The 57,671-nt window shown below is 32.3% G+C and carries 58 protein-coding genes and 3 tRNA genes (1 of these 61 running past the window's edge); 24 read left to right on the top strand and 37 right to left on the bottom strand.

Features of this window, described 5'->3' with window-relative positions; translation table 11 throughout:
* Window positions 1–94: the 5' end (the start) of a DUF5522 domain-containing protein gene (locus JC605_RS21680; RefSeq protein ID WP_198858180.1), read on the bottom strand. Its footprint begins 269 nt before the window's first position; 94 of the gene's 363 nt are visible here — the first part of the coding sequence; it begins with the start codon at window positions 92–94; its stop codon lies off the left edge, out of view.
* A 94-nt stretch (window positions 95–188) separates the two neighbouring features.
* On the opposite strand from JC605_RS21680, the gene JC605_RS21675 reads away from it, so the two are divergent.
* The 3 genes from JC605_RS21675 to JC605_RS21665 all read left to right on the top strand — a co-directional run bounded on the left by JC605_RS21675 (window position 189) and on the right by JC605_RS21665 (window position 3,231).
* Complete coding sequence (locus tag JC605_RS21675; RefSeq protein ID WP_198858179.1) at window positions 189–1,331, top strand: ABC transporter substrate-binding protein; 1,143 nt, start codon at window positions 189–191, stop codon at window positions 1,329–1,331.
* Between the two features lie 62 nt (window positions 1,332–1,393).
* Window positions 1,394–2,359 (top strand): iron ABC transporter permease, encoded by a 966-nt coding sequence (locus JC605_RS21670; RefSeq protein ID WP_198858262.1) that lies wholly within the window; start codon window positions 1,394–1,396, stop codon window positions 2,357–2,359.
* 95 nt (window positions 2,360–2,454) lie between these two features.
* Window positions 2,455–3,231: an ABC transporter ATP-binding protein gene (locus JC605_RS21665; RefSeq protein WP_198858178.1), complete on the top strand. Its 777-nt coding sequence runs from the start codon at window positions 2,455–2,457 to the stop codon at window positions 3,229–3,231.
* A gap of 85 nt (window positions 3,232–3,316) precedes the next feature.
* On the opposite strand, the gene JC605_RS21660 is transcribed toward JC605_RS21665, so the two are convergent.
* Both JC605_RS21660 and JC605_RS21655 read right to left on the bottom strand, forming a co-directional pair.
* A complete protein-coding gene (locus JC605_RS21660) occupies window positions 3,317–3,772 on the bottom strand; it encodes a tRNA (cytidine(34)-2'-O)-methyltransferase (RefSeq protein ID WP_198858177.1) in 456 nt (151 codons plus the stop codon).
* A gap of 67 nt (window positions 3,773–3,839) precedes the next feature.
* Window positions 3,840–4,412, bottom strand: a complete 573-nt coding sequence (locus JC605_RS21655) for a pseudouridine synthase (RefSeq protein WP_198858176.1) — start codon at window positions 4,410–4,412, stop codon at window positions 3,840–3,842.
* A 390-nt stretch (window positions 4,413–4,802) separates the two neighbouring features.
* Here JC605_RS21655 and JC605_RS21650 point away from each other — a divergent pair, with 390 nt between their 5' ends.
* The 3 genes from JC605_RS21650 to JC605_RS21640 all read left to right on the top strand — a co-directional run bounded on the left by JC605_RS21650 (window position 4,803) and on the right by JC605_RS21640 (window position 9,832).
* Window positions 4,803–5,177, top strand: coding sequence for a hypothetical protein (locus tag JC605_RS21650; RefSeq protein ID WP_198858175.1), 375 nt, complete (start codon window positions 4,803–4,805; stop codon window positions 5,175–5,177).
* A 154-nt stretch (window positions 5,178–5,331) separates the two neighbouring features.
* A complete protein-coding gene (locus tag JC605_RS21645; protein ID WP_198858174.1) occupies window positions 5,332–6,084 on the top strand; it encodes an SDR family NAD(P)-dependent oxidoreductase in 753 nt (250 codons plus the stop codon).
* 310 nt (window positions 6,085–6,394) lie between these two features.
* Window positions 6,395–9,832, top strand: coding sequence for a T9SS type A sorting domain-containing protein (locus tag JC605_RS21640; protein ID WP_198858173.1), 3,438 nt, complete (start codon window positions 6,395–6,397; stop codon window positions 9,830–9,832).
* Window positions 9,833–9,880: 48 nt separating this feature from the next.
* Here the strand turns inward: JC605_RS21640 and JC605_RS21635 are convergent, their stop codons facing one another.
* The 5 genes from JC605_RS21635 to JC605_RS21615 all read right to left on the bottom strand — a co-directional run bounded on the left by JC605_RS21635 (window position 9,881) and on the right by JC605_RS21615 (window position 13,971).
* On the bottom strand, window positions 9,881–10,390 hold the full coding sequence (locus JC605_RS21635; RefSeq protein ID WP_198858172.1) for a MepB family protein: 510 nt from the start codon (window positions 10,388–10,390) through the stop codon (window positions 9,881–9,883).
* A 46-nt stretch (window positions 10,391–10,436) separates the two neighbouring features.
* Entirely contained in the window at window positions 10,437–12,086 is a 1,650-nt protein-coding gene (locus tag JC605_RS21630; protein ID WP_198858171.1) for a hypothetical protein, read from the bottom strand.
* A complete protein-coding gene (locus JC605_RS21625) occupies window positions 12,083–12,559 on the bottom strand; it encodes an RNA polymerase sigma factor (protein WP_255562404.1) in 477 nt (158 codons plus the stop codon). Before JC605_RS21625 ends, JC605_RS21630 begins: the two co-directional genes overlap by 4 nt.
* 126 nt (window positions 12,560–12,685) lie before the next feature.
* A complete protein-coding gene (locus JC605_RS21620; RefSeq protein ID WP_198858169.1) occupies window positions 12,686–13,087 on the bottom strand; it encodes a hypothetical protein in 402 nt (133 codons plus the stop codon).
* Window positions 13,088–13,095: 8 nt separating this feature from the next.
* The gene (locus JC605_RS21615; RefSeq protein ID WP_198858168.1) at window positions 13,096–13,971 is read right to left on the bottom strand and encodes a protease complex subunit PrcB family protein; all 876 of its coding nucleotides are present in this window, start codon (window positions 13,969–13,971) and stop codon (window positions 13,096–13,098) included.
* A gap of 187 nt (window positions 13,972–14,158) precedes the next feature.
* On the opposite strand from JC605_RS21615, the gene rmuC reads away from it, so the two are divergent.
* The 4 genes from rmuC to JC605_RS21595 all read left to right on the top strand — a co-directional run bounded on the left by rmuC (window position 14,159) and on the right by JC605_RS21595 (window position 17,400).
* Entirely contained in the window at window positions 14,159–15,532 is a 1,374-nt protein-coding gene (gene rmuC, locus JC605_RS21610; RefSeq protein ID WP_198858167.1) for a DNA recombination protein RmuC, read from the top strand.
* 75 nt (window positions 15,533–15,607) lie between these two features.
* The gene (locus JC605_RS21605) at window positions 15,608–16,156 is read left to right on the top strand and encodes an acyl-CoA thioesterase (protein ID WP_198858166.1); all 549 of its coding nucleotides are present in this window, start codon (window positions 15,608–15,610) and stop codon (window positions 16,154–16,156) included.
* 41 nt (window positions 16,157–16,197) lie between these two features.
* Window positions 16,198–16,593 (top strand): VOC family protein, encoded by a 396-nt coding sequence (locus JC605_RS21600; RefSeq protein WP_198858165.1) that lies wholly within the window; start codon window positions 16,198–16,200, stop codon window positions 16,591–16,593.
* A 240-nt stretch (window positions 16,594–16,833) separates the two neighbouring features.
* The gene (locus JC605_RS21595; protein WP_198858164.1) at window positions 16,834–17,400 is read left to right on the top strand and encodes a YceI family protein; all 567 of its coding nucleotides are present in this window, start codon (window positions 16,834–16,836) and stop codon (window positions 17,398–17,400) included.
* Between the two features lie 4 nt (window positions 17,401–17,404).
* On the opposite strand, the gene JC605_RS21590 is transcribed toward JC605_RS21595, so the two are convergent.
* Window positions 17,405–18,316 carry a TIGR01777 family oxidoreductase gene (locus JC605_RS21590; RefSeq protein ID WP_198858163.1) on the bottom strand — a complete coding sequence of 304 codons (912 nt, stop codon included), beginning with the start codon at window positions 18,314–18,316 and terminating at the stop codon, window positions 17,405–17,407.
* Window positions 18,317–18,414: 98 nt separating this feature from the next.
* Between JC605_RS21590 and JC605_RS21585 the strand changes: the two genes are divergently transcribed.
* Together JC605_RS21585 and JC605_RS21580 are read left to right on the top strand one after the other, a co-directional pair.
* Window positions 18,415–19,074 (top strand): TetR family transcriptional regulator C-terminal domain-containing protein, encoded by a 660-nt coding sequence (locus JC605_RS21585; RefSeq protein ID WP_198858162.1) that lies wholly within the window; start codon window positions 18,415–18,417, stop codon window positions 19,072–19,074.
* Window positions 19,074–20,378: an AarF/ABC1/UbiB kinase family protein gene (locus tag JC605_RS21580; RefSeq protein WP_198858161.1), complete on the top strand. Its 1,305-nt coding sequence runs from the start codon at window positions 19,074–19,076 to the stop codon at window positions 20,376–20,378. Before JC605_RS21585 ends, JC605_RS21580 begins: the two co-directional genes overlap by 1 nt.
* A gap of 205 nt (window positions 20,379–20,583) precedes the next feature.
* On the opposite strand, the gene JC605_RS21575 is transcribed toward JC605_RS21580, so the two are convergent.
* The 11 genes from JC605_RS21575 to JC605_RS21525 form a co-directional block, all read right to left on the bottom strand.
* A complete protein-coding gene (locus JC605_RS21575; RefSeq protein ID WP_198858160.1) occupies window positions 20,584–21,879 on the bottom strand; it encodes a deoxyribodipyrimidine photo-lyase in 1,296 nt (431 codons plus the stop codon).
* Window positions 21,880–21,956: 77 nt separating this feature from the next.
* Window positions 21,957–22,424, bottom strand: coding sequence for an SRPBCC family protein (locus JC605_RS21570; protein WP_198858159.1), 468 nt, complete (start codon window positions 22,422–22,424; stop codon window positions 21,957–21,959).
* A gap of 34 nt (window positions 22,425–22,458) precedes the next feature.
* Window positions 22,459–22,899 carry a sterol desaturase family protein gene (locus JC605_RS21565; RefSeq protein ID WP_198858158.1) on the bottom strand — a complete coding sequence of 147 codons (441 nt, stop codon included), beginning with the start codon at window positions 22,897–22,899 and terminating at the stop codon, window positions 22,459–22,461.
* Window positions 22,900–23,123: 224 nt separating this feature from the next.
* Window positions 23,124–23,963 (bottom strand): phytoene/squalene synthase family protein, encoded by an 840-nt coding sequence (locus tag JC605_RS21560; protein WP_198858157.1) that lies wholly within the window; start codon window positions 23,961–23,963, stop codon window positions 23,124–23,126.
* 3 nt (window positions 23,964–23,966) lie between these two features.
* Window positions 23,967–25,433 carry an NAD(P)/FAD-dependent oxidoreductase gene (locus JC605_RS21555; RefSeq protein ID WP_198858156.1) on the bottom strand — a complete coding sequence of 489 codons (1,467 nt, stop codon included), beginning with the start codon at window positions 25,431–25,433 and terminating at the stop codon, window positions 23,967–23,969.
* A gap of 39 nt (window positions 25,434–25,472) precedes the next feature.
* Entirely contained in the window at window positions 25,473–26,372 is a 900-nt protein-coding gene (locus JC605_RS21550; protein WP_198858155.1) for a MerR family transcriptional regulator, read from the bottom strand.
* A gap of 216 nt (window positions 26,373–26,588) precedes the next feature.
* On the bottom strand, window positions 26,589–27,089 hold the full coding sequence (locus JC605_RS21545) for a tetratricopeptide repeat protein (RefSeq protein WP_233074196.1): 501 nt from the start codon (window positions 27,087–27,089) through the stop codon (window positions 26,589–26,591).
* A gap of 206 nt (window positions 27,090–27,295) precedes the next feature.
* Window positions 27,296–27,368: transfer RNA gene (locus JC605_RS21540), tRNA-Lys, on the bottom strand.
* 159 nt (window positions 27,369–27,527) lie between these two features.
* Entirely contained in the window at window positions 27,528–28,676 is a 1,149-nt protein-coding gene (locus JC605_RS21535; RefSeq protein WP_198858154.1) for a DUF6438 domain-containing protein, read from the bottom strand.
* Window positions 28,677–28,818: 142 nt separating this feature from the next.
* A tRNA-Leu gene (locus tag JC605_RS21530) sits at window positions 28,819–28,901 on the bottom strand.
* Window positions 28,902–28,945: 44 nt separating this feature from the next.
* Window positions 28,946–29,018, bottom strand: a tRNA-Lys gene (locus JC605_RS21525).
* 126 nt (window positions 29,019–29,144) lie between these two features.
* Between JC605_RS21525 and JC605_RS21520 the strand changes: the two genes are divergently transcribed.
* Window positions 29,145–29,663 (top strand): shikimate kinase, encoded by a 519-nt coding sequence (locus JC605_RS21520; RefSeq protein ID WP_198858153.1) that lies wholly within the window; start codon window positions 29,145–29,147, stop codon window positions 29,661–29,663.
* Here JC605_RS21520 and JC605_RS21515 read toward each other — a convergent pair.
* Together JC605_RS21515 and JC605_RS21510 are read right to left on the bottom strand one after the other, a co-directional pair.
* Window positions 29,655–30,155, bottom strand: coding sequence for a phosphoribosyltransferase domain-containing protein (locus JC605_RS21515; RefSeq protein WP_198858152.1), 501 nt, complete (start codon window positions 30,153–30,155; stop codon window positions 29,655–29,657). The two genes, JC605_RS21520 and JC605_RS21515, sit on opposite strands and share 9 nt — an antisense overlap.
* 62 nt (window positions 30,156–30,217) lie before the next feature.
* The gene (locus JC605_RS21510; RefSeq protein WP_198858151.1) at window positions 30,218–30,616 is read right to left on the bottom strand and encodes an RNA-binding S4 domain-containing protein; all 399 of its coding nucleotides are present in this window, start codon (window positions 30,614–30,616) and stop codon (window positions 30,218–30,220) included.
* A gap of 79 nt (window positions 30,617–30,695) precedes the next feature.
* Here JC605_RS21510 and JC605_RS21505 point away from each other — a divergent pair, with 79 nt between their 5' ends.
* Complete coding sequence (locus tag JC605_RS21505; protein WP_198858150.1) at window positions 30,696–31,868, top strand: FKBP-type peptidyl-prolyl cis-trans isomerase; 1,173 nt, start codon at window positions 30,696–30,698, stop codon at window positions 31,866–31,868.
* A gap of 239 nt (window positions 31,869–32,107) precedes the next feature.
* On the top strand, window positions 32,108–33,049 hold the full coding sequence (locus JC605_RS21500) for a hypothetical protein (protein ID WP_198858149.1): 942 nt from the start codon (window positions 32,108–32,110) through the stop codon (window positions 33,047–33,049).
* Between the two features lie 81 nt (window positions 33,050–33,130).
* Here the strand turns inward: JC605_RS21500 and JC605_RS21495 are convergent, their stop codons facing one another.
* From JC605_RS21495 to JC605_RS21480, 4 genes are all read right to left on the bottom strand, one after another.
* Window positions 33,131–34,084: a transketolase family protein gene (locus JC605_RS21495; RefSeq protein ID WP_198858148.1), complete on the bottom strand. Its 954-nt coding sequence runs from the start codon at window positions 34,082–34,084 to the stop codon at window positions 33,131–33,133.
* Between the two features lie 73 nt (window positions 34,085–34,157).
* On the bottom strand, window positions 34,158–35,006 hold the full coding sequence (locus tag JC605_RS21490) for a transketolase (RefSeq protein WP_095931688.1): 849 nt from the start codon (window positions 35,004–35,006) through the stop codon (window positions 34,158–34,160).
* 241 nt (window positions 35,007–35,247) lie between these two features.
* Entirely contained in the window at window positions 35,248–35,547 is a 300-nt protein-coding gene (locus JC605_RS21485; protein ID WP_198858147.1) for a hypothetical protein, read from the bottom strand.
* Between the two features lie 119 nt (window positions 35,548–35,666).
* On the bottom strand, window positions 35,667–36,545 hold the full coding sequence (locus tag JC605_RS21480) for a polysaccharide deacetylase family protein (RefSeq protein ID WP_198858146.1): 879 nt from the start codon (window positions 36,543–36,545) through the stop codon (window positions 35,667–35,669).
* A gap of 224 nt (window positions 36,546–36,769) precedes the next feature.
* Here JC605_RS21480 and tgt point away from each other — a divergent pair, with 224 nt between their 5' ends.
* The 9 genes from tgt to JC605_RS21435 all read left to right on the top strand — a co-directional run bounded on the left by tgt (window position 36,770) and on the right by JC605_RS21435 (window position 47,023).
* Window positions 36,770–37,900 (top strand): tRNA guanosine(34) transglycosylase Tgt, encoded by a 1,131-nt coding sequence (tgt, locus tag JC605_RS21475; protein WP_026727521.1) that lies wholly within the window; start codon window positions 36,770–36,772, stop codon window positions 37,898–37,900.
* Between the two features lie 67 nt (window positions 37,901–37,967).
* Window positions 37,968–39,056, top strand: a complete 1,089-nt coding sequence (locus tag JC605_RS21470; RefSeq protein WP_198858145.1) for an LptF/LptG family permease — start codon at window positions 37,968–37,970, stop codon at window positions 39,054–39,056.
* On the top strand, window positions 39,043–39,933 hold the full coding sequence (locus tag JC605_RS21465; RefSeq protein WP_198858144.1) for a DMT family transporter: 891 nt from the start codon (window positions 39,043–39,045) through the stop codon (window positions 39,931–39,933). The genes JC605_RS21470 and JC605_RS21465 overlap by 14 nt, the downstream gene beginning before the upstream one ends.
* Window positions 39,934–40,045: 112 nt before the next feature.
* Window positions 40,046–40,999 (top strand): acetyl-CoA carboxylase carboxyltransferase subunit alpha, encoded by a 954-nt coding sequence (locus tag JC605_RS21460; RefSeq protein WP_198858143.1) that lies wholly within the window; start codon window positions 40,046–40,048, stop codon window positions 40,997–40,999.
* A gap of 140 nt (window positions 41,000–41,139) precedes the next feature.
* On the top strand, window positions 41,140–42,684 hold the full coding sequence (dnaB, locus tag JC605_RS21455) for a replicative DNA helicase (RefSeq protein WP_198858142.1): 1,545 nt from the start codon (window positions 41,140–41,142) through the stop codon (window positions 42,682–42,684).
* Between the two features lie 136 nt (window positions 42,685–42,820).
* Window positions 42,821–43,171 carry a hypothetical protein gene (locus JC605_RS21450; protein ID WP_198858141.1) on the top strand — a complete coding sequence of 117 codons (351 nt, stop codon included), beginning with the start codon at window positions 42,821–42,823 and terminating at the stop codon, window positions 43,169–43,171.
* A 672-nt stretch (window positions 43,172–43,843) separates the two neighbouring features.
* A complete protein-coding gene (locus JC605_RS21445) occupies window positions 43,844–44,635 on the top strand; it encodes a sensor histidine kinase (protein ID WP_198858140.1) in 792 nt (263 codons plus the stop codon).
* A gap of 114 nt (window positions 44,636–44,749) precedes the next feature.
* A complete protein-coding gene (locus tag JC605_RS21440) occupies window positions 44,750–45,415 on the top strand; it encodes a response regulator transcription factor (protein WP_198858139.1) in 666 nt (221 codons plus the stop codon).
* Between the two features lie 348 nt (window positions 45,416–45,763).
* Window positions 45,764–47,023, top strand: a complete 1,260-nt coding sequence (locus JC605_RS21435) for an asparagine synthetase B (RefSeq protein ID WP_198858138.1) — start codon at window positions 45,764–45,766, stop codon at window positions 47,021–47,023.
* On the opposite strand, the gene JC605_RS21430 is transcribed toward JC605_RS21435, so the two are convergent.
* From JC605_RS21430 to thrS, 11 genes are all read right to left on the bottom strand, one after another.
* Window positions 47,024–47,827 carry an endonuclease/exonuclease/phosphatase family protein gene (locus JC605_RS21430; RefSeq protein WP_198858137.1) on the bottom strand — a complete coding sequence of 268 codons (804 nt, stop codon included), beginning with the start codon at window positions 47,825–47,827 and terminating at the stop codon, window positions 47,024–47,026.
* 68 nt (window positions 47,828–47,895) lie between these two features.
* Complete coding sequence (locus JC605_RS21425) at window positions 47,896–48,063, bottom strand: hypothetical protein (RefSeq protein ID WP_165352465.1); 168 nt, start codon at window positions 48,061–48,063, stop codon at window positions 47,896–47,898.
* Window positions 48,064–48,207: 144 nt separating this feature from the next.
* Window positions 48,208–48,876 carry a response regulator gene (locus tag JC605_RS21420; RefSeq protein ID WP_198858136.1) on the bottom strand — a complete coding sequence of 223 codons (669 nt, stop codon included), beginning with the start codon at window positions 48,874–48,876 and terminating at the stop codon, window positions 48,208–48,210.
* Window positions 48,877–48,883: 7 nt separating this feature from the next.
* Window positions 48,884–50,620, bottom strand: coding sequence for a tetratricopeptide repeat-containing sensor histidine kinase (locus tag JC605_RS21415; protein WP_198858135.1), 1,737 nt, complete (start codon window positions 50,618–50,620; stop codon window positions 48,884–48,886).
* A gap of 50 nt (window positions 50,621–50,670) precedes the next feature.
* Entirely contained in the window at window positions 50,671–52,392 is a 1,722-nt protein-coding gene (locus JC605_RS21410; protein ID WP_233074195.1) for a tetratricopeptide repeat-containing sensor histidine kinase, read from the bottom strand.
* Between the two features lie 167 nt (window positions 52,393–52,559).
* Window positions 52,560–52,994, bottom strand: a complete 435-nt coding sequence (locus JC605_RS21405; RefSeq protein ID WP_198858134.1) for a carboxymuconolactone decarboxylase family protein — start codon at window positions 52,992–52,994, stop codon at window positions 52,560–52,562.
* Between the two features lie 79 nt (window positions 52,995–53,073).
* Window positions 53,074–53,646: a Crp/Fnr family transcriptional regulator gene (locus JC605_RS21400; RefSeq protein WP_198858133.1), complete on the bottom strand. Its 573-nt coding sequence runs from the start codon at window positions 53,644–53,646 to the stop codon at window positions 53,074–53,076.
* Window positions 53,647–53,792: 146 nt separating this feature from the next.
* Window positions 53,793–54,137: a 50S ribosomal protein L20 gene (gene rplT / locus JC605_RS21395; protein WP_008464948.1), complete on the bottom strand. Its 345-nt coding sequence runs from the start codon at window positions 54,135–54,137 to the stop codon at window positions 53,793–53,795.
* Between the two features lie 184 nt (window positions 54,138–54,321).
* Entirely contained in the window at window positions 54,322–54,519 is a 198-nt protein-coding gene (rpmI, locus tag JC605_RS21390; RefSeq protein ID WP_008464950.1) for a 50S ribosomal protein L35, read from the bottom strand.
* Between the two features lie 116 nt (window positions 54,520–54,635).
* Complete coding sequence (gene infC / locus JC605_RS21385; RefSeq protein ID WP_095931668.1) at window positions 54,636–55,190, bottom strand: translation initiation factor IF-3; 555 nt, start codon at window positions 55,188–55,190, stop codon at window positions 54,636–54,638.
* A gap of 16 nt (window positions 55,191–55,206) precedes the next feature.
* Complete coding sequence (thrS, locus tag JC605_RS21380) at window positions 55,207–57,153, bottom strand: threonine--tRNA ligase (protein ID WP_198858132.1); 1,947 nt, start codon at window positions 57,151–57,153, stop codon at window positions 55,207–55,209.
* Between the last annotated feature and the right edge of the window lie 518 nt (window positions 57,154–57,671).

Raw genomic sequence — 57,671 nt, 5'->3', positions numbered from 1 at the left:
AATCATTACACCAGCACTTATTTTCGGGCGAAGTGTCGCCACATAAAAAAGCAGTTTCACAACTGGAGCAGATTTTTGTTTTTGGTACATTCATCAAATAAAAAGCGATTTGTTTAAATTTGTACGAATAAAGGTAAACAAAAAAAATAGAATTTGATTTACCTTTGTTGCCATACAAAACATAAAATATGAAATATTTTTTCCATAAATTACCAGTCGTTTTTGTGCTTCTTATCTTAATTGGATGCAAAAAAAATGAAGCGCAAGATGTTGTAAAATCTGCTACTGCCAAAGAAAGTATCGAGTTTGCTTCTGGACTTTCGATCATAAAAAACGAGGGCTATTCAATTGTAAATGTGAGTAATCCGTGGCCAAATGCTAAGGGGAGATTTACTTACATTTTAAAAGAAAAAGACGTACAAATTCCTGATAGTTTAAATAAATATATTTCTATAAAAGTTCCTCTAGAAAGTGTTGTGGTAACTTCGACTACCAATATTCCTTTTTTAGAAATGTTAGAAGTTGAGAATAAATTGGTCGGATTTCCGCATACTGATTACATTTCTTCTGAAAAAACTAGAGCATTAATTGACAAAGGTTCTGTGAAAAACGTTGGACAAAATGAAAAACTGAACATTGAACAATTAATAGAATTGTCACCAGATTTGATTGTGACATTTGGTGTAGATAACAACAATCCTATGCTAGATAATCTTAAAAAAAGCGGTTTAAATGTTTTGATTCAGGGTGATTGGATGGAACAGTCTCCACTAGGAAAAGCAGAATGGATAAAGTTATACGGTGCTTTATTTGGAAAAGAAGAAAAAGCAAAAGAGCTGTTTGATAAAATCGTTGAAAGCTATAATCAAGCCAAAAAATTGGTTGCCGATAAACCTGCAACTTCAAAGGTTTTATACGGTTCTATGTACGAAGATGTTTGGTATGTTGCCAAAGGAAATAGCTGGGTTGCACAGTTTATGAAAGATGCAAAAGCTAATTATTTATGGGCTGATCTTGAAGGAACTGGAAGCGAAGGTTTGTCTTTTGAAAAAGTTTTAGATAAAGCAAAAGATGCAAATGTTTGGATTGCTTCTGGATCTTTTAAAAGTTTGGATGAATTGCAGAAAGCAAATCCGCATTACTCAGAATTTGATGCTTTTAAGAATAAAACCATTTACAATTTTGAAGGCAAAGTAGGAGCGACAGGCGGTACAGTTTATTATGAATTAGCACCAAGTCGTCCAGATTTGGTATTGAAAGATTATATCAAGATTTTTCATCCTGATTTATTGACGAGCTACGAATTTACTTTTGCTTCTAAACTGAATTAATTTTGGTGAGTAAAACACGAAATACCATTTTATTTACCGTTTTGGGCATAGGTCTTTTGTTAATGTTTTTTGCGAGCATTAGTTTAGGATCGGTTACAATTCCGTTAAAAGATGTTTTTGCAAGTTTAACAGGAGGGCATGCGGCAAAATCAACATGGGAATATATTATTATTAATTACCGTTTGCCAAAAGCAATTACCGCAGTTTTAGTTGGAACGGGACTTTCTATAAGCGGACTTTTGATGCAGACGCTTTTTAGAAATCCGCTTGCGGGACCGTATGTTTTAGGGTTAAGTTCTGGTGCAAGTTTAGGTGTTGCTTTTGTAATTTTAGGAGCAGGATTTCTTCCTTCTTTTCTAAGTGTAATTGCATTGTCTTCTTACGGAATTGTTTTGGCATCAACTTTAGGAAGTACGTTGGTTCTTTTTTTAGTTCTTATCGTTTCACAACGATTGAGAGACACAATGGCAATTTTGATTGTTGGTTTAATGTTCGGAAGTTTTACAACTGCAATTGTAAGCGTGCTGACTTATTTTAGTACAGCAGAACAGCTTCAGAAATTCACTTTCTGGTCAATGGGAAATCTAGGTAACCTTTCTTGGACAACAATCGGAATTTTGACATTTTGCGTTGGAATCGGTTTGCTTTTAAGCGCCAAAAGTATAAAACCTTTAAATGCCTTGCTTCTTGGTGAAAATTATGCCAAAAGTATGGGATTGAATTTTAAACAAGCAAGATTAGTTATCATCTTTGCTACCAGTATTTTGTCAGGAGCGATTACGGCATTTGCTGGCCCGATTGCTTTTGTTGGTCTGGCAGTTCCTCATATTGCAAAACTGACTTTTCAAACTAGTAATCATACGATTCTATTTTGGAGCACTTTATTTTTTGGTTCGATAATAATGCTATTTTGTGATATTGTTTCTCAAATGCCAGGCTTTGAGGTTACACTTCCAATAAATGCTGTTACGTCTATAATTGGTGCACCGGTTGTAATTTGGTTATTAGTTAGAAAAAGAAATTTTTAATATTTTTTTGCCACAGATTAAAAAGATTTACACAGATTTTTTAATTATTAGACAAAGAAAAAACTTAGAATCTCAGAATCTTAGCACCTTTAAAAATGAAAAACATTCTATCAACTTCAAGTTTAAATATTGGATATAAATCCAAGAAAGGAGTTACGGCCATTGCTGAGAATCTTAATATTAATCTTGAAGCAGGAAAACTCATTACTTTAATAGGAGCAAACGGAATAGGTAAGTCGACTTTACTGCGAACGATTACTGGAATTCAGAAACCGTTGTCAGGAAATGTTTATTTGAATGAAAAAAAGATTTCAGATTATCAACCTTTAGAATTGGCGCAAAATTTAAGTTTAGTTTTAACCGAAAAATTGCCACCAAGCAATCTTTCTGTTTTTGAACTAGTTGCTTTAGGAAGACAACCTTACACCAATTGGGTTGATAAATTATCTGATGAAGATATTACTAAAGTTCATGAAGCTATGCAATTGACACAAATTGAACATTTGGCTTCGAAAAAACATTTCCAGATTAGTGACGGACAATTGCAGAAAGTGTTAATTGCAAGAGCTTTGGCTCAAGATACTCCCCTAATTATTTTGGACGAGCCAACAACACATCTTGATCTCCTTCATAAAGTTTCATTATTCAAGCTCTTGAAAAAGCTTACACAAGAAACTCAAAAATGTATTTTGTTTTCGACACACGATATCGATTTGGCTATTCAGTTAAGTGACGAAATGATTATCATGACCCCAGATAGTATAGTGCAAGACCAACCGTGCAATTTAATTTCTAACGGAAGTTTCAGCAATTTGTTCAAAGACGAACATATTATCTTTGATGCTCAAAAAGGGAAGTTTATTGTGAGTTAATATTTCGGCTGTCCTGCAAGGTTTTCAAAACCTTGTGGGTATAAATATTTCTAAGTTTTAAAGAAAATCTTGCAGAAAATCGAGATTATTTCTTCAATCCAATTTGTCTCTTAGCTTCACCAACAACAAAAGCAACCGAATTAGCAATATTAAAACTGCGAATAAGCGGTGACATCGGAATCGTTAAATGATTTTCGAATCTTGCCATAAAGGCTGCGCTCAAACCAACGCTTTCTTTTCCAAAAACTAACCAGTCGCCATCTTGAAATTCGTTTTCTAAATAAGATTTATCAGAATGCGAACTCATTAAAAACACGCGAGAATGATCTGGAATCTGTGCGATCCATTCTTCTACATTTTGATATTCGGTAACATCAAGATGAACCCAATAATCCAATCCTGAACGTTTTAGGTTTTTGTCATTAATAACAAATCCGAAAGGATGAATTAAATGAAGACGGCTTTCTGTGCCAACGCACAATCTTCCGATATTTCCGGTATTATTTGGTATTTCTGGTTCTACAAGAACAACGTTTAACATCTTTTTTAGTTATGAATTATGAGTTATAAGTTATGAGTTTCTGGAAATTGTCTAATTGGCACATTTTTTAATTATCTAATTGAAAATCGGAAACTTCTAAAGCTTCACCTGCTTTTAGATTTTGCAAATATACATTTCCTATTCGAACGCGAACTAAACGCAATGTTGGAAAACCAACAGCCGCAGTCATTTTTCTAACTTGACGAAATTTTCCTTCTCTAACCGTGATTGAAGCCCAAGAAGTTGGACCATGACGTTCGTCTCTTATTTTCTTCGCTCTTGCTCCAAAATCAGGAATTTCAGTTACGATAGATGCTTTGCAACGTTTTGTTTTGTATTTTCCACCGTCAAGTCCAATTTCTACCCCATTTTGTAATTGTTCAATTGCTTCTGGCGTAATTAATCCGTCAACCTGAACGTAATATTCTTTTTCAACCTTTTTACTTCGAACAAGTTCGCTCATGTTTCCATCAGTCGTCAAAAGAAGTAATCCTTCAGAATCTTCATCTAATCTTCCAATTGCCATTGTGCCTTCTGGGAAATCGTGCAATTCGCCCAAAAGCTTTTTCTTTCTTTTTAATTCATAAATAAATTGACTTAAGTAGCCGTAAGGTTTAAAAAGAATGAAGTGTCGATGCATTTTTAATTTTTTGCAAAGATAGTTCTTTCCTAAAATTAAAACCCATTACTGCTTTTGCGATTTTATTTTTTTGAGCCATTGATAAACAAACCAAATTGCAGTAACAATAAAAATGCCTATTAAAATGGAATAATAATTTTGAAAAAATTCATGAAAATAACTTCCAACAAAAATATAAATAGAAGCCATGCAAAGTTTAATCAAGATAAATTCGGAATTGGACCAGCTGGTTTTGATTTTGAAGAAATTCATAATAGTTAAGGTTGTTAAGTTGCTTTGAATAAAGGTAATAAAATAAAAAAACAGATGGCAATTATAAAAGAAAGCAATCTTAAGCCATAACTTTTTTGCGATTAGAATTTGTAATATTATAAACTAAAAGATAATGTTATGGAAACGAATAAATTAGGAACGAAAAAGATAAACGGAACGCAAAAAAATATAGACGAGTCTAAAGGAAAAAACGTTTCGCACGATAAAGAATTAAAAGATGCCAAACTGAATAAAGAATTGATTACAGATGCAGATGGCGATAAAAAGATTGTTGAAAGAGCTAGAAACGAAAATGAAGATATAAATGTAGCGAAGCATCAGATAAATCCAAATAATCCAAATGCAAATCGCGGAGTAGAAACAGAGGAAGAAGCAAATAAAACAGTAGAGAATAAAGATCGTAACTCTGATATAATTCCAAATCGATATTCAAACTCACATCCAGATAATCATGAAGATCGTGGAAACATGAAATTGGACGAAGAGAATTAGATAATACAAAATTTTAAACAAAATCTTGTCAATTTAATGCCAAATAACATAACATTAGCGCTTAACGTTAATGTTGTTTTAAACTCTTTTGAAAGCTTCGCCAATGCTCAAGTTCTTCGTAAATTAGAAGAATCAATTTAAAAACATATATAAAATGGCACTTTTAGAAAATAAAGTAGCTTTTGTATCTGGCGGAGGTTCAGGAATCGGACGTGCAGTGGCAGAAGCATACGCTCGAGAAGGAGCAAAAGTAGTAGTAGCTGATATAAATGTAGAGCACGGTGAAGAAACCGTAAAAATAATAAAAGATAAGGGCGGAGAAGCTTTTTTTGTAAAAGGAGATTCGTCGAGTGCCAATGACAATAAGCATATGGTTGAAGTTACGGTTTCAAAATATGGTCGATTGGATATTGCCTGTAACAATGCAGGAATGGGAGGGCCGGCAAAACCAACTGGAGAATATGAGCCAGAAGCTTGGGATAAAGTTATTGCACTTAATTTGAGCGGTGTTTTTTATGCCTGCCGTTATCAACTAGAACAAATGGAGAAAAACGGAGGAGGGAGTATTGTAAATATTGCTTCGATTCACGGACAAGTTGCCGCTCCAAATAGTGTCGCGTATACTGCAAGTAAACATGGTGTAGTTGGTTTGACAAAAAATATTGCGGTAGAATATGCTCAGAAAAATATTCGATGCAATGCTGTTGGACCAGGTTATATAGAAACAGCACTTTTAAAAGATAATTTGAATAAGGAAATGATGCAGGCTGTTGCGGCAAAATCTGCAATGAATCGTTTAGGGACAGCAGAAGAAGTTGCCGAATTGGTAACATTTTTAAGTTCTGAAAAATCTTCTTTCACAACAGGAAGTTATATTATAGCCGATGGAGGTTATACCGCAGTCTAATTATTTTTTAGAGTAAATAACATGACGATTGAAAAAGCAGTAAGCGAAAGTTTACTGCTTTTTTTTTTGCTGAAACTGCTGTATTTGTAGGAAACATGGAGTTTTTGTTAGTGTTTTTGAGATGCTTATTATTTGAGTAATGTTTTGTAATAAGGCTTTTTTGTTATTTTTATTTTAGTATCTTTAAGTATGTGTTAAGCTTTATTGAATTATATTGATAAAAAAGCAAACATTAAGTTGATGGTTTTGTAACATTCCCTTAATTTTAAAGAAGATAAATTTGAACTCTAAAAACTCTATTCTTTAACGTATGAAAAAACTTTACTTTTCGCGCCTTATTCTGGCTCTTTTGTGTTTTTTTGCTTGCTTTTCTGGAGATCTTTTTGGTCAAACTAATCCAGAGGCGCAAGAACCATTACCTTACAAACAAGATTTTGAATCATGGCTAGCTACAGATGCACAGTTTCCAGCAGGATTTCAAGGTTGGACACTTGGTGGTAATGATGGTGGAGTAACTCAATACTTGACTTCTCCAACTTTTACAGATTATAATACTATACTTATTGGCAAAGGTGCAAATACTAATTCAGGAGGTTTTTATAATTATGTTGGTAAACTAGGTTTTTTAAACACAGGAAGTGTCAATCTTACAATTGGTTTTGCTTTTTCAAGTGTTGGAACAACAAATGTACAGGTTACATATAATGTAATGACAATAAGAAATCCTTCTGATGCTACAAATACGAGAGTTAATGAAGTGATTTTGCAATATAGAGTTGGTACTACGGGAGATTTTATTTCACTTTTAGGAACGGCATATAGAAATAATTCTAGCAATCAAATTAGTAATACTACTGCGCCACAAAATCCTCAACTAAGAAAAATTACTTTACCTGCAGAATGTGATAATCAGCCTGTAGTTCAAATACGTTGGGCTTCAAGACAAATTTCAGGCAGTGGAGGGCGTCCATCTTTTGCAATTGATGATTTAGATATTAGAAAAGATACTTTCGCTCCAGCTAATATTTCAGGTTACCCAAAAGCAGCAAATGTTTTAGCAGAAAGTTTTGATTTTATTAATAAAATTGATGAAATTGGAAAAACGTATTATGTCTTACTACCAGGTGGTAGCGAAGAACCAACAATTGCACAAATAAAAGCAGGGCAGGATTCTAATGGAACTGCAGCTTTGCAAGCAGGAGTTTTTGATGTAACAAATTCTTCTCAAGAATATGTAGCAAGTTTTACAGGGTTGCCTTTAAATACAGCATATTCTATTTTTTCTATTTCAGAAGACATTGCAGGAAATATTCAAGCATCAGTTAATAGAGTAGATGTAACAACGCTAAGTGTTATGCCTCCTGCTATATCTCCTTCGGTTGCGGTATTAAATTTAGGTGGTACCGAACCAAATTTTGATCCTTTAGTTAAAAATTACCAGATAGGAGCTTCAGATCTTACTGCAAATGTAGTGGTTACTGCTTCAGGAGATTTCCAAATTTCAAAAGATAATGCAACATATTCATCATCTTTAACTTTTGTTCCAACCGATTTTGATTCTAATGCCACACCAACAGTTTATGTAAAATTCACTCCTACTTCAGTTGCCAGTTTTACAGGTTCAATAATTCATGAAACAACAGGTGGGACAACTAAAACGGTTAATTTGACAGCGCTTGGAGTAAATCCTTTAGTACAAAATTTTGACGATGCAAATGTTTTTGTAAACAGTAATTGGGTACAATATAATGAGGCGGGACCTTTAAACAAATGGTCTTATACTAACCAATCACGAAATGTTAACTCTGGAACTGGTGCAGTTTTAATGAACGGATATTCAGATGCTGGAGCTAGTAAAGACTGGTTAATTTCTCCAAGATTACGTTTAGATAGTTTTAACCACATTCCGTTATTATCTTTTTATTCTCGTCAATATTATGATGGACCATCTTTAAAATTAGTAGTTTCTACAAACTACGACGGAGTAAGTGATCCCAATACAGCCACATGGACGCCACTAGATGGTAAATTTCCAGGTAATACAGGAACTTACGAAAAATCAGAATATATAAATTTAATAGCTTATAAAACAGATCATACTTATTTGGCTTGGGTTTACGAAACGACTTCTGGTGGGCTTGATAATGCTGCAGAATGGTCTTTTGATGATTTTGCTATTATCGATGAATCAAAATATGTGGACTCAAACCCATTTTTAGATTTTGCAGATGTAAGCCCGAATTCGGTTTCTGCTAGTCAGTCTTTTGTTTTTAATGCTGCAGGTTATGATGATATTACTATTACTGCTCCAGCGTCTTACGAGTTATCATTAGATAATGTTTCATTTGCATCAAGTGTTATTGTTACTTCTGCCGAATCAGAAGCAGGAAAAACAATTTATGCAAGATTTGTTCCAACAACAAAAGAACCAACAATCTCTGGCGTTTTAACCGTTACAGGAAGCTCTCTAACTAAACAAATTGGTTTATTTACAGGAACTTCTATATTAAAAGCAGATACTTACGATGTAGTATCTTATAATTTAGAGTTTTTTGGAACCGATGTTAGAGATGCTACTGGTAAAGAATTTGGCCCAACGAATGATGCACTACAAATAGAAAACGCAGCTAAAGTAATGAACACATTAAATGCAGATGTTTATGTAGTTCAAGAAGTTTCTGATGACTTGGCTCTTGAAGAATTAATTAAAAAAATTAGCATCAACGGAAAAACATTCGACAAAACAATCTCAACTTCTTGGTCGTATTCATTTAAGCCTTTAGATCCTTATTATCCACCACAAAAACTAGTTGTGATTTACAATACACAAACAACTACTGTAAAAAGTACAAAAGTATTGTTTAAAGATTTATTCGATCAAATTCTTGCGAATACGGTGGTTTTACCAAATTATCCAGGAACAAAAACTCCAGAAGAGAATGATGATAGTTTTTTCTCATCGGGACGTCTTCCTTATTTGGTTCAAGTTGAGGCTAATATTGGCGGAATTAAAAAAGAAATTAACTTAATTGATCTTCACGCACGTGCAAACAGCGGAACTGATATTTCAAAATACAATCAGCGCAAATACGATATAGATTACCTTAAAGATGCATTAGATACAGAATATCCAAATTCAAATTTAATTCTTTTAGGAGATTTTAATGATGATGTAAAAGCTTGGGTTGGTAATGCAAATACACCGTCATCTTATCAGAAATTTGTAGAAGATACAACTGGTTATAATGCTTTGACATTAGGCATTAGTCAGGCTGGAGCTTATAGTTTTTTAAGTTCAAAAGGATTTTTAGATCATATTTTAATTTCTGATGAATTGAATGAAGATTACATAGATAACTCAATCGCAGTTTATGACCCAAGAAATTTTGTTAAAAACTATACCACAACAACTTCAGACCACGGACCGGTAATTGCTCGTTTCTATTTGAAAGAAGACGTACTTTCTACACCTGATTTTGGAGCGAAAAACAAATATTTCGTAAAAGCTTATCCAAATCCTGCAACAGATGTTTTAAATTTTGATATCAAAACAGCACAAGCAAGAGATTTGAAAATTAGATTATACGATTTTAATGGACGTGCCATTGGAAATCCAATTAACGTTAAAAATGAATCTGAAGTTAGTACTGCAGTTATTGCTGTTAATAATTTAGTCGCTGGAGTTTATTTTTACACGGTTACCGAAAACAATAAAGTTATTTTTAAAGATAAAGTGATTAAAAAATAAGTGCTTACTATTAATTGGAAAAGGCAGTCATTTTAAGACTGCCTTTTTTTATATAAATATTTTTCGGATTTCATTAAAATCGATTTGACCTTGATCGGTAAAAAGAAAGAAATAATCCAATTGCCATTTCTGTGTTTTTTGAGCTTGTTTGCTTGAGGTTTCATCCCAAGGCGGATATACTCTTGTCGCTCTAATTCCTTCTTTGTTTTGGGTAGAAAAAATACCTTTCTCTAACGCTATCTTTTTTGGAAAAATAAATTGTCCCCAATTCTGATCTTTTCGAACAGTGATAATTACAAAATCTATATCGTCAGAATAGGCGAAAGGTTCAATGATCCCAGTTTGATTGCGTTTCCATAAAGTAACAAACTGTCCTGTTTTGGTTGGAGTAACTTTTGCTTCTCGATAGCAAATCTTCTTATTGTTTATTAGAAAACGATGCGCCTTATATTCGTCACTTTCACTTTCTTTTTGCAAAGAAGCAAGCAATAATTCAGCCTTATCATAAACGCTTTCTTTGCTTAATAGCAAATCAGCTGGAGCAGTAGTAAAATTCATAAAAATTCAATTCTCAAGTATTCTTGAAAATTACTGCAAATTCTTGTTAGAAAGCAACATTAAGGCCAAAATTTAATCCCCATTGAAACTGGTTGAAAGACTGGCTGTTTAACGGATTGACATAATAATTCATAGCAGGTTCAACAAAAACATTGGTTTTTTTGTACACACGATATTGAACCGTACTGCTTAAAGTAGAACCATAAACGTAATCGTTAGCATTCATATTTTCTCCAATAGAATGTCCATCCAAATTCACATTGTTAGAAATTAGTTTACCAACAAAACCTCCAGTGTTTAAATTAATGCTGGCTTTATTTTTATTAAAAATAGAATAAGAAACCTCAAGTGGCATCTCAATATATCTTAAGTTTTGATCCAATTTACCCGTTTGCACGTTTTCATTCTTCAGAGCTTCTTTTGTGCTATTAGAAATCAAAAGATAATCCTGACTTGGTTGATTGCCAGCAGCAGCAACTGGATAAGAGTCTGGAGCAAAAAAAGCATTGTTTTTGGCACTTACATACGATACATTGGCAACGCTTTGGCCTAATTCGTTAATTTTTAAACCAGATCCAACAGCCCATTTTTTATTAATGCTGTATTTTGTTTTAACTCCATAAGAATTAGATTGTTTAGAATCGTTTACGTTGCCCAGAGTTTTTTCGTTTTTAGTGTTTTCAGAACTTGCAACACCAGCAAAAACAGCAACTGCCCATCTTTCTTTTTTATCAATCAAATTGTCTTTTTTCTCTTTTTCTTCTTTTGTCTTTTCAGGAGATAAAATACCTTTTTCCAAATTCTGAAGTTCAGCCAATTGAATAGAGTCTGTTTTGCTTAAAGTGTTATTAAGCTTTACATCGTCTTTTATGATAACTGCTTTATCCGTACGGTTATTTTCAGTTTTTACTGAAATAGAAGTATTCGATTTATATACATTGCTGTTTACAGAAGAGCTGTTGTTTACAGAAGAACTTTGGCTATTGAAAGCAATATTTTTGTTGTTTTTAGCTGTCAATTGATCGTCAAAAATAGATTTTGAGAGCGATTTGTTTGCTGTCGAGTTAAATTTACTTTGTTTGCCAAATGCAATACGTTCTTCAGAAATTCCTTTATTAGAAGTTTTTAAATTATTTCCTAAGATAGATTTGCTAGAAGATTTCACAAGCGATTTATCTTCTGAAATACTAGAATTCTGAAATGCAACCGATTCGTTTGGAGTATTGGCAACATTTGGAGTGCTATATTTAGAATCTTTTTTATTCGTTTTGTTTTTAGAATTTGTTTGAGCTACAGAAGTCTCTTGAACTTGAATTCCAGATTTGGTATTAAATTGATTTTTTCTTACTGAATTTTCATTTAAAGAATCTACCGTTTTACCAATATTTTTATTTTGATCTAGATTTTTGTTGCTAGAGTTGTTATTTGTTTTTTTGTCAAGAACAACACTATTGTTGCTGTTTTCTAAACCGCCTTTGTTGAGGTTGATATTTTCAGGCGAAGCAGTAAAATGTAATATTGAAGGTAGAAGCAACCCTAATAATAAGCATGCAGCAGCCGACCACCAAAGAACAACTCTCTTCTTCTTTTTAGGTTTGTCTAATTTTTCTTCAATCTGACCCCATAATTCTGGAGGCGGAACACTCGAAAAGTCTTCCATTGATGAAAAAATATCTTCTATTTTATGCTTCTTCATGCTGTTTTAAAATTTTTTATGCTCAAAATTCGCTTTTGTAATATATGTTTGGCGCGATTTAAATTTGATTTTGATGTCCCTTCGGAGATCTTTAGTAGTTCGGCGATTTCTCTGTGTTTCATTTTTTCAAATACATACAAGTTAAAAACCGTCCGATATTGATCTGGCAAATCCCGAATGTATTCTAGTAGTTTTTCCTGTTCTATCGGAATAACTTCTAATTCCTCTTCTTCTATAAAATCGGTGTCAGGATCAAAAACATCCAAATAGAAACTTTCTTTTTTCTTCTTATTTAAAGTCTCGATGAGTTTGTTTATAAAAATCCGTTTTAGCCAGCCTTCGAAACTTCCTTCAAACTTATACTGGCTTATTTTCTGAAAGGCAATTACAAAAGCTTCCTGAAAAACATCTTTCGCATCATCTTCATTCTTCATATATTTCAAACAGATGCCATATAAAACAGGAGAGAACAACTGATAAATTTTCAGTTGTCCCTCTCTGTCATTTTTAATGCACAGTTTGATATATTTTTCTAACTCGTCTTTCAAGAAATGGTTCAAATTTGATTTTGCAAAAATAGTTTTAAATAGCTTACAAAACTATCTTTTAAAAATAGTTCGAGTACCATCTTGATGGTTACTTACTATTGTTAAGTTTTGATTGTCAAGGTTTTCTATCACGTAGGTTTTGCCTTCGAACGTAATTAGATCACGTTCTGATTGGTCAAAATATGCTTTTCCTTTTTCTATCTGATAAAGACTGTTTCTTATTTCTACATTGTTTTTATAAGTAATAACTCTTCCGTTTTGGGTGAAGATAATTTTCTTAGTAAACCCAATTGATTTTGGGGTAGCCACATAAGGATTGCTAGAACCTCCTATAGATTTTTCCCAAATCCAAGTATTGATTATTGATCCTGTAATTTTTTCTTTAGAAGAATTTACAGAAATCATTGATGTAAAAAGAAAGCAGGCAATAAAAGATAAAAAGAGATGCTTCATGATTTAAATTATTTTAAGCTTGTAATTTTGTCTTGAATCTTTTTCTTGAATTGTTTTACGTCAGCACTTTGATCTGCTGTGTCATTGTTGTCTATATAAATTTTTGTAGTGTTTCCTGCTTGACGCAATTCAAAATAAACTCCACCCTGATCTCCTGCATCTGGAGTACCGTATGTTTTAGTTTGTCCTTTTAAAGCTAAAATCTCTGCAGGAACTTCTTTTAAAAGTAAAGTATATTCGCCTCTTTTAATTGTTGGAGTGTATCTGTATTGTCCAAAATCATATTGTTTTGCACCAACATTTAAGAATTTTAAAGTATTGTAATCGTTAATTTGGTAGAATTTTTGGCAATCTGAACTAGCACATTGGTTGTTAAAACTTCCAATAACAATATTATCTGCATTCTCTGTTGTTTTGTTGAAAATCATTCCTTTTGATGTTTTCGGAATCAAAACAAAATTAGTTGGGTAAGTTGGGGTTTGAGTTACATTTTCGCCGACAGCCGGGGTTTTTTCGTAATAGTTCACAACGATTTCGCAATTGTTTTCTACAATAGAGCTAATTACAATTTCGTAACCGCTTGTAGGTTTAGCGCCAGCAAAAAGTCCAACCAAATATTCTTTTGTAAAATCAATATTTGGGTCACTTGCAACAGGGCAATTGTTAGTATGTTTTGTAAAATATTGATTCATTTTTTCCTGAGATCCAACAACAATTGCGGCAGGATTATTTTGCAATGTTTTTTCGCTATAATTACATGAGAAAGGAAAACCAGTAAAATTTACAACAGTATTAGAACCACAATCTACATAGTTATTTCCATCATTAAGAGAACAGGCACTGAATCCGAAGGCTACAAATAAGCCAAGCATTATTTTTTTCATAATTATTTTGATAGGTTTATATTTTAGTAGATAGCAGTTTTAAAAAAAGGTTGCGTTGAGGTTCTTATTTTTTTTGAAAAAATAAAATGTTGGTTTAGTTTGAATTGAGAATGAATTAGTGAAATTTCCGTTTTAAAAACTAAGCACTACGTATTATTGCGTACTTTTACGTAAAATAAACTTAGTTATGTCTGATTATATACCGTTTTTATTAGGCTTTGTTGTTGCACTTTTTATGGGCATATACGTAGGTAGAATGCTTTCTGCATCAAAATTTCAGTCAGAAAAAGTCATTTCTGAGGAAAGATTGAATGCGTTAAACGGTCAATTGCAAATGCAGAAAGAGCAGTTTGAAAACGAAAAAAATAATTTTCAGAAACAATTGCAGTTAAATATTGCTGAGAAAGAAAACATCCGAACCGAAAAAGATAGTTTGGCAATTCAGCTTTCTAAAAAAGAAGTTGATTTTGAAAATTTATGGGAACGTCATAAAGAACAAAAAAGCGAAATCAATGAACTTCAGGAAAAATTCACTAAAGAGTTTGAAAATCTTGCGAATAAAATCTTAGAAGAAAAATCGGCTAAGTTTACCGAACAGAATACCGTTAATATGAAAAATATCCTAACTCCTTTGCAGGATAAAATTTTGGTATTTGAACAGAAAGTAGAACAAACACATAAAGAAAGCATAGATTATCATGCAGCACTTCGTCAGCAGATTATTGGTTTGAGCGAAATGAATGCGCAAATGAGCAAAGAAACCTTAAATCTTACTAAAGCTCTAAAAGGCGACAGTAAAATGCAGGGAAATTGGGGAGAATTGGTTCTAGAACGTGTTTTAGAAAAATCAGGATTAGAAAAAGGAAGAGAATATGAAGTCCAGCAAAGTTTTACCAATAGCGAAGGAAATCGTGTTTTGCCAGACGTTGTAATTAATCTTCCGGATGGTAAGAAAATGATTGTTGATTCTAAAGTTTCGCTTTCAGCTTACGAAAAATGGGTAAACGAAGAGTCGGAACTTTTAAAAATAGAATTTCTTAAAGAACATGTTATTTCTATAAAAAGGCATGTTGAGCAATTGGGAAGTAAAAACTATCATGATTTGTATCAAATGGAAAGTCCCGATTTTGTACTGCTTTTTATTCCAATGGAACCCGCTTTTGCAATTGCTTTAAACGAAGATCCCTCTTTATATACAAAAGCATTTGATAGAAATATTGTAATTGTTACGCCAAGTACGCTTTTGGCAACTTTACGAACAATTGACAGTATGTGGACGAATCAAAAACAGCAAGAAAATGCGTTAGAGATTGCAAGACAAGCAGGAGCTTTATATGATAAATTTGAAGGTTTTGTGTCCGATTTAGTCCGAATAGGAAATAAAATAAAAGACACTAAAACTGAATACGAAAGCGCCATGAATAAACTGGTTGACGGAAAAGGAAACCTGATTTCGAGCGTAGAAAGATTAAAAAAAATGGGAGCAAAAGCAAAGAAATCGCTTCCAGACAATATTATTGCAAGAGCGATAAATTCAGATGAAAATGAGTTATTGAATTAGAAGGGTAAAGACGCAAGAAGAAAGACTAACGTAATATAGAATACAACTAATCAAAAAAATACCAAAAACAAAAACATGAGTACAGATTTTAAACCCGTTTCATCATCAAAAGTTAGTATATCAGAATTAATGTTGCCTTCGCATACCAACTTTAGCGGGAAAATTCACGGAGGATATATTTTACAATTGTTAGATCAAATTGCCTTTGCATCAGCATCAAAATTCAGCGGAAATTATTGTGTGACTGCCTCTGTAGATACGGTAAACTTTTTGAAACCAATCGAAGTTGGAGAATTAGTAACAATGAAAGCTTCTGTAAATTATGTTGGAAGAAGTTCTATGATTGTAGGTATACGTGTAGAAGCAGAAAACATTCAGACAGGAGCTATCAAACATTGTAATTCATCTTATTTTACAATGGTTGCTAAAGATAAAGACGGAAAAAGTGTTCAGGTTCCAGGATTGATTTTATCTAATTTGGAAGAAGTGCGCCGTTTTAGAAAAGCAATAAAACATATCGAAGTTCGAAAAGAAGTAGAAGAACACGAAAAATTGACCAATATTAATTCTATCGAAGATTTGGCGAGCCTTGAAAAATATAATGTTCTTTTAGAAATTAGCTAAATTTTCTTATATTTATTGAAAACATTAAATATTTAGAAAGCATGGTCAAGTTTGGATATACAATTTTATATGTTGAAAATGTCGAAGAAACTATTTCGTTTTACGAAAATGCATTTGGTTTTTCGAGAAAATTTGTCACCCCAGATAATGATTATGGCGAATTAATTACGGGAGAAACAACACTTTCATTTGCTTCAAAAAAATTAGCTTCAAAAAATTTACCTGATGGTTTTATCGAAAGCAGTTTAGAAGACAAACCTTTTGCCATAGAAATTGGCTTTATTACAGAGAATGTTCCAGAAGTTTTGCAAAAAGCTACTTCTTTTGGAGCTGTTATTGTTTTAGAACCTGTAGAAAAACCGTGGGGACAAGTTGTAGCATACGCAAGAGATTTAAACGGATTTTTGATTGAGATTTGTACAGAAGTAAAAAGTTAAGTTTTGACAATATTTGACATCTCATACCTCTTATTTTTCAATTAAAACATTCACAAATATTTAGCATAAGTTCTAAAACTTCGCATACAAAAATTCCGTAACTTTAAGTGTAATTATTGGGTTACGGAAATTTTTCACTGAGTATTGCCGTTCGATTTTTTTCAGATTAATTAGAATCTGATTTTATTTTCTCTTAGTCAGAATAAATGGAATGACATAATTGTTTAAATGAAGACGATTATGAAAACAACTACTTTATTATTTTTACTTTTTACTGCTTTTTCTGTCATTGCCCAAGACAAATTTTTTACAAATACAGGGACAATAAATTTTGAAGCGTCTGTTCCGCTATTTGAAGAAGTGAGAGCTGTAAATAGACAAGTTGCCATACTTTTAGAACCTAAAACAAGTACTTTTATCTGTACTGTTATTATCAAAGATTTTCGTTTTAAATTAGATTTGATGCAAGAGCATTTCAATGAAAATTATATGCAAAGCAATCGTTATCCTAAAGCTGTGTTTAAAGGAAAGATTGAAAAATTTGATTTGAAAGATATTAATGAGGTTGAAAAACAATACCAAATAAAGGGCAAGCTTAATTTGCGCGGAAAGTCGAAGGAGATTATCGTAAATGCTTTGATAAAAAGAGTTCCAGAAGGAATTCAGGTTATTTCCGATTTTCCAATTGCAGTATCTGATTTCAATATTAGTATTCCAACTACTATTGCGGCTAAAATTGCAAAAACGGCCAATACAGAACTCACGGGTGTTGTGCGCAGTGATGACACGATGCTAACACTTAAGTAAAAAACTACTTTATACAGTTTATAAGTGTCTTTTCTAGATCGGTAAACTGAAACTCAAAACCTGTTTTCTGAATTTTTTCTGAAGAAACACGTTGTCCTGTCAAGACAGCTACACTCATTTGCCCAAGTAAAATCTTTAACACAAAAGGCGGAACTTTTGGCAGCCATATGCTATAATCGTATAGTTTTGCCATAGTTTTAGAAAATCGAGCATTTGTGGTATTGTCAGTAATACAAGCATTGTAGGCGCCTTCGAGTTGGTTGTCTTCAATGCTTTTTAAATAAATCTGACATAAATCTTCAACATGAATCCAAGGTAGATATTGTTTGCCTGAACCTAATATGGCACCAAAACCGGACTTAAAAGTAGGAATCATTTTTTTTAAGAAACCTTCATTTTTGCCCAAAACAATACCAGTCCTAATTTTGACTGTTCGAATATTTAAAGAACTAATTTTATCGGCAGCGCTTTCCCATTTTTGACATGTAATGCCAAGAAAATCATCAGCTGGCGGAGTATTTTCAGTACATATTTTATGACTTGTAATGGCACCATAAATTCCAATACCAGAAGCAGAAATAAAGGCTTCCAGTTTTTTATTGTTCATTTCTAAAACAGAATAGATCATTTCTACTGGTCTTACGCGGCTTTCTATAATAGCTTTTTTGCGTCTTTTGGTCCATCTTTTTTCTACTATTCCTTCGCCTGCAAGGTGAATGATATAATCGGCATTTAGAATTGCATTTTTATCAATGTAGTTTTTCTTTATGTCCCATTTATAATAAGTAATTCTTGCACTGTCTTTTTTATCAGAACGACTCAAAACGGAAACAGAAAAACCTGCTTCGATCAGAACATCTGTCAAATATTTTCCAATGAAACCAGTTCCGCCTGTTAATAGAACATTTTGAGCCATAATAGTTTATAATATATTTAACAGTGTATAGTGTTTAAGGATTAGTAAAGGTACTTAAACAATGTTTACCTTTATGGCAAATTCTAAATTTTAATAAAATGGCGACTAAAAAAAAGGTAATTACCAAGGATGATATCGTTTCAAAATATATGGAAGAGGTTCTGGAAAAAGGACAAAAACCAAAATCGGTTTATCATTTTGCCAAAGAAAATGATTTTACTGAAGCGGAGTTTTATACTTTCTTCGGAACATTAGAAGGTTTAGAAAAAGAAATATTTCGACTGTTTTTTGAAAACACAGTCAATCTTCTTCATAAAAACGAAGAATATCAAGGATATGACATGAAGAATAAAATGTTAAGTTTTTATTTTACTTTCTTCGAAATCCTAACAGCAAACAGAAGTTATGTTTTGCAATCGCTTAAAATAGATAGAAATCCGCTTAAAAATTTAGTTCAGTTAACGACGCTTAGAAATAGTTTCAAAGATTATGTTGCTGAAATTTTAACCGACGATTATAGATTAGAACAAGAAAGATTTCAGAAATTTCAGGAAAAAACGATTCAAGAATCTTCTTGGTTGCAATTAATGCTAACCATTAAATTCTGGATGGAAGATGAATCTCCTGCTTTTGAGAAAACCGATATTTTTATAGAAAAATCGGTTAATGCCTCATTTGAATTGATGAATGTAGCTCCGATGAATCATTTGCTTGATTTCGGGAAATTTTTGTTCAAAGAAAAAGTATACAGTAGATAATGAAAACGATAGATTATATCCCAACTTCAAAAATTGAAAGAGCGGGAAAATTGGTTCAGACCGGTGCTAAAATTGGTGTAAACTACGTAAAGCATTATGCTGAGAAAATGGTAAATCCAGATCTAACCCGTGATAAACTAAACGAGAATAATGCAGAAGATATTTATGATGGACTAAAAAGCTTAAAAGGAAGTGCTCTTAAAGTAGCTCAGATGCTGAGTATGGACAAGAACTTTCTACCTCAAGCTTATGTAGAGAAATTTTCTTTGTCGCAGTTTTCTGTTCCGCCGCTTTCTGCTCCTTTGGTTTTAAAAACCTTTAAAAGCAATTTTGGAAAAACTCCATATGAGATTTTCGATGAGTTTAATCCGAATTCTGTCAATGCAGCAAGTATTGGTCAGGTGCATTTAGCAAAGAAAGGAGATAAAAAACTAGCCGTTAAAATTCAATATCCGGGCGTTGCCAATAGTATTTCGTCAGATTTGGCTTTGGTAAAACCAATTGCGATTAGAATGTTTAATCTTCAAGGCAAAGATTCTGATAAATATTTCAAAGAAGTTGAAGATAAACTGATTGAAGAAACTAACTATTTGTTAGAATTGAAACAAAGCCAAGAAGTGGTTGATGCTTGCAGCAAGATTGAAAATATTACTTTTCCTAACTATTATCCTGAGTTTTCATCTGAGAAGATTATCACAATGGATTGGATGACAGGAATTCATCTTTCTGAGTTTACAGCTCAAAATACCAATCAAGAAGCAGGAGATAAATTAGGTCAAGCACTTTGGGATTTTTACATGTATCAGATTCACGTTTTGAAAAAAGTTCATGCAGATCCACATCCTGGGAATTTTTTGGTAGATGATCAAAACCAATTGATTGCTTTAGATTTTGGATGTATGAAACAAATTCCAGACGATTTCTACACACCATATTTTGAGCTAATCAACAAAAATGTAATTACCGACGAAAAGCTTTTTAATGAGAAATTATTCGAATTAGAAATTCTTCGTCAAGATGATACACCTGCAGAAATTGAATATTTTACCGAAATGTTTCATGATTTATTATCGCTTTTCACGAAACCTTTCCAAAGCGAAACTTTCGATTTTGCCGATGAAAAATTCTTCAATGCAATTGCCGAATTAGGAAAACGTTTCTCAGAAGATACAAACCTTAAAAAAATGAACGGAAATCGAGGTTCTAAGCACTTTATTTACATGAATCGTACTTTCTTTGGTTTGTACAATTTAATGTTTGATTTGAAGGCTAAGATTGTAGTTGATAATTATTTGAAGTATTAAAGTTTTTATTTCAAGTTTCAGGTTTCATGTTAACCGAACTTTACGCATAGAACTTTGTCAAAGTTTAAAACTTTGACAAAGTTCTTTTTGTTTAGTTTGTCATTCTGAGGAACGAAGGATGATAAAAATGAGTATAAATCTGCTTAATTTGCAAAATCTGCGTGAAATAAAATTAAGTATCCAGTGTAAACTTGAAACAAAAACTTTATTTCAAAATCCCAGCCTTGTAAGTAGAAATCGCACGATCTCTAGCAAAGGCATGATCAACCATTGGTTCATTATAACCAAAATCAAACTCAGGAATCCATTTTCTAATATATTCTCCTTTTTCATCAAATTTCTTTTGCTGTATCTCGGGATTGAAAACTCTAAAATAAGGCGCTGCGTCGCAACCTGTTCCTGCTGCCCATTGCCAGTTTCCTACGTTTGATGCCAATTCGAAATCTAGAAGTTTTTCTGCGAAATAGGCTTCGCCCCATTGCCAATTGATGAGTAAATGTTTGCAAAGAAAACTTGCCACAACCATACGGACACGATTGTGCATATAACCAGTCTCATTTAATTGGCGCATTCCGGCATCAACCATTGGGTACCCTGTTGTTCCCGAACACCAGCGTTTGAAATCTTCCTCATTATTTCGCCATTGAATTCCGTCATAATTGGACTTGAAATTATGATTAACGCAATTCGGAAAACTAAACAGAATCTGAATGAAGAATTCTCTCCAGATTAATTCACTCAAAAAAGTCTGATTTTTTCTGTTTGCCCAATTTACTAATTTTCGAATACTCACTGTCCCAAAACGCAAATGTGGAGAAAGATATGAAGTACTGTCTAAAGCTGGAAAATCTCTCGTTTCTTTATAATTAGCAATTTGAGTTAAGTTGTGCGGAAGTACTTTTATAGCACTTCTTTCAAAACCGATTTCGGCTAATTCAGGAAACTTGAATTTATTCTTCGCAAAATTAGATTGATATGAAGCCGAATCGTATTCTGGTGCTGAGCCTGAAAGATGGTATTTCTCCAGCCATTTGTTTTTATAAGGCGTGTAAACGGTATATGGAAGTCCGTCTGCTTTTGTGATTTCTTTTTCTTCGAAGATTACATGATCTTTAAAAAAGAAAGATTCAATGTGATTTTTCTTTAGTAAAGATGAAATTAAGCTATCACGTTTAATGGCAAAAGGTTCATAATCTTTATTGAAGAAAACAGATTGAATGTCAAATTCTTCAATTAGTGATTTCCAAACGTCTTTTGTTTTTCCTTTTTTGATTAAAATGGAAGAATCTAATTTGCTTAATTCTGTATTTATTTTTTCGAGTGAATCATAAATGAAAGTTACTCTGGCGTCATTTTTTGGAAGATGTTCTAGAATATCATCATCGAAAATAAAAAGAGGAACAACAGGAAAGTCTGATTGCAAGGCATGAAATAAACCTGTATTATCTTCTAAACGCAAATCGCGTCTAAACCAAAATAAAGTAACTTTTTGTTTTGTCATTGTTTTTGTTTTTTTGCCACAGATTATTAGAATTTAAAATGATTTTTTAATCTGTGCTAATCTGTGAAATCGGGGGCTTATTTTTTCAAATTAAATAATTCTTCGATTTTATTAAATCTATAATCGAAAATGCTTTTCAATTTGTTTTTTACAACCAAGCGATTCATGATTCTGCCTAGAATTCCAAATGGGAGAGCGTAATGAACAATATCTGTCATTTTGGTTCCTCCATCTGATGTTGGTTCAAAGAAATGTTTGTGATGCCATAGTTTATAAGGCCCGAATTGCTGAATGTCTACAAAATACTCGTTTTCTTGACAAGCTGTAATTTCGGTAACCCAAGACATTTTGATTCCGAAAAGTGGCTTTAAGGTATAAGTGATAATCTGTCCTTGATACATACGCTTTCCATCATAATCCTGAATTTGGAAATTCATGTTATCGAGTGTAATGGTTTGCAAATTTTTCGGACTTGAGAAGAAATCCCAGCAATCTTCTGCGCTTGCATTGATATGTTGTACGGTTGTTATTTTATATAATTTCATAATCAAATCTTTTTTTAAAAATGCCCAAATAATGCTACATTTTATAATATTTGAATGGTACGAATAACATTCCGAAACATTCTCCTTTTTCTTTTTGTAAATGTTTGTGGTGTATTTTATGTGCTTTTCTAAGTCCGATGAGGTATTTATTTTTGGTGTTTTTAAACCATTTAAAACGCTGATGAATCAAGACATCGTGAATTAAAAAATAACAAGCGCCATAAAGTGTAATTCCGCAAGCAATAAAAAACAAATAGTTAAATCCGCCTTGAACGCCAAAGTAGAATAAAATAATACTCGGAGTAGCAAAAATGACGAAGAAAATATCGTTGCGCTCAAAAGTGTTTTCGTATTTCGGCTGATGATGGTCGGCATGAAAATACCACATAAATCCATGCATAACGTATTTGTGCGTAAGCCATGTCACACATTCCATGAAAAGAAAAACGCCTAAAAAGATTAAAAAAGAAATCATTTTATAAATATTGATGTTTTAAAATTATCGTTTTATTGGTTTTGAATTTAGCTTTAAATTATAAAAGATTGACTCAAAAGGTTGTTTTTATTAATGATTTTATCATTTTTTTGTTATCCTGAGCGGAGTCGAAGGAAAGCAAGTAACTCCGCAACGAAAATTCAATCTTTGTCGATTTGCGAGTGCGATTCCTCGTTCCTCGGAATGACAAAACGATGCGATGATTATACCAACTTCAATTTATAAGTCACAAAAGACTGCGCCAAAAGTCCCGCTTTGGTGTAATTAGAAACTCGAATTCTGGAATTCCCAATTTCATAATAAGGCGTATTTTTTAGCTTTTGAAGCAGTTTTTTATAATAAACATAAGCAGTATAAACTCCAAATTTTGCTTCGATTGGTAATTTTACAATTCCTTGATAGGCAATTCTAAAATCTTCTTCGATTTCTTTGATGATTTGGTTTTTCGAATCTTCATTGAAATTATTCAGGTTGATGCCTGGAAAATAGGCCCGATTTAAAATCGTATTATCATCTTTTAAATCTCTCAAGAAATTTACCTTCTGAAAAGCAGATCCCAAACGCATGGCTTCGTTTTTTAGCTGTTCGTATTTGTGCTCTTTTCCAGAAACAAAAACTTTCAAACACATTAATCCCACTACATCGGCAGAACCATAAATATAATCGATGTACTCGGTTTGTGTTTGGTAATTTGATTTTATGAGATCCATTTTCATGCTTTTTAAAAATGCCTGAACCAAATCGTCTGTAATATTATATTCTTTGACAGTATGCTGAAACGAATTCAAAATCGGATTTAAGCTAATGCCTAATTGCATTGCTTTGTAATATTCTTTTTCAAAATCTTCAATAAGATATTCTTTTTCATACTCATGAAATGAATCTACAATTTCGTCAGCAAAACGAACAAATCCGTAAATGCTGTAAATGGCATCGCGAATGCTTGGAGAAAGCATTTTTACGGCTAGAGAAAATGAGGTGCTGTAATTTTTGGTTACCAGTTTGCTGCATTTGAAAGAAACGGCGTCAAATAGTGATTTCATTTTTTAAGATCTAAAAGATTTTTGAATTAATTCAGCTGCGAGTTTTCCTGAAATTAAAGCAGGCGGAACACCTGGGCCAGGAACAGTCAATTGTCCTGTAAAATATAGATTCTTGATTTTTTTGCTTTTTAATTTTGGTCTTAAAAAAGCCGTTTGCAATAACGTGTTGGCCATTCCGTAAGCGTTTCCTTTATAGGCGTTGTAATCGGCTACAAAATCATTTTTACAGAATGATCTCTTAAAGATAATGCTATTTTTTATCTTTTGCTGTGTCAGTTCTTCAAAACGCGTGATGATTTTTTCGAAGTATTCTTCTCGTAAAGCTTCATTGTCTTCAATTCCAGGCGCAAGCGGAATTAAGAAAAATCCAGATTCCATCCCGTCAGGCGCCGCAGTTGAATCTGTTTTGGACGGAAAATTGGCATAGAATAACGGAGCATTCGGCCATTTTGGATTATCGTAAATATCGGCGGCATGCTGATTAAAATCGACATCAAAGAATAAAGCGTGATGCGAAATATTTTCTATCTTTTTATTGAAACCAACAAAAAATAGAAGAGAAGAAGGTGCAAAAACTCTGCTTTTCCAATATTTTTCAGAATACATTCTGTGCTCTTTTTCTACTAATGTTTCAGAATGATGATAATCGGCTCCGCTTAAAACGATATCTGCATTTAGGATTTCGCCATTAATTACAATTCCTTTTGCGGTTTTGTTTTCAACGACTATTTTATCAATTTCCGAATTGGTTTTTATGGTAACGCCAAGTTCTAATGCCAGTTTTTCGATTCCTCGAATAACATCAAACATTCCCGTTTTAGGATGCCAAGTTCCTAAACCGAAATCGGCATAATTCATAAAATTATAAAACGAAGGTGTTTTGGTTGGTTTTGCTCCGAGAAATAAAACAGGAAATTCTAAAATCTGAATTAGTCTCTCGTTCTTGAAATTTTTGCGAATATCGGTGCTTACGTTCTTAAAAAACTGATTGAGTTTTAATGCAGTTTCTTTTGTCACTAATTCTAGCGGCGAAATTCCAGGACGATAGACCAAATCCTTAATTGCAATGTCATAATTGCTTTTGGCTTGATCAATAAAGTTTTGCAGTTTTTGACCGCTTCCTTTTTCGATGGTCTCAAAAGTGTATTTTATTTCATCTAGATTATCGTAAATGCTAATAAAATCATCGATTCCAAAATAAACCCGATAGGCTGGATTTAGTTTTATCAGTTCGTAATAATCGGAAGGTTTTTTATTGAAATCTTGAAAAAAGCGTTCAAAGACATCTGGCATCCAATACCAGCTTGGACCCATGTCAAAAGTGAAACCATCTTCTTTAAATTGTCTTGCACGTCCGCCAATTGTACTGTTTTTTTCGTAAACAGTAACTTTATTTCCTTGCTGGGCAAGGTAACACGCGGCTGCCAAAGAAGAGAAGCCTGAGCCTATTATTTGGATAGTTTTTCTCATTTGTTTAACAAATATAAGAAAAACTTAAACAAAAATAAATTATAGCATATTAATAGTTTCTTCGATTGAATCAAAAACTCGAATTCTGTCTGTTAGAACCTTTTCATCTATGTATTCAACCATTTTACCCATAAGCCAGATTTCATTGTTTTTCTGTAATAATTTCTGTCCCATTGATTTTACATATTGATTAATTACGCTTCTGTCTGGCTGAACGGTCATGAAAGAGATGAATGTAATGTTTTCAAAATGTTTCGTTAAATCCTGTAAGTTTTCAATAGGCATACTTTCTCCCAAATAAATGGTTTTGTAACCTTTGTCAAGGATTTCGTATTGCAAGTATAGTAATCCGATTTGATGAATTTCGTTTAACGGAAGTGATAAAACAAAAATTCGATCGGTTTTGATTGGCTTTCTAATTTGAAGACTTTCTGTATAAATCAATATTTTCTGCTTGATTAAATGACTCATAAAATGTTCATTTGCAGGCGTGATTGTTTCAGATTGCCATAATAATCCTAGCTCTTTTAAAAGAGGTAAAAAATGATCTTTAAAAACTTCTTTAAATGTTTTCTCTGTAATAAGCCAATCAAATGTATTGAAGAATAACTCTTGGTCAAAGTTCATCATTGCCATTTTGAAAGAAGTAATGGCATAGTTTTGAGAATTTTTCTTCGAAATTATTTCGCGTACCAGTTGCGGTATTTTTTCTTCAGGATATGTTGCGATTTTAGAAATCTTATAACCGTATTCGTGCAGTAACGTAATATTTAATAGTTTCTGCAGGTTATGAAGATTGTAAAATCTAATATTAGTATCGGTTCGCATTGGTTCAAGGATGTTGTATCTCTTTTCCCAGATGCGTATGGTATGCGCTTTTATTCCAGATAAGTTCTCAAGATCTTTAATGCTGAAAACAGTTTTAATATTGTTTATCATTTTTCGCGATTAAGTCAACAAATGTAAAATAAAATCTTATACTCGGCATTAAAACTAGATTAAAAAGATAGAGAATTAGAGGTTTACGTATTAATAATATATTTTTTACCTAAAATCAGGTAATTTTTTCTTAAGAAATATATTACTTTGATAAAAACAGAACAGCCTGCTAGATTAAGAAATCTTAACAGGCTGTTCGTATTTTTTAGTTTTGTACTATTTGCAGAAAGTTGCTCTGTTTTTTGCAGCGCTCTGACTTCCTAATTCAATAGCTTTTGTAAAATCTTCGCATGACTTTTTTTTATCGCCAATGCTGCTATATGCTAAACCTCTTAGATTATAAGCAATGTAATCTTTTGGATTTAAACCTAATGAAGAGGTGCAGTCATCAATTGTTTCTTGATACTTTTGTAATTTGTAGTTAACATTGGCTCTGCCAGTAAAAGCATCGGCATTCATGTTGTCTAGCTCAATTGTTTTGCTAAAATCGGCTTGAGCTCCTTTGAGATCGTTTAGTTTGAATTTTGCGACACCGCGATTCTGATAAGCTTCAACAAATTTAGGGCTCATTTGAATCGCTTTGTTGTAATCGGCAATTGCGCCTTTTGTGTTGCCGGCTTCAGCTTTTTTCATGGCTTTGTCAAAATAGCCCGTTGCAGATTGTGCCCAGATAGAGCATGTCATCATCATAAGTGATGCGAATAGTAGGTTTTTCATAAAACTAATTTGGGATTAGTAATTTAATTATTTCAAGACGAATTTAAGAAAGTTTTTATTTTGTAAGAGAATTTCTTTTTTTTATTATGCGACAAAAAATGAGGCAATTCAGTTAGAGAAATTAAAAGATTTTTTAAATCTACTTTTAAGGATTGGAATAGGAGGAAAACAAAAAAGGCCAAGTAAAATAATTACTTGACCTTTTGTGACCCGACTGGGGCTCGAACCCAGGACCCCATCATTAAAAGTGATGTGCTCTACCGACTGAGCTATCGAGTCTTCATTTCTTCAATGAGGGTGCAAATATAAGGACTTTATTTAGCTTGACAAGTCTTTTTTGAATGAATTTTGAAATAAAGTTTATAAAAATAAGTAAGGTGTTGTTTTATAGTGAAATAAAAAATCTTGTTTTTAATGAAATGAAAAGTAAGATCTTTTTTAATCGTATTTGTCTTGGAGTCTAAATTTTGTGGTGAAATTGTTTAGCGTCAAGAAGTTGTATCCAATATCAATTGTTTTGTCTTTGGATTTGAAATATCTTCCATCGGTATAAATTATTTCTTTTTTGTCTTGATTATTCCAGAATTCGATATGGTATTTGTGCTCAAAAGGATCGTTTGTTTCTTTACCTTTGAGAATTTCTGTAAATAAATAGTAGCTTTCTGATTTTGTTAAATCACAAATCTGATTTCCTTTTCTGAAACTGATTCTCCATATTGGAAATAATTTTTTTTCTGTTTTTAATGGGGTCAGTTTTATTTGTTGGTATAAATATCGAACGGGTGTATATGCCCAAATTAATGCAGTGGGTGATTGTCTTCCGTAATCACGGATTGTTTTAATGATTTTGTTGTTTTTTATAAATGTTATAGTAACAGTTTCGTCGTCAGTCCAACTTCCTTCGTAATTATCTTCAAGATTTGTTATATTGGCTTTTTTGAAATTGGTTTGAATCTCTTGATACTGACTTTTGGTAATTTTAGAATTGAAAAGACCATTTTGTGTGTTGTACTCTTGGCCATAATAAATGATATTGCCATTGTTGTCGATGCTTATATTTAAAATAGGGCAGGAGCCATAGCATCCTGAAGAAGAAACTATGATTTTGTCATAATTTTCATTTGGATTGATTTTGTATTTTGTTCTCGCGTATTTTGCAAATATGCTATCGCCTATTTTTGTAGTTAATGTGTCTCCTACTATCGAACTTAATTTCTGGTTCTCCCAAGTTTTGTTTCCTAGGTTGAAAATTTTTAAACTGTCATTTTCAACTTTATATTTAGTTTTAGTCCCTAAAAAAAATGTCTTTCTATTTTCTCTTTCTGTGGCATCAATTCTTTTGAAATAACCAGATTTGTTTTCGGCTATATTGTTTTCTAAAAAGATATATCCTTCTTTAGGTAAGCCAAATGGCGGCGGCGGAGGAGGAATGTTGGAGTTGTTTTTTGTTTGTGGTTTTCGCTGGTCATCTGTTTTGATGTAGCTCCATTCACCAAGTAAATCTTTTTCTAGTTTTTTGTCGTTATTTTTTTGGCAAGAATATAAGATGAAAAATAATATGACAGATAATGTGTATGTTAACTTCATATATTTACTTTGGTTATTTTTGATTTTGGTTTAATTGATGTAAATATAATTGATTTTTGAGATGGTTTTAATAATGAGCTAAGCAAAGATTTTGAAATAAAAAAAGCGGAAATCTTTAACTAATAAAGATTTCCGCTTTAAGTGACCATGGAGGGATTTGAACCCTCACGCCCTTACGAGCACCACCCCCTCAAGATGGCGAGTCTACCGTTTCTCCACATGGCCTCAAAAGAAAAAAGGTCGAGTAAAATAAATTACCCGACCTTTTGTGACCCGACTGGGGCTCGAACCCAGGACCCCATCATTAAAAGTGATGTGCTCTACCGACTGAGCTATCGAGTCATTTAATTTCTTGAATGCGGGTGCAAATATAAGGAGTTTTTTTTGAAGTTTCCAAGCTATTTTATCATAAATTTGTCTTTTTTTTAGAAAAATTCTCAAATGCTTAGTTTATAAGGTTTTATTAATATGAAAAAAATTGTGTTGTTAGGTTATATGGGCTGCGGAAAGTCTACTATTGCCCAAAATTTGTCAAAAATTACAAATATTCCGTTCTTAGATTTAGATAAATGCATCGAAGAAAGAGCAAATTTATCCATAAATGAGATTTTTGAGAAGCATGGAGAAGTGCATTTTCGAAAATTAGAGCACCAAATGTTCGTCGAATTGCTAGAATCTTCAGATAATAATATTATAGGTCTTGGAGGAGGTACTCCATGTTATGCTAATAATCATGAATTGTTAAAAGGAGACGATGTTACTTCTATATATTTAAAAGCATCAATTGATACCTTATATAATAGATTGGTGCATAACAAAAGCAAACGCCCTTTGATTGCTAATATGAATGAGGAAGAAATGAAAGAGTTTGTCGCGAAACATTTATTCGACAGAAGTTATTATTACAATCAGGCAAAACATAAAGTTTCAGTTGATGATAAATCTGTCGAAGAAACGGTTCAGGATATTTTAGAAATATTAGCTTAAAGAAGCATAATCGCCATTTTCTGAATTGAAAACTACTTGGACATGCTCTAATAAAGAAGTTGAAAGCGAGATTCCTTTAAAATCTGCTTTTACTGGATATTTTTTATGATTTCGATCAACAAGTACAGCTGTTTTGAATTTTTTAAGCGGAACGTCTAAGAAATGACGAACAGCATAGATTAATGTAGTTCCTGAGTTTAAGACATCATCAACCAGAACTAACCCTTTGTTTTTGTATTCTTCAGTGCTTAATGAAGTTTGTATCGCTTCTTGCGGATTTTGTTTGTTTATTTTTACTTCGCAGATTGAAACCTTTAGGGTAGAGATGCTGCTAAGTGCCGAAGCAACTTTTTCGGCAAAAACAAATCCGTTAGAAGCAATTCCTGCAATAACAACTTCTTCTTCGTCTACAAAAGTCTCGTAAATTTGATAAGCGATACGTTTTATTTTATGTTCGATTTCTTGATTAGTTAAGATTATATTGTTGCTCATGATATATTTTTTTGCTAATGTACAAATTTATTGAAAGTCCTATTTTTTATTGCAATTACTATTTAGAGATCGTCATGGTCTTCATCATCTTCATGAACATCATCTCCGTAATCGTCAATGTCTCTTCGGTCTTTTTTAGTTGGACGTCCGGCACCAGTTCTTCTAGAATGTTCTTTAGATAGTTTTAACATCTCTAAATGGGCAAAAGCTTCTGGTGGAGTTTCGTTTTTTTGATAAATATCTACCAATTTTGCGCCAACTCGATTTTGCGGAATATCTAAAACCGTTATAATTTGTGTAATTTGATCTTTTCTAAAGGTGATTCGGTCTGTAGGAAAAACTTCTTTTGAAGGTTTTGCAACTTGCCCATTTACAGTGATCTGATTCTTTTTGCAAGCTTCAGTAACCATGTTTCTGGTCTTGTAATAACGAACGCACCACAAGTATTTATCTATTCTCATAATTTTTCTAAAATCCAAGTTAAATTCTTTACAAAAATAAATCAATATTGTATCTTGCGCACCTAAAAAAATGATAATAATGAATAAATTTAAATATTATTTTGTTTTGTTACTTGCTGGCCTTGCCATCGTTTCTTGTAATAAAAATGATGACGATAATGTAGTGGTTGTTCCTTTAAGAGATTATGCAGAGCAGTATAAGGCAGATAATGATTCGATTGAGAAATTTTTAAAGACTAATTATATTGTTGTAGATAAGACTACTTTTGATGTTAAAATAGAAAAAATTCCTGCTGGAGGAACTCAAGTTTCGATTTGGGATCAGAAAGAGTATCCTTTACAAATTAGACCCGTTTACAATCATGATGTAAATTATAAAGTTTATTATTTATCCTTAAATAAAGGTATTGGTGATGCTCCATGTAATTTTGATGAAGTTACCGTTTCATATACAGGAAGTTTTTTAAATGGTACTCAATTTGATAGCTCCTACGGCTTGGCGCGTAATTTTAATTTAAATATTTACGTTGCAGGGCCAGTTATAGATGGTTGGGGAGAAATTATGCCGCAATTTAAAGTAGGAATCCGTAATCCAACTGGCGATGATGGGACTTTTAGTTATAAGGATTATGGAGCAGGAGTAATGTTTCTGCCTTCAGGTTTAGGGTATTATGGTAATCCGCCAGAAGGTATTCCTGCGTATTCGCCTTTAGTATTTAGTTTTAAATTATTAGCTTTAAAACGATCTGATCTTGAGTATAGTTCTTCTTCACAAGCTACAGTAGGTGATGGTGTGCCATCTTATCTAGAAGATATTAATGGTGATGGATATTTATATGATCAAAGAGATACTGACAGATATCCTAATTTGCCAAAAGAGTTAATAGACGATACAGATGGAGACGGAATTCCTGATTTCATGGATTTTGATGACGATGGAGATGGTTATACGACGAGATTTGAAATTTCAAAACCTAGTGATCAGATTGGTTGGGGAATATTAAATGGAGAGCCTTTTAATTATGGTATTAGTTTGTACTACCCTTACAATCCAGTAGTGGATAATCCCGATACACCAAATGTAGACGAAACAGAAATTTGGGCTATTCCAAGAAGACCAACTGGAGCACTTACAGATCCAACTAAGCCTGAGTCTATAACAAATCCTCGTAAGTTTGTTCCTGAGGATTATACAGCACCAGGACGTTTGAGAATTCATCTTGATAAAACATATCCTTATCAGAAAAATTAAAATAAGATTTACATAAAAAAAAGACCTCGAAATCAATATTTCGAGGTCTTTTTTTTATGTAATATCCAAAGCTGTATAGGTTTGTTGCAATTGATGATATGTTAAAGTTTTTTTGCTTAGGTATTGTTTATTAGTTAGTTGTATTTATTGTAAGAATTATTATTGTGTTTTACGGAATGACGTAAGGAATTTATTTCTTTTGGTTTTAATTTTGAAAGAATAATATTAAAATTTACAAAATGAAAAAATTAATTACATTATTTTTAGGGCTTACTATTTTGTCATGTAGTAGCGAAGATCAGGTAAATCAAGATGTTGCTTCTTCAAAAGAAACTTCAGCTTCAGTTTTAGATGGTAAAATGTTATCATTTAAAAATGAAGAGTCTTTTATTAAAGAATACTCAGATCTTGCTTTACTAGATAGTAAGGGTCTTCAGGACTGGATTACTTCGAAAGGAGTAAATTCATTATCAAAAGTTTCTGATGAATCAACTGCTATGGAAGACGATGTTCTTTCAGAAACAAGAGTTATTTATTCAGATGCATTAGAAGCAGTTCTAAATACTGAATCAAAAGTTAAAATTGGGGGTAAGGTATTGTGGCTTAATGGGCGTGATTTCTATATTCTATCAGAGAATGAAATTAATAAGAGTCCAAAGGAACTTATTAGTATTAAAGAAAATTTAGTAGTTTATGGTCAATTATTAAGTGTTTCGAAATCTACTAAAGATTTAACAAGTAGATATGTTATTCCAAATGAAAATAGAATTAAAACATTTGTTACAGACGAAGGTAGTTTTAATGTGCCAGGAATGAGGTATAGACATGTATTGGATTTGTATAATGAGACAGTTCTTTTAAATAATGTTGTTTATTCAAGTAAAATGTTTTTAAGATCATTAATGCAATATCGTTCATGTTCAACTTGGAGATGTACATGGAAAACAGAATCAACTCCTATGCAAGTAGATGGTAGCAATATATCTGCAAATTCTTTGTTTTGGAATGCATCATTAGTTATGGATAGTTCGGTGTCTGGAAGTAAAACGTTTCTATTGGCTACTTGGACTCCAAAAGCGCCTTATGGTGAGCAAACTTGGTATCAAAACTTTGAAGTTTCAGGAAATTTCAAGATTTATGTAGTAAATGCTTGGCATGAAATTCCTCTTTCTTGGTATTAAAAGCCTAAGATGGTTGATTAAAATAAAAAGCCTCGAAATGTAAATTTCGAGGCTTTTTTTATAAAGTAAGAAAACGTAAAATTATTTTCTTTTGATTACTCTTTCTACAGCTTCAACAATCGCTTGATTGTTTAATTTGTATTTTTCCATCAATTGTTCTGGTGTTCCAGATTCTCCAAAACTATCTTTAACTGCTACAAATTCTTGTGGAGTTGGATTGTTTAAAGCTAATACTCCAGAAACACTTTCTCCAAGACCTCCAAGGTAATTGTGCTCTTCTGCAGTAACAACACATTTAGTTTTAGCAACAGATTTTAGAATAGCTTCTTCATCAAGAGGTTTAATTGTGTGGATGTTGATTACTTCGGCAGAAATTCCTTTTGCTTCTAATGCTTCAGCAGCAATAAGAGCTTCCCAAACTAAGTGTCCTGTTGCAATAATAGTAACGTCTGTTCCTTCGTTTAACATAATTGCTTTTCCAATTACGAAAGGCTCGTCAGCAGGAGTGAAGTTTGCTACAACTGGACGTCCGAAACGTAAATAAGCTGGACCGTGATGATCTGCTAGTGCCAAAGTTGCAGCTTTAGTTTGGTTGTAATCGCAAGTATTGATTACAGTCATTCCTGGTAACATTTTCATTAAACCAATATCTTCTAAGATTTGGTGAGTTGCTCCGTCTTCTCCAAGAGTTAAACCAGCGTGAGAAGCACAGATTTTTACGTTTTTATCTGAGTAAGCAACAGATTGACGAATTTGGTCGTAAACTCTACCTGTAGAGAAGTTAGCAAAAGTTCCAGTAAAAGGAATTTTTCCTCCAATTGTTAGACCTGCAGCAATTCCAATCATGTTAGCTTCAGCGATTCCGATTTGGAAAAAACGCTCTGGGTGATTTTTCTTGAAATCATCAAATTTTAATGATCCAATTAAATCAGCACATAATGCAACAACATTTTCGTTTTTTTGACCTAATTCAGTCATTCCCGCTCCAAAACCAGAACGAGTATCTTTACTTCCTGTATTTTCGTATTTTTTCATTTTGTTTTTTGCTATACGCAATAGGCTGTAGGCAATAGGCTTAAAGCTTAATGCTTACTGCTTAAAGCATTTTTTAATAATCTGCTAAAGTTGAAATGTTTTGAGCTAAAGCACTAGCCAATTGGTCATTGTTTGGTGCTTTACCATGCCAAGCGTGAGTGTGCATCATGAAATCTACACCATTCCCCATTTCTGTATGTAATAAAATACAAACTGGTTTTCCTTTTCCTGTTCTTGATTTAGCGTCAGTTAAACCAGCAATGATAGCATCGATGCTGTTTCCTTCTTTAATTTCTAAAACATCCCAGTCAAAAGCTTCAAATTTAGCGCGAATGCTTCCCATTGGCAAAACTTCGTCAGTTGTTCCGTCAATTTGTTTTCCGTTTAAGTCGATAGTTGCAATAATGTTGTCTACTTTCTTAGCAGATGCATACATGATAGCCTCCCAGTTTTGACCTTCTTGTAATTCTCCGTCTCCGTGTAAACTATATACAATATGATTGTCTTTGTTTAATTTTTTAGCTTGCGCTGCTCCAAGAGCTACAGATAAACCTTGTCCTAATGAACCAGACGCAATACGAACTCCAGGTAAACCTTCGTGTGTTGTTGGGTGTCCTTGTAAACGAGAATCTAATAATCTGAATGTAGCTAATTCTGAAACTGGAAAATATCCGCTGCGTGCTAAAACGCTATAGAATACAGGTGAGATGTGTCCGTTTGAAAGGAAAAATAAATCTTCTCCAATTCCGTCCATGTCAAAACCTTCTTTGCGGTCCATTATATTTTGATATAGTGTAACCAAAAATTCAGTACAACCTAAAGAACCACCTGGGTGTCCAGAGTTTACAGCATGTACCATTCTAAGAATATCTCTTCTTACTTGGATCGTTAAATCGCTTAATTGTTGTGTGTTAGGCTTCATTTTATATGTAAAAGTTAAACTGAAGCAAAAGTAGGCGTTATTTTGTGTGCAGACAAATGATTTTTTGCTTTAGTTTTATTACAATTGTTAAATTTTGCTATTTTTTTTATGTTATGAAAAAAAATATAACGCATGTTTTTGCTTTTTGTTTTTTTTTAAGTGTGTTTTTTACGGTTTTTATTTTCAAAATAAAAAAATCTCGCAAAATGCAAGATTTTTAATTTTTGATTTAAAATGAATTTTACTCAGTATCTCCTTCGCTATAATAATTATTCTCTTCATCTTCTGAGCCAATTTCTTCTTGTTCATCATCTAATTCAGCTCCTGGAATATCCAAATCATTTCCAAGTTTGTCGCTGTTTTGTTTCCATTCGTTGTCGTTTTGAGTAATGGTTTTGTCAGTCGAAATATTTTCTGGATCTATATTTTCTGATTTGTCTTCGCGATTATAAATATCCTCACTTGCTGGATAATTTAGATTTTCCAGATTTCTTTCTATCTCATTTTCTTTTGCTGCATTTTTATCTTCTGAATTTATCATAATGTCAATATTAAATATTATTAAACAGATATTTGTATACTATAAAGTTATGAAATCTATGGTTTCAATACTTGTATTTTTAAAATCAGTATGTTATAATATTTGCATAAAAAATCAACTTATTTTTTAATTGGAAGATGCTCCAATTGCCCAATTTCTTTCCATGTAATTAATTGAATATTATTCTCTTTTAATTTTGCTTTGCATTCATCACTGGTAAAAAACTCGAAATCTATTTGACGCCATTCTGAACCAAAATTTGGATGATTTATTGTGATGCCTTGCATTTCAAAATCATCAAACGCAGGATGAAGCAGGAAAACATTTAATCCAGAAATTGCGCTGTCTAAAGCTTTTTCATAAGATTTTTTGAGTTCTCCTTTTTCAAAGTCAACATAATATCCAATTAAAAGTTTATCAGCCAAAAGCGTATTATCAAAATTATATTTTTCATCAGAGAGAGAAATTGATTCTACAAAGTCTTTATTAATAAAAACTGGTAAATTGTATGTTTTTCCTAGCTCTTTGTAGATTTCTAAAATTTCAGGGGTAACGCCGACACTACACATATGCGAGTCGAGATGTGTAGGCTGAATGCCAAATTGCAAAGCTCTTTCGATTTGTGCGGTAAGCTCCTTTTTAATTTCAGCTGGTTGTGCGTTGTTTTTGAAATCTTGTCGGGTTTTATAAAAATAACCATTTTGATCTACTAAACTTGAAACTTCGGAAACGGGAAGAATCGGGCCAAATTTATAATTCTCCCATTCGCAAGTGAGGGTTAAATGAATTCCGCAGTCATAATTTGGATTGTTATTAGCAAAAGTGGCCATCTCAAAAAACCACGGACAAGGAACCATTATGCTGTATGAATTGACAGATCCGTTTTGGAGTGTTTTTATAGTTGCCTGATTTTCGGAATGCGATAGTCCTGCATCATCGGCGTGAATGATTAATAGTTTGGTGTTTTCAGGATATCCGAGTTTTTGTGCTAAGTTCATTTTGAATTTTTATTGTTGTGAATATGCTGAGTGAGAACTTCAACTTCGTTTAGTATGGAAGCTCCGCATTTCATTTTTTAATAGATTTTATTCAAATTTAAAAATTTCTGAAGTTTAGGTTTTATGTTGTTTTTGAATTAACTCAATTTTATAATTCACAATTTTTCTAATTAATTAAATTTCCCTGAAATTAGCTTATCTTTGCCGACTGAAAAAAGAAACAAATGAAGTTCGATTTATTACAAAAAGATCCGCAGTCTAAAGCAAGAGCGGGAAGTATAACTACTGATCACGGCGTAATTGAAACGCCTATTTTTATGCCGGTTGGAACGGTTGCATCTGTAAAAGGTGTGCATCAGCGTGAGCTTAAAGAAGAAATAAATCCGGATATTATTCTTGGAAATACATACCATTTATATTTACGTCCACAAACCGAAATTTTAGAAAAAGCTGGAGGATTGCATAAATTCATGAACTGGGATCGTAATATTTTGACTGATTCTGGAGGATATCAAGTATATTCTCTTTCTTCAAATAGAAAAATTAAAGAAGAAGGAGTGAAGTTCAAATCGCATATTGACGGTTCTTACCACTTTTTTACTCCAGAAAATGTAATGGAAATTCAGCGTACAATTGGAGCCGATATTATTATGGCTTTTGACGAATGTACACCTTATCCTTGCGATTATCGTTATGCGCAGCGTTCTATGCACATGACACACCGTTGGTTAGACAGATGTATTAATCATTTAGAAAAAGTGCCTTATAAATATGGTTACGAACAAACGTTTTTCCCAATTGTTCAAGGAAGTACGTATAAAGATTTGCGTCGCCAGTCAGCTGAATATATTGCCAATGCAGGACAGCAAGGAAATGCAATTGGAGGACTTTCAGTTGGAGAACCTGCTGAAGAAATGTACGCAATGACTGAAGTAGTTTGCGAAATTCTGCCAGAAGATAAACCTCGTTATTTAATGGGAGTTGGAACTCCAATTAATATTTTAGAAAATATTGCGTTAGGGATTGATATGTTCGACTGTGTTATGCCAACACGTAATGCAAGAAACGGAATGTTGTTTACAGCAAACGGAACAATTAACATCAAGAATAAAAAGTGGGAAGCTGATTTTTCTCCAATTGATGAAATGGGACACACTTTTGTAGATACAGAATATTCTAAAGCTTATTTGCGTCATTTATTTGCTGCCAACGAATATCTTGGAAAACAAATTGCAACCATTCATAATCTTGGTTTTTATATGTGGTTGGTTCGTGAAGCCAGAAAACATATCTTAGCCGGAGATTTTAGACCATGGAAAGAAATGATGGTTAAAAATATGAGCCAAAGACTTTAAAATATGTTTATTTGTTTAATCGTTTATTCGGTTAAACGATTAAACAAATAATCGATTATACTTTGTTATGTTAACAATAATAGATAAATACATTTTAAAAAGATACCTCGGAACTTTTTCTGTGATGCTTCTTTTATTTGCACCAATCGGAATCGTAATTGACGTTTCTGAAAAGGTAAATAAAATGCTCGAAAACAAGATTCCGTTTGGAGATATTGCTTTCTATTATTACAATTTTACGATTTACTTTATTAATTCGCTGTTTCCGATATTTTTGTTTTTATCCGTAATCTGGTTTACTTCAAAGCTGGCAAACAATACAGAAATTATCGCGATTTTAAGTTCTGGAATTTCATTTACGCGTTTTTTACGTCCTTATATTATAGGTGCAACTATAGTTTCTCTTTTTGTATTGTTAATGGGATTTTTTATTGTTCCAGCAGCAAGTGAAGGTTATAATAATTTTAGATATACGTATCTAAAAGGAAACGGAAAAGCCGAAATGCGTGGCGAAAACACCAATGTTTACAGGCAAATTAATGACCACGATTTTATCTTTGTAAATAGTTTTAATGAAGAGTCTAAAACGGCTTTTAATTTTTCTTTGGAACATTTTGAAAAAGAAAAACTAACCTATAAAATTACTGCAAGCCGTATTAAATGGGATCCTAAAAAGAAGATTTACGTTTTATACGATTATACTAAGAGAACCGTAGGAGAATTAAATGATGTAATCGAAAAAGCTCCAGAAAAAAATATCCCTTTTAAATTTGAATTGGCCGATTTAACACCTGTCGTTTATATCGCAGAAACATTGCCTTTGGGTAAGCTAATTGATTTTATTGAGAAAGAAAGAAAAAGAGGTTCAGGAAACATAAATACCTATTTGGTTGTTCTTTATAAAAAATACAGTATTCCTGTTTCAGCATTTATTTTGACGATTATTGCCGTTTCTGTTTCTTCTATGAAACGTCGTGGCGGAATGGGAATGAACCTTGCAATTGGTATAGCAATTGCGTTCTCTTTCGTATTCTTTGATAAAATCTTTGGTACACTTGCCGAAAAATCTACATTCTCACCTTTATTGGCTGTTTGGTTCCCGAATATTGTTTTCGGAATTTTAGCAGTTTACTTATTACGTAATGCGAAACGATAATTTAAAAAGTTATTTAAATCTTCACTTAATTGTTTTTATCTGGGGTTTTACTGCCATTTTGGGCGCTTTAATTACAATTGATGCCGAAAATTTGGTTTGGTATAGAATGCTTATCGCTATGGTTTTCCTTGGCGGATTTATAGCTTTTAAAAAACAGTCTTTTCAAGTTCCTGTCAAAGAATTTTTTAAATTGATTTTTGTTGGTTTATTAATTGCATTGCACTGGATTTTCTTTTTTAAAGCAATCCATGTTTCCAATGTTTCAATTACACTTTCTATATTTTCTCTGGGAGCATTTTTTGCTTCTTTATTAGAGCCATTATTCTATGGAAGAAAAGTCCTTTGGTACGAAGTTTTCTTCGGACTAATCATTATTGCAGGATTAGGGCTGATTCTTCAAGTAGAAATAAAATATCTTACGGGAGTTTACTATGCCTTGGCAGCAATCATTTTAGGGGTTTTATTTACCTTGATGAATGGGAAACTAATTTCAGATCATGAGCCTTCTGTAATTACTTTTTATGAGTTTGGTGCAGGAGTTTTCTTTATAACGATTTATTTTTTATTTCAAGGAAAATTTACAGCAGATTTCTTCAAAATGTCTTTAAATAATTGGGTTTTGTTATTGATTTTGGCTTCAATTTGTACGGCTTATGCCTTTACTGCATCAGTAAAAGTAATGCAGCGATTAACGCCATATACAGTAATGTTAACCACTAATTTAGAGCCAGTTTACGGAATCGTTTTGGCGTATTTTATCCTAGGAGGAAAAGAAAAAATGAGTGTTGAATTTTACGTAGGAGCGGTTATAATTATCATAACAGTTATTCTAAACGGCGTTTTCAAACATTATCAGAACAAGAAAGAAAACTTGTAATAGTTTACTTATTTTTAATTTGCATTTTTATACTTTAAATAACAATTAACTTCGCCAATGATATAATATTTTTATATTTGCGGTTCGATTTACAAACAAAATTCAAAAATCCATGGAATATTTAGATTTTGAGCTTCCAATTAAAGAACTTGAAGAACAGTTAGAAAAGTGCGTTATTATTGGAAAAGAATCTGACGTTGACGTAACGCCAACGTGCAAGGAAATCAACAAGAAATTAGAGGAGACCAAGAAAGATATATACAAAAACCTAACTGCTTGGCAGAGGGTACAATTGTCAAGACACCCAAACAGACCTTATACTTTAGATTACATCAAAGCAATCTGCGGAGATACTTTCTTAGAACTTCATGGAGATAGAGGCTTTAAAGATGATAAAGCTATGGTTGGTGGTTTAGGTAAAATAAACGGACAATCGTTTATGATTATCGGTCAGCAAAAAGGATATAATACTAAAACACGTCAATACCGTAATTTTGGTATGGCTAATCCAGAAGGATACCGTAAAGCACTTCGTTTGATGAAAATGGCAGAGAAATTCGGAATTCCAGTTCTTACTTTAGTAGATACTCCTGGTGCATATCCAGGACTTGAAGCAGAAGAAAGAGGGCAAGGAGAAGCTATTGCTAGAAATATCTTCGAAATGGTTCGTTTACAAGTGCCAATTATCACAATTATTGTTGGTGAAGGTGCTTCTGGAGGAGCTTTAGGAATTGGTGTTGGAGATCGTGTTTACATGTTAGAAAACACTTGGTACTCTGTAATTTCTCCAGAATCTTGCTCTTCTATTTTATGGAAAAGCTGGGAGTACAAAGAGCGTGCAGCAGAAGCTTTAAAACTGACTTCTTCTGACATGAAAAAACAAAAATTAGTTGATGATGTAATCCCAGAACCACTAGGCGGAGCGCACTACGACCGTGAAACAACTTTTAAAACGGTTGCAGAATACATCACTAAAGGATATAATGAATTAAAAGACTTATCAACAGCCGACTTAATTGCCCAAAGAATGGACAAATACAGTAATATGGGCGAGTATAAAGAGTAAATTCATACAAAGAGACTTAAAATCCGAAGCCTTACAGTTTCGGATTTTTTTTTGGTTATGAACAAATCAGAATTATTTATAAACAATTATTAGTTATAACTAGATAGCAGATTTTTTTTAAATTTTGCTACTTTCGCTATATGGAAAATTTCAAAAACTTAAACCCTGTTAAGGTCGACAAAACCACAATTATCAACTTAGAAAAAGGAAAGTTGCCACCGCAAGCTCTTGACTTGGAAGAGGCTGTGCTTGGTGCGATGATGATTGATAAAAAAGGGGTAGATGATGTAATTGATATTTTGCAAGCCGAAGCTTTTTACAAAGACGCGCACAAACATATTTTTGAAGCGATTTTACAACTTTTTACCGAAACGCAGCCAATTGATATCTTAACCGTTTCGACTCAGTTAAAGAAAAACGGAAAGTTAGATTTAGCAGGTGGAGATTTTTATTTGATTCAGCTTACGCAGAAAATTGCTTCATCGGCGCATATCGAATTTCACTCACGTATCATTCTTCAGAAATTTATTCAAAGAAGTTTAATTAGAATTTCTTCAGAAATTATCGAAGCATCATATGATGAAAGTGCTGACGTTTTTGATTTATTGGATCAAGCTGAATCTAAATTATACGAAGTAACACAAGGAAATATCAAGCGTAGTTCTGAAACCGCACAGAGTTTAGTTTTACAAGCTAAAAAGAAAATTGAGGAAATTTCTAAAAAAGAAGGATTAAGTGGTGTAGAAACTGGTTTTCATAATTTAGATAAGCTAACTTCTGGATGGCAACCGAGTGATTTAATTATTATCGCGGCGAGACCAGCGATGGGAAAAACGGCATTTGTACTTTCTATGGCCAGAAATATTGCGATCCAATATGGACATGGAGTGGCTTTGTTTTCCCTAGAGATGGCATCTGTTCAGTTAATTACGAGGCTTATTTCTTCTGAAACAGGTTTGTCTTCAGAAAAATTACGTACAGGTAAATTAGAGGCTCACGAATGGACAATGTTGAGTACTAAAGTGAAAGATTTAGAGAAAGCACCTTTGTTTATTGATGACACACCTTCGCTTTCTATTTTCGATTTAAGAGCAAAGTGCCGTCGTTTAGCATCGCAACATGGTATTAAAATTATCATTATAGATTATTTGCAGTTGATGACTGCAGGAGGAAATGCTAAAGGAGGAGGAAATCGTGAGCAGGAAATTTCGACAATTTCTCGAAACTTAAAAGCTTTGGCAAAAGAACTTAACGTTCCTGTTATTGCACTTTCTCAGTTATCGCGTGCCGTTGAAACGCGTGGTTCTAGTAAAAGACCGTTACTTTCGGATCTTCGTGAATCTGGAGCGATTGAGCAAGATGCTGATATCGTTTCGTTTTTATACCGACCAGAATATTACAAAATTGAAGAATGGGATGATGAAGAAGCTTCTCCAACTGCCGGCCAAGCTGAAATTATGATTGCAAAACACCGTAATGGTGGTATTGAGAACATTCGTTTGAAGTTTTTAGGACACTTAGGAAAATTTGATAACCTTGATGATTTTTCAGGTAATTATGATGATTTGCCGTCAAAAATGAATCATGATGATAATTCATTTATTACTAATAATCTGCCTTCGGCTAATGAAGCCTTCGGAAGTAATTTAAATGATGACGATGATGATAGCGATGTTCCGTTTTAATAAAACAAAAAGCCTTATTATTAAGGCTTTTTTTATGTTTTTATGTTAATTGTAGAATAAAAATCAGTAGTTTAGCTAAACCAATTATAAACTATTATTTTTTTTTAATTATTAACCAATTAACAAATTTTAAATTATGAATGAAGAAACTTTTCCAGGACCTATTCAGATTCCTGTAGCTACTGCAAACGAGTGGGAGCAAAGATATCAAGATGATCAAAGCGTTGAAGATGCTAAGAAAAAAGTAAAAGCTTTCTTAGTACCAAGAGAAAGTTTGAAAAAAGTACTTGAGCTTGACACAGATGCTGTTTGGGCTTATATTGGAATTAACGATCAAAAAGAAAAAACATTACTTTTCGTAGGAGCCCAATATGATGAGAAAACTGGTAAATACATAAATGTTTATGGTAAAGCCGACGGATTAGGTGGCGACGAAGCTGCTGAAGAAGTAGTTTACGATGGTTCACGTCCAAGCCCTCCTTTTTAATTTTTGATAGTAAAAAAATGATTGATTTTTTAATATATTCAGGTTATTTGATTTTATTAATTGATCTAGTACTATATTCAATTAGCTTTTTCCGCAAGGAAAAAGCTAATGTTTTTTTTGTTTCTTACTTGGCATTTATATTTTTAATACAAATTTCAATGGAAATATTGTATTCGCTAAAAATGAATAACTTGTTTTTGGTCAATAGTTTTTTTATTGGTCAAATGATATTACTGGGTTTATTTTACAATTCGATTCTACATATTAAAATTCAAAAGCAATTTGTAAAAATTAGTCTTTTTCTTGCTCTGCTTGTACTGACAATACAATTTATTAAGACGCCACAAGAATTTTTAAAATTTAATTTGTTTGAAATTACTTTGACATCGTTGCTAATAGTTGTTTTTGCATTGATACATTTCTACAATATGCTCACAGAAAACAAGACCTATTATTATGTAAATATGGGTATAATGCTATACTTGCTTTCAAGTACAGTATTGTATATTATAGGTAATTTAACGTCGGTCTTAAATAATGATCTAAAATATTTGAGTTGGCAGTTAAATGCATTTTTGAATATTATTTATTATCTGTTTATTTTGTATGAATGGAAAGTTAGTTTTTCAAAAAAAGGTTTACAAAACTAATTTGTATTATTAAACGTAGATTATGAACTCCAATTCAATCCCCGAAAAAGAATTAGTTGCTATAATATTATATATCTCTCTGTTTTTTATAATTGTTGCAGTCGCATTAATAATATTCTTTTACTTTTCTAGAAAAAAAATAATTCAGAAAGAATTAGAGAAAATAGATTTAATACTTCGATATCAAAAAGAACAGCTACATGCTATTATTGTTACACAAGAGGAAGAACGCAAAAGAATTGCGCAAGATCTTCATGATGATATTAGTTCAAAATTAAACATTGTTTCCTTAAACAGTCATTTGCTTACAGCTCCAAACCTTACAGAGGCTGAAACAGCTGAAATTACAGAAAATATAATCGCTTTAACAACAAAAGCATTAGATAATTCTAGAAAAATTGCGCATAATTTATTGCCACCAGTTTTTGAAAAATTTGGCTTAAATGCTGGTATCGAGGAATTGTGTGAAGAATTTGAATCTAGTAAATCTGTCAAAACATATTATAAAAATGAAATTGATTTTGATGAGAAAGAAATAGACAGACATTTACATATTTTTAGAATCCTACAAGAATTAATGAATAATTCGATTCGTCATGGAAAAGCATCTGAGATATGGATTTCTTTTGCCACTAAAGATGGAGTAAATATTTGTGACTATAAAGATAACGGAGTTGGTTTTGATAGTTCGAATGCCGAAAATCAAAAAGGTTTAGGAATGAAAAATATCGATAGCCGAATATCATTTTTACAAGGAACAATTGAAATTAACTCTGAAATTAATAACGGTATTGTTGTAAATTTTACATTTTAGGTCAAATTATGTGTTTTATGAAGCTTTTTGGTCAATAAAATAGGGTATTTAGACTTTTTCTAATTCATATTTTGTAATTTCGATAAACCAAATAAACGACCAAAAACAAATAAGATGAATCCTGCTATTAAAATTGCTCTAGTCGATGATGAAATTTTGTTTCGAAAAGGAATTTCTTTTTTATTGCAAAGAGAAGAAAATATTGACGTTATTTTTGAGGCTTCAAATGGTGACGAGTTAATTTCTCAATTAAATGAAAGAGAAATTAAACCAGATATAATAATAATGGACTTAAAGATGCCAATCTTAAACGGTGTCGAAGCCACAAAAATTATTAGAAAACTATTTCCCGACATTAAGATCATTGCATTGACTAGTTACGATACCAAATCGTTTATTGCTAATATGATTCAAGTTGGAGCTGTAGCATACTTAATTAAAAATACTACTCCAAAAGATTTGATTCTTACAATCAATGAGGTCGCAAAAAAAGGATTCTATTATAACGAAAATGTCTTAAAAACAATTCAAGATACAATAGTTTCTCCTAAAAATACCAGAGGCGGTTTAGAAACGAATTTCCTTTCACCTCGTGAAATTGAAATTCTGCAATTAATCTGTCAGCAGAAAACTACTGCAGAAATTGCAGAACATCTTTTTTTAAGTCCAAGAACAATCGAAGGACACAGAAACAATTTATTGCTTAAAACAGAATCGCGAAATATTGCCGGTTTGGTTGTCTACGCTATTCAAAATGATTTGGCAGTTTTAACAATTTAAAATATTATGCTGTCAAAAACTGAATTGACAGCACATAATATAATATGATTGTTATTACAAGAACACATAGTCCTATTTTCTGAATTATATTCAGACCCTTTTGCTGGTTATTACTTTCATTAAACTTCATAGTTGGTTTTTTTTTACAGCGATTAGTTTTATGAACCTGGGATAGCAAATGTATAGAGAATATTCTTCCAAATTATAGGTGTTTTTACCTGTTTTTTTATTGTTTGAAAATCAATTTTCTTCAAGCTTTTTTATTTAACATTCTATATTCAACAGAAAAGATTCTAAGTGTTCTTTTTTTGCTGATGGCTTTTATATCTTTACTAAAATAATTTTCTGATGAATAAGACTTTATTCTACTTTTTTATACTATTGATCACATTTAATGCTAAAGCTTCGTTTATCTTACTTCCGATGGACGAATCGACGCAGCAAAATCATTTAAAAGCATACGGAATTACTTATTGGTGTTTGAGCAGAGATTATAAAGCGAGCTGGCTTTTAAATTATCGCGGTGGTTCTTTTTTACTTCCTGATGCTGATGAAATTAGAAAAGAATGTAAAATACGAGGAGTAAGTTTTGAAGTAATTTCAGATAGCGAACAAGCTTCTATTTTAAATGAAATTTCGAGCCCTTCTCAAAATATGGAATCTGTGATTTTAGAAAAAGCACCTAAAATTGCCGTTTATACTCCAAAAGGAAAACAACCTTGGGATGATGCCGTAACGCTAGTTCTAACTTACGCCGAAATTCCTTTTACCCCAATTTATGATGAAGAAGTTTTAAGTGATCAATTATTAATGTACGATTGGCTTCATTTGCATCATGAAGATTTTACCGGACAATATGGAAAATTTTATGCCGCTTACAAAAATACGCCTTGGTACATCGATCAAAAGAGAGATGCCGAAGCTTTGGCAGCAAAACTAGGATACGCAAAAGTATCTCAGGAAAAAGGAGCAGTTGCTAAAAAAATTAGAGATTTTGTAATTGGAGGTGGTTTTATGTTTGCCATGTGTTCTGCGACAGATAGTTTTGATATTGCACTTGCTGCAGATGGAGTAGATATTTGCGAAGCTATGTTTGACGGAGATCCTAGTGAATCTAATTATCAGTCAAAATTAAATTATAATAATTCTTTTGCTTTTAAAAATTTTACTTTAGAAAGAAGACCAGAAGTATATGAGTTTTCGGATATTGATATGACGACGAAAAGGCGAATACCAATGGATAAGGATTATTTTACTTTAATGGAATTTTCTGCAAAATGGGATCCTATTCCGAGTATGTTATGCCAAAACCATACACAATTGGTAAAAGGTTTTATGGGACAAACGACTTCATTTGATACTTCATTAATAAAATCGAACATCTTAATTATGGGAACTTGCGAGTTAAATGGCGAGTCAAGATATATTCATGGAGAAAAAGGCAAAGGAATGTTTACTTTTTTTGGAGGACATGATCCAGAAGATTTTCAGCATCAGGTTGGTGATCCACCAACGGTTTTAGATTTACATCCGAATTCGCCTGGATATAGATTGATTTTGAACAATGTTTTATTTCCTGCTGCAAGAAAAAAGAAACTTAAAACATAATTAATTTAAAGAAAACTCAACCCAGATCGGAATATGGTCTGATATTTTTTTTGCATTTTGTAAAGAATCAAAATCTTCGTAAAATTTAATAATTCCAGAATTGTTTACTTTTAGATTCAAGGTCTTATAAAAGATATTGTCAAATTCTGAAGCAAGGCAAATATTGTTTTTGCATTTATGTTTTAAAGTTGTCTTTTGATTTTTTAATACAGAATCATATCCCATTTTTTTCAACGGATTAAAAACAGAATGTTTTTCAGGACAATTAAAGTCACCCAAGAAAACGAGATTTAAATCAGGATATTCGTTTGGTAAAAATTTAAAATATTTGATTTCGGTTTCGGGTTGTTTATTTTTAGTTATTGCGTGAAAATTGACAAGAGTGATTGTCTTTTTGTTAATTTCAAACGTGGCAAAATAGGGCTCCCGGTCAATTTCTACGCTAAATTTTTTCTCTAACCAAGTTTTGTTTTTCAATTTGGCTTTGTGAGTTTTCCAAATAAAGGCGTACCGCTCGGTTTTATAACTGCTACTAGAAGTAGGATCACTTATTTTGTAGTCCCATTTGCTTCCTTTTTGGTTAAGTATTGTGGCAAGTTTTGCTACAGTTTGTGCACCTCCATTTCCAGCTACAACTTCTTGAATTGCAATTATATCATAAGTAGATATTGTTTTGGCAATATATTCTAGATGAATATCAGATTTCGATTTTCCAAAGTTTTCTATATTCCAAGATAGGACTTTGGTTTGTGCAAAAGATAAAAATGTAAATAATAGTAAGACAAGGCAGAGAATTCTTTTCATGAAAAAATTTAACGGGACTAAGATTAAAACCTCTCTTCCTGCAATAATTAAGCCTATCTTAAAATAAATTAGTGCTTTTTGTATCGATTTTTTAAGGCAGTACCAATAATTATAATTTGTAAAACTAACAATGCTGGAATAAAAATCATTTTCCAGTCAATTTCCAACCAGCCCGTTTTTTCAGAAACAAAGGCAAAGCTTATCGATAAAAAAAGGCAAAGTAACATTGTTTTCATAACTATTTTATTTTGTGTAGTATTAATTCTAGAGAATACAATACTCGCTTTACTTTTTGGTTTCATGGTAGGTTAATAGATTATCACAAATTTAGCAGTATAAACAGTGTAATCCTTACGGGAATCCGTAAAGCGCCATAAAAATTACACCAGTCCGAAATCTTTTGCAATTGCAATTAAATGCACATTATTATTGGCCTTAAAGTAAATTTTTAGTTTATTGATTCTTTTCTCTATACTGCTTGTTCCGTTAGGAGTGATAGATGAATCTTTGAACTCTCTAGAAATACTTTCTAATATATATCCTTGAGATAAAAGTTTTAAAATAGAAATATCATATGATTCAATTTCAATTAAAGATTTGTCATTAAAATTGAACGACAAATCTGAAGAAAGTATTTTTTCTTCATTGTTAAATGTACTTTCAATAGCATTTCTTAATTCAGCAATACTGTTTCTACCTTTAGTGACATAGGCATTAATACCCAATTCATTAAAAAGATTTTTTATTCTGTAGCTTTTGTCTTCTATAGAAAAAACAATCTTTTTCAGTTTTGGCTGTACTTTGTTTATTGCTTCAATAAGTTCATCTCCGCTGGTTAAATCTACTTTTCTATGGTCAGATTTAAAAGATAAATCTGTAATCAATAAATCGTAAGGTTCTTTATCAGCCAATGCCTTTTTTACTTTAAGTAAGCCTTCATCGCAATATTTAACATGATGAATTACAGGAACTTGTAACTCTTCAAGAACTTGAACAACTGCGATACTGATACTGTCTAGATCTTCGGCAACTAAAACTTTTTTAAACATAATTGTCTTATATTGGAAATTTGAAACTTATTTTAAAACCATTTTCTGATTCTTTGTCAAAATTAAGAGTTCCTTTTATTGTTTTAATACGGTTTTCCACATTTTGTAGTCTTTTTTCTAAAATAAAATATTCAGAGCTTATTTTTTTGCCATTATCTATATACACTATTTGAATGTTTCTTTCTTCTTTTTTAAACGTTATACTCGCTAGAGACGCATCATTCAGTGTTTTCATGTGATCAAGGATTTCCTGAAGAACACGAGAAACAGTAATTTTTTTTACACGGTCAATTTTTTTCCATGAAAAAGCATTTAAACCGTTTACAATTATATTTAGCTTTTGGTTGGTGTATCCAGAAATCATTTCTTTTAGATCTTTTTCGAAATTTTCGTTGGTAGCGATTTCACTATTTTCTCGAGAAATATTTCTGGTTTTGGAGTAAATGTTATTTAAATAAAATAAAAATTTTTCTTTGTTTTCTTCTTCTTCGAGGTTGTAGTTTTCTGTAAAGGATAAAATTTTGTCAATATCTTTTTCAAGTTCAAATTGTAATTTTTCAGAAATACGCATTTCATTCTTAAAAACTTCGTTATTGCTTTCCTTTCTGCCTTTCGTAATTACATAAAAAATGATGAAGACTAAGCTTCCAATGCTGACAAAAATTACAACATAAGAAATGTAACTTCTGTTTTTTTGTCTTTGTAGTTCTAATTCTTTTTCTGCTTTTTGGTTTTTGAGTTCTAAATTTTCGTCTTTATCTTTTTTTGAATTATATATAGCATCAGCAAATTGATTTTTTGCTTTTTTTCTGCTAACAGCAAGACTGTCAATCATTCTACTATAAACTTCCCAATGTTTTTTTGAATTTTTAGCATCGTCGGCCTCAATAAGTCCGGTCAGCATATTGATTTGATTTGTTATCGATTTTGCTTTTTTAGCGCAATTGTAAGCTTTTATTGCATTGATTTTCTTTAACTCTGGATTATTGTATTTTGAATAATATAGGTAAAAAGCATAATAATTTCCAATTAGCTCGTAATCATCGTTTAATGTAAGAGTTACTTCTAAACTTTCGTTAAGGCACTTAAAAGCTTGTTCTTTATGATTTCCAAGTCTTAGATAAGAAAGACCTAAATTATATAATATAGATGCACGCTGAATATTTGTATTCGAAGGAGTTATTTTATCTTCAATCTTATATTTTACAAGTGGTTCTAATAAATTTACTGCTTCTTGATATTTTTTTTGTTGCATATAGGTAAATGCAATTTCAGACAATATTCGTGCTTTTCTGAACGTTGATACGGCTTTTTTTAATGCTTTTTTATGATAATGCAAAGCCTTTTCGTTGTCATAAGTATAGTAGTAATGATAAGCCATAAATGTATAAGCATTAACAGCATACTTTACATTTGTTGTCTTATCTAAATAAGGAAAAGCTTTTATAAGTTTAGTTTCGGCTTCATAATAATCGCCATTTCGCTGCAAGATTTCTACACTATTATTTAAAGAGCCAACATAATCATCTGCATAATCTTCTATTGGAACACATAGTGATTGTGTTTTGTTGAAATAAAAAATGGCGCTGTCGGTTTTTCCAGAATCCCAAAAAGCATTTGCCTTGTCCATCGTCTGCTTAATTTCGACGGAGTGATCGGTTTTGGTGTGATTTATTTTAAGGCTTTTTGCCCAAGAAATAGGTGTAGAATAATATAATGCTAAACCTATAATAGAGATTAACAAGCAAAAAAGGAAGATTTTTTTTCGAAAAAAGTTGAGCCAGTATTTAATCATTATGCCGGAAATTTAATTAAAACTTTAAAACCTTTTCCAAAATCTGAATGAATATTTATCTCGCCTTTAATGGCATTAATTCTATTTTCAATATTATGTAAACCATTTTTTAAAACCATTTTGTTTATATCGATTCCTCGTCCGTTATCGGTATAATTAATTATTATACTATTATCGAGCTCTTTAAAAGTTAGTGCAACTAAACTCGCACCACTATGTTTTTTCATGTTCACAAGTAATTCTTGTATAGAACGATAAACAGCTATTTTTTTAGTTCTGTCAATAGAATCCCATGAAATGGTATCCAAACCATTTATCATAAGATTTGTGGTTGGTGTATTAAATCCAGAAATCATTTCTTTAATCAAAACTATATAATTTTGATTGCTTATGGTTGGGGTATTTTCTTTTGAAATATTTCTTGTTCGAGAATAAATATCTTCTAATCTTTTTAATAGATGCTTTTTATTTTCTTGAGTAGAAATGTTTCTATTTTCGACAAATGCCATTGTGTGATAAATGTCATTGGCAAGTTCGTCATGTAATTTTTTTGAGATTCTAGTTTCGCTTTGATATGTTGCTTCTATTTTTTGACGATTGGCTCGTGAGGTCAGAAAAAAATAAATGAAAACGATTAGGGCAGATGCAAATATGATTACTATATAGGAAATAATATTACTGTTTTCTTGTTTTACTAACTGAAGTTCATTTTTAATTTTTTGAGCTTTTAATTTTAGATTTTCCTCTTTTTCTTTTTTAGTGTCATATTTAATTTTTGCAAATTGATTTTTTGCTTGTTGCCTTACTTCAAAAATGCTATCTATTGCACTTGTATAAATAAGCATATTTTTTTTTGATTCGACGTTAGGGCTATTTTCTATTATAAATTTTAAAGCAAGTAATCGCTCATCTATATTGCCTGATAATGTATAATTTTTATAGCTTAATTTAGCGTACTTCATTGCTAAACCAGGTTTGTTTTTTTGATAGAATTGAGAAAGATTATAATAGGTTTTGCCTAAGCCTTCTAAATAATTTACTTGAGACTTTATTTTTAGGCTCTTTCTAAAAAACGAAAGTGCTGTTGGATCTTCTAATTTATAATAGCAGTATCCTATGTAATCTAATATTTTGGAATAATTTTCAGGACTATCTTTTAAGATCTTCTCTTTACTTATTGAAAGAAAAATGGGAAGCGCTTTTTCAAACTTATGTTGTTTTATATAAATGACAGCGATATTGTTTTTTGCTTCAAGTTTATTTATCCTGTCAATTTTTAAAGTAAATGCCTTAGAGTAATAATAAATTGCAGTTGGATAATCGTAGGTATAAAAATAATTCCTCCCTAATACACTGTAAATATTCCAGATATAATTAGAGTCTTTTATTTGATTTAGAAACGGAATTGTTTCTATTGCTGTTTTTGTACTACCAACAAAATCTTCATGTTTTTGCTGAATTTCGGCCATATAGTACATGCAATAAACATAATTCTTTACATCGTCTTTAAGGTTGCTATTTGCTCTTGCCTTATTGTATAAATAAAATGCACTGTCTAACTGTTTGTTTTTATAAAAGAAGTCGGCCGAACGAATCGTTTTTTCTATTTCGATTTTATTGCTTGCAATTTTTTCTACCGGTTTTTTCTTGTTTTGGCACGCAAAAAAAAATACAAAAATGAAAATTGTATAAAAGGTAATTTGTATTTTTTTTGGAATCATGCGCCAAAAATAAATAATTTTATTTCTTACAAAAGCGTATAAATACCTGTTTTTCAAAAATCTCAAAAAAAAGAAAATTCACATTCTGATTTCCAGTGATATACAGAAAGGCCCTCTTGTAGAAGGGCCTGTAATAGTAAATTGCTTGTAAATTTTATCCTTATAAATTATTCTGCACGCATATCGGTTGAAATTCCAATTCGATTCCAGGCATTAATAGTAATGATTGCCATAATGATTTCTGCTAGATATTTTTTATCAAATAATTTAGCAGCATTTTGATATACTTCTTCAGAAACGTGATTGCTTATTAATGTTATTTCTTCTGTTAAAGCTAATATTGCTTTTTCTTCATCACTATAAAAATCAGCTTCACGCCAAGCAGTAAGCAGATAAATACGTTGTTCGGTTACACCCAGCTTTCTCGCGTCTGCAGTGTGCATGTTTATGCAATAAGCACAACCATTTATTTGTGATGCTCTAATTTTAATTAACTCTTTATGTACAGGAGATAGAGAAGTAGAAGCAATATATTTTTCTAAACCTAACATGGCTTGATATGCTTCTGGAGCAACTTGCGGGATAACGATTCTTGAGTTCATTTTTATATGTTTTAAAATTTCATTACAAAGGTGGGTAATGTATGCTTTTAAAAACTTGAACTACTTCAAGAAATTCAACTCAGAGTTTTCCAGCTCTTATTTTACTCATAAATTCTGCAGAAAAATCCAGATAGGAGGCAAGCATATATTGAGGAACGCGCTGAACAAATTCTGGGAAATGGTCATTAAAGTGATGATATCTTTCTTCGGCTGACATTGTAAATAAGAATTTGATACGCATTTGCATTGCGCCAAAACTTTTTTGAGTAACAATTCTAAAGTATCTTTCAAGATTAGGAATTTCAAGTAGTAATGCCTCTAAAAGGTTTTTATCAATGGCAATAACTTCTGAGTTTTCAATTGCCTGCAGATAAAAGCTTGATGGTATGTGATTGTGGTAGCTCAAATAATCAGTAATCCACCAGTTTTCTATCGCAAATTGAAGTGTTTGCTCTGTACCTTTAGGATTGATGATATATTGTCTCATACAGCCCTTGACAACAAAATACATTGTATTGCAAATTTGACCTTCTGTGAGTATATGTTCTTTCTTTTTTATATTAGAAATTTCTAGACATGATTCTAATTTATCTATTTCTGAAGGTTCAAGAGTAATAAATTTTTCAATATGGTCAAAAAGCGCTTTGTACATAAGATTATTTTGATTTATACAAAGTTACCTTTTAATTTTTTTCTAAAGACGGAGATTTGAGACTTCTTTAAAGCAAAAAACCATTCGCGTTAACGAATGGTTTTATATAATAAGTAAGTAATCTTAAATTGAGTTTATAAAACGTTTTATTTTACTTTATTAAGAATAGCTTTGAAAGCTTCTGGGTGGTTCATAGCTAAATCTGCAAGAACTTTACGGTTCAATTCGATTCCGTTAGCTTTAACTTTCCCCATGAATTGAGAATAAGACATTCCCTCTAATCTAGCTCCAGCGTTGATACGTTGAATCCATAATGAACGGAAATTTCTTTTATTCTGTTTTCTGTCACGGTAAGCGTAGCTCATCGCTTTCTCTACCGCGTTCTTAGCAACTGTCCAAACGTTTTTACGTCTACCAAAGAAACCTTTGGCTTGCTTCATTATTTTTTTTCTTCTTGCTCTTTTAGCAACTGAATTTACCGATCTTGGCATAATTTTAATGTGTTTTTGTAGCAGGCGTCCTGAATTGAATCAAAGGAACTTAAAGCCATACTCCAAGGTTATATAAATAATTTTTTAACCTAAAGAAAATCTTTAGTCTAATGTCTTAAAGTCAAATGTCTAAAGTCAGATACTGACTTTTAAACTTTATGACTTTCTAACTTTTGACCTATAATTAGATAATTCTTAATTGTTGTTTAATGCTTCTCATATCTGTTTGGTGAACTAGCGCTGAGTGAGTCAAAGCTAATTTACGTTTTTTAGATTTTTTAGTCAAGATGTGACTTTTAAAAGCATGCTTTCTTTTAATCTTTCCAGAACCAGTAACTTTAAAACGTTTCTTAGCGCTAGATTTTGTTTTCATTTTAGGCATTTTTCCTAGTGTTTTAATTTATTCTTACTTACTTATATCTTTAGTCTGAATGTTTAAAAGTTAAAAGTCAAAAGTCAGTTTATGACTTTTGACTTTAAGACTTTCGACCTTAAGACTTATTTCTTTTTCTTCGGAGCAATGAACATAATCATTCTCTTTCCTTCCAAAACAGGCATAGCTTCAACTTTACCATGTTCCTCTAAATCTTGAGCAAGACGTAATAATAGAATCTGACCTTGATCTTTATAAATGATAGAACGTCCTTTAAAGAATACGAAAGCTTTCAATTTAGCTCCCTCTTTTAAGAATTTTTCAGCGTTCTTTCTTTTAAATTCATAATCATGCTCATCTGTTTGAGGACCAAATCGAATTTCCTTTACCACAACTTGAGAAGATTTAGCCTTCAAAGCCTTATCTCTTTTCTTTTGTTCGTAAACAAATTTCTTGTAATCCATGATTTTACAAACCGGTGGTTCCGCATTTGGCGAAATTTCAACTAAATCCAATTCAAATTGGTCAGCTAAACGTAGCGCGTCAGCGATTTTAAAAACCCCAGGTTCAATGTTTTCACCTACAAGACGTACTTCAGGAACACGAATAAGATTGTTTATTCTGTGCGCATCTTTCTTCTCTACTCGAGGTTGAAAACCTCTGTTACTTTTTATTGCTATGACTTTCTAATTTAAGTTAAACTGTAAATACTTTTAATGTCTTTTTTATCTCTTCGTCTACAATCGCAGCAAATTCTTCGATTGAAACTGTGATATTACCTTTTCCTTCTTGTCCGTGACGACGAATAGAAATCGTGCCATTTTTCTCTTCTTCCTCACCAACGATAAGCATAAATGGAATTTTCTGCATTTCTGCATCTCTAATTTTCTTACCGATAGTTTCATTTCGGTTGTCAATTAGGGCGCGAATTTCGTGATTTTCTAGCAAATCTAAAACTTTTTTAGCATAATTTTCGTATTTCTCGCTCAAAGACAAGATAATAGCCTGCTCAGGCATTAGCCAAAGTGGGAAATTTCCTGCTGTATGCTCTAGTAAAATTGCTATAAAACGTTCCATAGATCCAAAAGGAGCTCTGTGAATCATAACAGGGCGATGTAATTCATTATCAGCGCCTTTGTAAGTTAATTCAAAGCGTTCAGGCAAGTTGTAATCTACCTGAATTGTTCCTAATTGCCATTGTCTTCCCAAAGCATCTTTTACCATGAAATCAAGTTTCGGGCCATAGAATGCAGCTTCACCATATTCTACAACAGTATTAAGACCCTTGTCTTTTGCTGCGTTGATAATTGCATTTTCTGCCTTTTCCCAATTTTCATCAGTACCAATATACTTGTCTCTATTTTCCTGATCTCTTAATGAAATCTGAGCAGTAAAGTTTTCGAAACCTAATGAACCAAATACATATAGTACAAGGTCAATTACTTTTTTGAATTCTTCGTCTAATTGCTCTGGAGTACAGAAGATATGCGCATCATCTTGAGTGAATCCTCTAACGCGAGTTAAACCATGTAATTCTCCAGATTGCTCATATCTGTAAACGGTACCAAACTCAGCATAACGCTTAGGTAGATCTTTATATGACCAAGGTCTTACGTTGTAAATCTCACAGTGATGAGGACAGTTCATTGGTTTCAATAAAAATTCTTCACCCTCAGCTGGTGTATGAATTGGTTGGAAACTATCTGCCCCATACTTTGCATAATGACCAGAAGTTACATAAAGTTCTTTTTGGCCAATGTGCGGACTCACAACTTGCTCGTATCCAGCTTTCTTTTGAGCTTTCTTTAAAAATTGCTCCAAACGCTCTCTAAGAGCAGCGCCTTTAGGTAGCCATAAAGGCAAACCTTGACCTACTTTTTGAGAAAAAGCGAACAACTCCAACTCTTTTCCTAATTTACGGTGATCACGACGTTTTGCCTCCTCAAGAAGTTCAAGATATTCAGTTAAATCTTTTTGTTTAGGGAAAGAAGTTCCATAAACACGAGTCAACTGTTTGTTTTTCTCATCACCTCTCCAGTAAGCGCCGGCAACACTCATGATTTTTACAGCTTTGATTATTCCAGTATTTGGAATATGTCCACCACGGCATAAATCAGTAAAAGTTGCATGGTCACAAAAAGTAATAGTTCCGTCTTCAAGGTTTGAAATTAATTCAGTCTTATAAACGTTATCCTTATACATTTCTAGCGCCTCTGCTTTGCTTACTGGGCGCATTTTGAAATCATATTTTCCTCTAGAGATTTCAAGAATACGATCTTCAATCTTTTTGAAGTCAGCTTCAGAAATCTTTTGATCTTCAAAATCTACATCATAATAAAAACCATTAGCAATTGCAGGCCCAAGAGTTAATTTGATTCCTGGGTACAATTCCTCAAGGGCTTGTGCCATTACGTGCGAAGTCGAATGCCAGAAAGCTTTTTTTCCTTCGGCATCATTCCAAGTATATAGTATAAGATTACCGTCGGTCGTTAATGGAGTTTCGGTTTCAATAGTTGTACCATTAAAAGATGCAGAAATCACATTTCTAGCAAAACCTTCGCTAATGTTTTTAGCGACCTCCATTGGAGTTACGCCTGAAGCAAACTCTCTAATTGACCCATCGGGTAAAGTAATCTTGATCATTGTTTATAATTTTGTGAATGCAAATATACGTGATTACAAAAATACATACAATATATAAGTACAAGTTTACTCTATTATATAATAAGTATTGTCTTTTGTCTATTATATTATATGTAAAGCTAATTCTTTTTCAAAACCTCACGTCTTTACTTTATATGTACATATATAATATAAGTATGGAATAGAAGTATGGAATAGGAGTATGGAATAGAAGTATGGAATAGAAGTATGGAATAGAAGTATGGAATAGAAGTATGGAATAGAAGTATGGAATATGATGCTGGGTAGATGGGAAACCTTAAGTTTTATAATAAACAAGGATCTTTTGCGGTCGAGCGCCTGCCTAAAAAGGATTTCCGCTTGCATCGGGGCTATGGCGGAGCATTTTTGGAACACATTTTTACGGAAAGCGCCCCTTTAAGAATATAAGAAGCCGCGCAAAAAGGGCATGAAATGGCGGAAACCCCGCAAAAGCGGCATTGCAAAAACCCGATGAAACGGCAAAACCGCACCGCAGC

The organism is Flavobacterium sp. IB48 (genome assembly GCF_016405855.1).
GTDB lineage: Bacteria > Bacteroidota > Bacteroidia > Flavobacteriales > Flavobacteriaceae > Flavobacterium > Flavobacterium ginsengisoli.
The sequence above is the reverse complement of the archived record's forward strand: the minus strand, read 5'-3'. Positions and strand labels throughout refer to the sequence as shown.

Coding starts and splice junctions, on each gene's coding strand:
- JC605_RS21675 (WP_198858179.1), top strand. CDS start 189: ATGAAATATTTTTTCCATAAATTACCAGTCGTTTTTGTGCTTCTTATC.
- JC605_RS21670 (WP_198858262.1), top strand. CDS start 1,394: ATGTTTTTTGCGAGCATTAGTTTAGGATCGGTTACAATTCCGTTAAAA.
- JC605_RS21665 (WP_198858178.1), top strand. CDS start 2,455: ATGAAAAACATTCTATCAACTTCAAGTTTAAATATTGGATATAAATCC.
- JC605_RS21660 (WP_198858177.1), bottom strand. CDS start 3,772: ATGTTAAACGTTGTTCTTGTAGAACCAGAAATACCAAATAATACCGGA.
- JC605_RS21655 (WP_198858176.1), bottom strand. CDS start 4,412: ATGCATCGACACTTCATTCTTTTTAAACCTTACGGCTACTTAAGTCAA.
- JC605_RS21650 (WP_198858175.1), top strand. CDS start 4,803: ATGGAAACGAATAAATTAGGAACGAAAAAGATAAACGGAACGCAAAAA.
- JC605_RS21645 (WP_198858174.1), top strand. CDS start 5,332: ATGGCACTTTTAGAAAATAAAGTAGCTTTTGTATCTGGCGGAGGTTCA.
- JC605_RS21640 (WP_198858173.1), top strand. CDS start 6,395: ATGAAAAAACTTTACTTTTCGCGCCTTATTCTGGCTCTTTTGTGTTTT.
- JC605_RS21635 (WP_198858172.1), bottom strand. CDS start 10,390: ATGAATTTTACTACTGCTCCAGCTGATTTGCTATTAAGCAAAGAAAGC.
- JC605_RS21630 (WP_198858171.1), bottom strand. CDS start 12,086: ATGAAGAAGCATAAAATAGAAGATATTTTTTCATCAATGGAAGACTTT.
- JC605_RS21620 (WP_198858169.1), bottom strand. CDS start 13,087: ATGAAGCATCTCTTTTTATCTTTTATTGCCTGCTTTCTTTTTACATCA.
- JC605_RS21615 (WP_198858168.1), bottom strand. CDS start 13,971: ATGAAAAAAATAATGCTTGGCTTATTTGTAGCCTTCGGATTCAGTGCC.
- rmuC (WP_198858167.1), top strand. CDS start 14,159: ATGTCTGATTATATACCGTTTTTATTAGGCTTTGTTGTTGCACTTTTT.
- JC605_RS21605 (WP_198858166.1), top strand. CDS start 15,608: ATGAGTACAGATTTTAAACCCGTTTCATCATCAAAAGTTAGTATATCA.
- JC605_RS21600 (WP_198858165.1), top strand. CDS start 16,198: ATGGTCAAGTTTGGATATACAATTTTATATGTTGAAAATGTCGAAGAA.
- JC605_RS21595 (WP_198858164.1), top strand. CDS start 16,834: ATGAAAACAACTACTTTATTATTTTTACTTTTTACTGCTTTTTCTGTC.
- JC605_RS21590 (WP_198858163.1), bottom strand. CDS start 18,316: ATGGCTCAAAATGTTCTATTAACAGGCGGAACTGGTTTCATTGGAAAA.
- JC605_RS21585 (WP_198858162.1), top strand. CDS start 18,415: ATGGCGACTAAAAAAAAGGTAATTACCAAGGATGATATCGTTTCAAAA.
- JC605_RS21580 (WP_198858161.1), top strand. CDS start 19,074: ATGAAAACGATAGATTATATCCCAACTTCAAAAATTGAAAGAGCGGGA.
- JC605_RS21575 (WP_198858160.1), bottom strand. CDS start 21,879: ATGACAAAACAAAAAGTTACTTTATTTTGGTTTAGACGCGATTTGCGT.
- JC605_RS21570 (WP_198858159.1), bottom strand. CDS start 22,424: ATGAAATTATATAAAATAACAACCGTACAACATATCAATGCAAGCGCA.
- JC605_RS21565 (WP_198858158.1), bottom strand. CDS start 22,899: ATGATTTCTTTTTTAATCTTTTTAGGCGTTTTTCTTTTCATGGAATGT.
- JC605_RS21560 (WP_198858157.1), bottom strand. CDS start 23,963: ATGAAATCACTATTTGACGCCGTTTCTTTCAAATGCAGCAAACTGGTA.
- JC605_RS21555 (WP_198858156.1), bottom strand. CDS start 25,433: ATGAGAAAAACTATCCAAATAATAGGCTCAGGCTTCTCTTCTTTGGCA.
- JC605_RS21550 (WP_198858155.1), bottom strand. CDS start 26,372: ATGATAAACAATATTAAAACTGTTTTCAGCATTAAAGATCTTGAGAAC.
- JC605_RS21545 (WP_233074196.1), bottom strand. CDS start 27,089: ATGAAAAACCTACTATTCGCATCACTTATGATGATGACATGCTCTATC.
- JC605_RS21535 (WP_198858154.1), bottom strand. CDS start 28,676: ATGAAGTTAACATACACATTATCTGTCATATTATTTTTCATCTTATAT.
- JC605_RS21520 (WP_198858153.1), top strand. CDS start 29,145: ATGAAAAAAATTGTGTTGTTAGGTTATATGGGCTGCGGAAAGTCTACT.
- JC605_RS21515 (WP_198858152.1), bottom strand. CDS start 30,155: ATGAGCAACAATATAATCTTAACTAATCAAGAAATCGAACATAAAATA.
- JC605_RS21510 (WP_198858151.1), bottom strand. CDS start 30,616: ATGAGAATAGATAAATACTTGTGGTGCGTTCGTTATTACAAGACCAGA.
- JC605_RS21505 (WP_198858150.1), top strand. CDS start 30,696: ATGAATAAATTTAAATATTATTTTGTTTTGTTACTTGCTGGCCTTGCC.
- JC605_RS21500 (WP_198858149.1), top strand. CDS start 32,108: ATGAAAAAATTAATTACATTATTTTTAGGGCTTACTATTTTGTCATGT.
- JC605_RS21495 (WP_198858148.1), bottom strand. CDS start 34,084: ATGAAAAAATACGAAAATACAGGAAGTAAAGATACTCGTTCTGGTTTT.
- JC605_RS21490 (WP_095931688.1), bottom strand. CDS start 35,006: ATGAAGCCTAACACACAACAATTAAGCGATTTAACGATCCAAGTAAGA.
- JC605_RS21485 (WP_198858147.1), bottom strand. CDS start 35,547: ATGATAAATTCAGAAGATAAAAATGCAGCAAAAGAAAATGAGATAGAA.
- JC605_RS21480 (WP_198858146.1), bottom strand. CDS start 36,545: ATGAACTTAGCACAAAAACTCGGATATCCTGAAAACACCAAACTATTA.
- tgt (WP_026727521.1), top strand. CDS start 36,770: ATGAAGTTCGATTTATTACAAAAAGATCCGCAGTCTAAAGCAAGAGCG.
- JC605_RS21470 (WP_198858145.1), top strand. CDS start 37,968: ATGTTAACAATAATAGATAAATACATTTTAAAAAGATACCTCGGAACT.
- JC605_RS21465 (WP_198858144.1), top strand. CDS start 39,043: ATGCGAAACGATAATTTAAAAAGTTATTTAAATCTTCACTTAATTGTT.
- JC605_RS21460 (WP_198858143.1), top strand. CDS start 40,046: ATGGAATATTTAGATTTTGAGCTTCCAATTAAAGAACTTGAAGAACAG.
- dnaB (WP_198858142.1), top strand. CDS start 41,140: ATGGAAAATTTCAAAAACTTAAACCCTGTTAAGGTCGACAAAACCACA.
- JC605_RS21450 (WP_198858141.1), top strand. CDS start 42,821: ATGAATGAAGAAACTTTTCCAGGACCTATTCAGATTCCTGTAGCTACT.
- JC605_RS21445 (WP_198858140.1), top strand. CDS start 43,844: ATGAACTCCAATTCAATCCCCGAAAAAGAATTAGTTGCTATAATATTA.
- JC605_RS21440 (WP_198858139.1), top strand. CDS start 44,750: ATGAATCCTGCTATTAAAATTGCTCTAGTCGATGATGAAATTTTGTTT.
- JC605_RS21435 (WP_198858138.1), top strand. CDS start 45,764: ATGAATAAGACTTTATTCTACTTTTTTATACTATTGATCACATTTAAT.
- JC605_RS21430 (WP_198858137.1), bottom strand. CDS start 47,827: ATGAAAAGAATTCTCTGCCTTGTCTTACTATTATTTACATTTTTATCT.
- JC605_RS21425 (WP_165352465.1), bottom strand. CDS start 48,063: ATGAAAACAATGTTACTTTGCCTTTTTTTATCGATAAGCTTTGCCTTT.
- JC605_RS21420 (WP_198858136.1), bottom strand. CDS start 48,876: ATGTTTAAAAAAGTTTTAGTTGCCGAAGATCTAGACAGTATCAGTATC.
- JC605_RS21410 (WP_233074195.1), bottom strand. CDS start 52,392: ATGATTCCAAAAAAAATACAAATTACCTTTTATACAATTTTCATTTTT.
- JC605_RS21405 (WP_198858134.1), bottom strand. CDS start 52,994: ATGAACTCAAGAATCGTTATCCCGCAAGTTGCTCCAGAAGCATATCAA.
- JC605_RS21400 (WP_198858133.1), bottom strand. CDS start 53,646: ATGTACAAAGCGCTTTTTGACCATATTGAAAAATTTATTACTCTTGAA.
- rplT (WP_008464948.1), bottom strand. CDS start 54,137: ATGCCAAGATCGGTAAATTCAGTTGCTAAAAGAGCAAGAAGAAAAAAA.
- rpmI (WP_008464950.1), bottom strand. CDS start 54,519: ATGCCTAAAATGAAAACAAAATCTAGCGCTAAGAAACGTTTTAAAGTT.
- thrS (WP_198858132.1), bottom strand. CDS start 57,153: ATGATCAAGATTACTTTACCCGATGGGTCAATTAGAGAGTTTGCTTCA.